This window comes from Natronorubrum thiooxidans (assembly GCF_900156475.1).
Classification (GTDB): domain Archaea; phylum Halobacteriota; class Halobacteria; order Halobacteriales; family Natrialbaceae; genus Natronorubrum; species Natronorubrum thiooxidans.
On the sequence record NZ_FTNR01000002.1, the window covers coordinates 223,370 to 281,040 of the forward strand.

The following is a 57,671-nucleotide window of genomic DNA, read 5'->3' on the forward strand; positions in this document are numbered from 1 at the left end:
AGACGTACTGCCAGAACTCCTGGACTTGCGCGTGATCATAATGGTTCGTCATAGTAGCGAGCAGTCTTGGGGAGTACTGGGTGTGCCGGCTATTTTATTGTTCGGCTCATCGTCGGCTGTTCGAAGCGGTCTCCTCGAGCAATCGACTCGAGTCGTCACGGACAATGTCGACTCGATGCCATGGCTGTTGGCTGCGCCTAACAAAGCTGGGAGCACCGGAATCCGGAACGTGTCACATGGCTCGTTCACGCGATGATCCGGAGCCGACGGCGTCGACCGTGCTCGTGACTATCGTGGTCGTCTTGTTCACCTTCGCAATCCTTGGGCTAGTCTTTCTCCCTGCCATCGGACTGGATCGGCCGAACTCGGCCGACGAGTCCGGAGCTGAAACTGAGCTCCCGGCCGACGACTCGAGCAACGAGCCGTCGACGGCGGCTGAGAACACCAGCGACGACGCTGACGACAGTCCAAGCGGTGCGGAGGCAGTCGATGCCGATACCGACTCGGATGGAGCTGCCGAGGGAGCGCAACCGGTTTCGGACGACGATGACCGTGTTGACCCGTTCGACGGCGACGAACCAGCAGCGGATCCGTTCGACGGTGAGCCACCGAGTGGACCGGATGATGGTCCGTTCGATGACGATGACGGCCCGCTCGAGAACGGGAGTCCGTTCGATGACGACGACGGCCCACTAGATGATCGTGGCCCGCCCGACGATGCTGGCCCGCCGAGTGAGACAGGAGTGCCTGCTGGCGCTGGTCCACCGGACGATGCTGGCCCGCCGTAACCCGTCGCGGACGGTCCGCGACAGTCTCTCGAGCGGAGACTTCTCACGCCGACGACATCAGTGATCGGCAAAAGCCGCCGTCGGAACCGTCCGGGATGGCTGGGGATGTCACCGCGTTCCGGCTGCCGTCCCGGTTCGGACAGCCGTCCCCGCTGCGTACGCAATGTACGCGGCGAGCACTGCCATGATGAGTCCCGAAACCACGTTGCTCCAGACGAGTCCCTGTGCAGCGACGTCGAGCCCTTCCATCGCGACCTGTCCCTCGAAGGCGAAGGGGGCAGCGATGGTCCACAGGGCGAGCAGTGCGACGAGTGACATCACGCTGGTGCTGGTCGGATAGGCGTTGACAATGCGATAGTAGTTGTACCCCGCAAGCAGGAAGATGGCTGCCCCGACCAGCACGTTGTTCCACGTCATGGACGCGGCGGCTTCGTAGATCGTCGGCGAGACGGCGATCCACAGGCCGATCAGGGAAACGATACCGCTGAGCCATTTTTTGCCCGCCGGTTCACCCTGTTCTCGAGTGCGTGGCTCTCCAGTCGGGTCGGTGGTCGTGGACTCGCTCATGGTGATCGCCAGCCGAACAGTGGTTGAGACCGGGCAAAAGGCGTCGTGACTGTTTCAGTCAGCCGGTAGACATCGCTCCAAAACCACACCCCAGTGCCATCAATGTGTTCGGTCGGCGCGCTCGAGCAAGATCCTGTTTCGACACGCCAATCAGACACTGGTCGCTCTCCCGGGGCTCGGTTAGTACTTGCTTACTTCGTTTCGGCCGTTTGGCTCTATTGAACCCCTCACGACACTACGCCGTCGGTACGTGTCGACATCTCCCCGGATATCCTCGCCCAGATCGCTCTCAACCCGAACCCGGGCCACATGATTCGTGCTGAGCGTTTCGAAACGGTCGGCACGTACGATGCCGACTCGAGCGAAGCGACGGGTCGCTCGAGTCCACACGATCGGTCCATCTCTCGCGGTTACTGTACAAGCCGCTCGTCGGATATCGATCCCGTTGCGGTCCCGTCGTGACCCGCGTTCTGTCCCTCAGTGGCCGATTCGACTCCTGCATCGCTGATCTGATCTGGGTTGTCGATTACTTGTCTGGGCTTTTCCACGACGTAGTCGCCAAGCACGAGCAGATCCAGCCCCATCCCGTAGAAGTCCTTGACCGCTTCCGTCGGCGTGTTGACGATCGGTTCACCGTGGTCGTTGAACGACGTGTTCAACAGGACCGGCACGCCGGTGCGATCCTCGAACGCCGACAGCAAGCGGTAGTAGCTCGGGTGCTGGCCTTCGCGAACGGTCTGCGGGCGCGTCGAGCCATCCGCCGGATGGATAACGGCCTCGAGGTCGTCCATCTTCTCGGGGCGGACGTCGAACGCGTCGATCATGAACGGCGCGGGTCGGCCATCGACGAGATACTCGTCGGCGGCGTCCTCGAGCATCGATGGCGCGAACGGTCGCCACTCCTCGCGGTGTTTGACGAACCGGTTGACTCGATCGCGCGAGGCCGCAGTTCGCGGATCGGCGAGGATGCTTCGCGATCCGAGCGCCCGCGGTCCCATCTCTGCCCGTCCTCGGAACCAGCCGACTAGCGCGCCGTTTGCGAGTCGCTCGGCGACGTACTCCTCGAGATCAGCGGGCTCGGCGTACGCGATTTTGTTCGTCTCCAGCCGCGATTCGATCTCCGCGCGGCCGTACTCGGGACCGAAATAGACCGTCGACATCGTCTCGACCGACGCGGGGTCCTGTCCAATCCAGCCGGCACCGAGTGCGAGGCCGGCGTCGTGGGCGACGGGCTGGACGAAGCAATCGTCGACGACGGTTGCCTCACGAACCCGTTTGTTGAGTTTGCAGTTGAGCGCGACGCCACCGGCGAGGGCAACGTTCCCGGTCTCGACTGTCCCCGAATACGCCTGCACGATGTCGAGGACGATCTCCTCGAGGAGTTTCTGTGCCGTATACGCCAGATCCTTCTCCCACTGGTCGAAGGTTTCCGGCGACGACTTTCGTGGCCGATCGAAGACGTCCTCGAGCAGGCTGACGCCGTAGCCGGTGCCCCAGCGTTTCGTCACCTCGGTCACGTCGTACTCCGGGCCGACGTCGATGAGTTCACGCAGCGTCCGCTCGATCGCCGGGTTCTCCTCGCCGTAGGGGGCGAGTCCCATCACCTTCCCTTCGCCGTTGAACATCCGATAGCCGAGATATTCCGTAATAACCGCAAAGAGGAGGCCGAGACTGTTCGGATGTTCGTACGTGTGCACGCGCGTCAGCCCGGTTTCGTCGCCGCGCCAGACGACCGTCGAGTCGTACTCGCCTTTCGCGTCGATCGTGACGACGAGCGCCTCGTCGAATCCCGAGGGATGGAACGCGCTGGCAGCGTGACAGCGGTGGTGGGAGCGCAACTCGATCGGTGGCACCGGCGTGTCAATCTCGGCGAGGCGACGCTCGATCTGTTTCGTCGGGGCCAGTCGACTCTGTGCTTCAGTGACGATCGTACCCTCGAGTGCGGACAGCTTTCTCGCGAGGCCAGGAGCCCGAAGCGCATCGGTGAGATAGTGTGAGCGAATCCGAGACCGGAGGCTCGGGTCGTATGGAAGGAGAATCGTCTCGAGATCGGCAAACTCGAGGTCGCGGTACTCGAGGCAGGCTTCGATCGCGTTCGTCGGGAACGTCTCCGAGGCGTGTTTCTCGCGTGTCAGTCGCTCTTCCTCGATGCCAAAGACTGGCGTTCCGTCTTCGAACAGGACAGCACTGGGATCGTGCTGTCCGTACAGTCCGATCGCTGGTTTGAACGCGAGTCGGTAGTCACTCATCTTCTCTCCACGTTGTCTCCCACCGCCTGATACTATGGTCCCGTTAAACGCACTCTCGAGCGGCCGGAAACCCATAGCGGTGGTTCGGTTGTGGGCCGAACTGGTCGCTTCGGTCCGACCAACGGCGGCCGGTCGAGACACGAACGTGACGAGCGACTGATGGAGTGTGGCCGTGCTGTCGACAGTAACACGGACGTACGCGGCCGCTATCGGTTCGTGTCGGCAGCCGATTCAAACTGTTCACGTCACGAAAACGGTTTTAACAGCCGTATAGTGAACCACGCCAATGAGAAACTGTCTGCCAATGCAGCGAATAGTGTGTGTCAACCGCCCGTCGTGGAGTACATAGCGCAGACAACCACCAGCGTTTAGTTTCAGTTTCAGATACCGATTATGCGTCGTAACGCCCGACAACAGCGTTCGGAGACACGATCAATTCAGACGAATATTCAGATAGTGCTTACTCTCAGCGGAGTAGTACTGTTAGCTGCAGGGTTGCTACTCGCCGCGAGTGGCGGGTCCGTCGGCGGCACGTTCAGTTCAGTCACAGACAGCTGGGATGGAACACAGTCGACTGATGACGAGAGCGACGGCGTGGACTCGAATCCCGACCAGTCTACTGCCGACGACGGTGACGGAGACACCGAGACGTCCGACAGTAACAGTGGCGATGAGAGTGATGGAACCGGAAGCGATAGCGGGGACACCGGCAAGACGGACGAAAGCGATAGCACTGACAGCGACGGGAGCGATGGCGATGACAGTGGCGCAGACAATAATGACGGCGATGACGGTGATGCGGACGGAAGTGACGACGGGAGCAACGACAGCGAGACAGACGGTGGTGACGGCAGCGACGGGACGAACGACGACGAGACGCACACGCTGACCGCAGTCGTCGAAGACGGCGACGGCGACCCAGTCGACGACGCCACCGTCGAAGTGGATGCCTTCGGATTCGCCGAGGACTCGACGGTCGACAACGACGGCGAAGCCGAGTTCGACCTCGAGGACGGCAACTACACGGTGACCGCGTCCGCAGACGGCACCGAGACCGAGGAAGATGTCGAAATCGACGGCGACGACGACACGGTCACGCTGACTATCGAACAAGACGATACCGACGACGGGATGCACACGCTGACCGCAGTCGTCGAAGACGAGGATGGCGACCCGATCGAGAACGCCACTGTCGAAGTCGAAAAGCCCTGGTTCGACTCTTCGACGAAGTCCACCGACGACGGCGGCGAAGCCGAGTTCGATCTTGAGGACGACACCTACAACGTGATCGCGTCCGCAGACGGCACCGAGACCGAGGAAGATGTCGAGATCGACGGTGACGACAACACGGTCACCCTAACCCTCGTGGAGGACTGATCGACGCTGGCGGTTCCAGTTTTCGCGGTGACGACCCTCGAGACTCGAGTGACGCGTTTCTCCTCGAGTACAGTACCCTCTCTCGAGTCCGGATCGAGTCCCTACGAAACGGCTCGACGGCCCTGCTGTACGACGCTTCGGACGAACAGTAGACTGGCAAGGGCGACACCGCTGAGTAGCGTAAAAAACCCGCCCCAGAAGACGCCGCCTGCGGACGACGCATACAGCGCATAGAGACTCATCGCTGCGAGCCACAGCGTCACCGAGCCGACGACGCCGACGACGATTGAACTGACGGCAAGCCCTTCATGGAGTGGCTCGAGGAGCGCGACGAGACCGAGTACTCCGGGGACGACCAGTTCCGGGTTAACTGGGACCGGTCCGACAGTCAGCCACGTCGGATACGGCCGTGGTAACTCAAGGACGGTCACGACGGCGATCAGAATGACGAGCGCAGCGAGGAGCTGTTGACTAACACGAAATCGAGTGGACATCCAGTTCGAACTGAACATTCGCCCGTACTGTCATAACTGTTCGTTCGATAGCAACAGCCCGTGGAGTCGGTTCTCCGTCACAGAGCCAGAACGGGACGTGATCGGCAGTCGACGGCAACGGTCCGAGGCCCGTGATAGTCGCTCTGTGTGCGCGGCGGCCGGTGTTGGACGATGGACGCTGCGACGGCTCGAGGCCCGTAGAGCGCACGACGGGGCACTGGGCTCGCTGGTGGAACCGGAACCGAAACCTACAGCGGAATGGTTGCGATTTCGTCCGACCCACAGAGCGGGCAGGTGGTATCGTCGGCCGTGAGCGTCTTCCCACAGCGTCGACACTCGTAGTGAACGGGTGCGTGGCGAACTCCTTCGGTGTGCTGTTTGATCCAGTCTACGATCATATGGATTCTATGACTGTCGTCGGTCAGTGAATCACGTTCACCCTTGTGGCAAATACTTTGTGTATATTTGTAGTATTATACATTCTAGAACTAGACATATATCCAAAATAAAGACATTTACAGTGATGTATATGTGTAAATGAATGTCTGCCGCCGAAACACAGTTCCGATTCGACCTCACTCGAGACGCCGAACGATCCGTCAAAAAGTCGCTACGAACGGGTCGAGCCGATCATTCGACCGTCACGCTTTTCGCAAGGTTGCGGGGCTTGTCGATCGGTCGACCGAGCAGGTTCGCGGCGTGGTAAGAGAGCAACTGGAGTTGGACGTTCGCGAGCAGTCCCGCCCAGACGGGGTGGGTCTCGGGAACTGATAGCTGCGCATCGGCGACGTCAGCGAGGGGATTGTCGTCCGGGCCGACGGCAACGATCGGTGCGCCACGGGAGTTGGCCTCGATCGCGTTCGTCTTCGTCTTCTCGTCGCCGCTGCCGGTCAACACTGCAATCACCGGTGTCTCATCGGTCACGAGCGCGAGTGGCCCGTGTTTGAGTTCGCCCGAGGCGAACCCTTCAGCGTGCTCGTAGGTGATCTCCTTGAATTTCAATGCCCCCTCGAGTGCGACCGAGTGGCCGAGTCTGCTGCCGATGAAGAAGTACGACGTGCTGTCTAAGGTCTCCTGGGCGAGCATTTCGGCCTGTGAGTTCTCCAGAACGGTCTCGACGTGTGCCGGAAGGTCCGCGAGGGACTCGAGCATCGCCTCGCGGTCGTCGGCAGGTGTCGCATCCGGTACGTCTGCTGCAATATGCTGGGTGAGCAACGCGAGCGTGACCGCTTGCGAGGAGTAGGTCTTCGTCGCCGCGACGCCGACTTCCGGGCCGGCACGGATGTAGATCGCATCGTCGGCTTCGCGTGCGGCCGTCGAGCCGACGACGTTCGTGACGGCAAGCGATCGCGCACCGCGACCGGTCGCCGTTCGGACCGCATCGAGCGTGTCGGCCGTCTCCCCGCTCTGGGTGACAGCGACGACGAGTGTGTGCTCGTCGACCGGTCCCGACGTCGATTCGTACTCGCTGGCACGGAGGACTTCCGTGGGGATTCCTGCGGCTCGCAACAGCTGGCCGCCGTACATCGCGGCGTGATAGGAGGTTCCACAGGCGACGAACTGGACAGTGTCGACGTCAGTAAACGAGTCAGCCGGGAGATCCTCGAAGGCGACGTCACCGTCTTCGATCCGGCCCTCGATCGTGTTCGAGAGCGCGGTCGGCTGGGAGTGGATCTCCTTTTTCATGTAGTGGTCGTACTCGCCTTTCCCCGCGTCTTCGGGGTCCCAGTCGACGGTATCGACCGCGCGGTCGATCGGGGTTCCCTCGAGGTCGGTAATCCGGTAGGAGTCGGGCTCGAGCACGACGAGGTCGCCATCCTCGAGGTAAATGACCTCGTCGGTGTGATCCAGAAACGCCGGGACGTCGCTGGCGAGGAACCACTCCTCGTCGTCCAGCCCGAGCACGAGCGGCGACCCTTTCCGGGCGGCGTACACCGCCTCCTCGCCGTCGACGATCGCGGCGATCGCGTAACTGCCCTCGAGCGTGTCGACGGCCTGTCGGACCGCCAGTTCGGTGTCGCCGGTTTCGTCTCGATACTTGTCGATGAGATGCGGGATGACCTCCGTGTCGGTATCGCTTTCGAACTCGTGGCCCTTCGCTTTGAGCTCCGTTCTGAGTTCGTCGTAGTTGTCGATGACGCCGTTGTGGACGACGGCGACGTCACCGACGGTGTCCGTGTGCGGGTGGGCGTTTGCGTCGGTCGGCGGCCCGTGGGTGCTCCAGCGGGTGTGGCCAATACCCATGTTCCCGTTCGGACGGCCGCTCAGCGTCGATTTGAGCTCCGATACCTCGCCCGAACACTTGTGGACCTTGACACCGGAGCCGTTCTGGACGGCGATCCCTGCCGAGTCGTAGCCGCGGTACTCGAGATTCTCGAGGCCAGACAGCAGCGTCTCTGCTGCGTCGCCGTGGCCGATCCGCGCGATAATACCACACATTAGCCGATCACCGCCGTTCGAGGGGCAGTTTTCGACCACGTCAGACGACCGGGCAGACGCGCTGCAACGGGACGACCCGCGTTCGCGACGGTCGTATCCAGTCGATTCGGGACGGCTGCCTGAGATGCAGTACGTGTGTATGTCATTGTTGTCACCGACCCGTGGTCGCCGAGTATCGGACGCCGGGTCTCTACTCGCCCCAACTCACAGACGAGCCATTACTATACCACGAATAAGACAGTCGCCATCGATTGTGGAACGCTGAATTCGGTTGCAGATCTGCAATCGGCATGAACAACGGAAACGGTTTCAGGCCGATCAGACAGCAGTCGTGTGAATTGCCCTCTCTCACCACGAACAACTGTCGGCCACGAAACACGGCTGTCAGAAATGGAGTTGTCAGTGGTGTGAATGGTGTGAACCGACTCCCGGGTTCTCAACCTCGTCCGACTGTGTCGCCTCGGTTGAGCGCTCGGAAAGGCGAATGACGTTCTCTCGGCCGGCCGAAATCTTCTCGATCATCTCGTCGTCGTGCATCTGCGAGCAGATCCGGCTGACTTTCGACTTCGACCAGCCGGTCTCTTCAGCGATCCGATGCTGGCGAATGCGGCCCTGATTCGCAACGAGCAGCCGAACAACCAGTCCCTCGTCGCTCAAGAGTTCCGGCGGTGTTTCCGGGGAGAAATACTGTGCATACGAGTCCGTCTTGGTGGGTGAGCTGTCGGTCGGTTTCGACTCAATCGTGCCATCATCGACGTCTGCCGGCTCGTCTGCCGCTGGTGATTCGGCCGTTCGTGTCGACACCGGGAGGAGTGTGGCAACCTCGAGGGTGCGTTTCGACATCGTTTCGGCGAGACGGACGCCGACAAGCCCGCCGATCAGTAGGAAGAGAACGACGATCAGGGCCGCTTCCCAGACCGAGACGTTACGAAGGACCGACAGCCAAGACACCAGTCCAGCTGGCCAATTGCCAGTCCTGAGAAGCGCCGATGCGACCGTCTGTCCGTTGAGTTGGTGAACCAAAGCCGGCCCTCCGTCGGTCGAGATCGACCGCAGCGCGGTTCCGGCTCCGATCTGGAAAGTAGACACCATGGATGTCGCGGTTCTAACACGGTCGGCCTGTGGGGGACCCACGATACTCGTGATCCCGCCGACCGCACTCGAGATGTGCACTGTGGGGTTTTCATTATGGATCCGTATAACCCGGTTTAATAACGATTTAAACGCTCACGCTCTCGATTCGGGCAATCCATCGCTGAGACGTCCGGAGCCCTCACAGCACGCTGGTTTGCTGGCAGATGCTCCTGCTACAACCGTTTATTCGAGGTATAGTAAACCACCGATGGCGAGTGGGCTGTCCTGAGGAATGCCGTCGGTTGCAAAACGCGTACTGACCCGGAATCACCGTCGCACTCGGCTGTGTGACGGCCCAGCGACACCGCATCATCCATGACCACAACAATCAGCGACACGGAGACGCGAGGGGGCGAACGAGAGTACGATCGGTACCCACTGCAGACGGGTGAGGAGGGGACGACTCTCCAGCATATCGACGAACAGTCCATCCGCGAGGCGACGATCTGTGTCGTCGGACTCGGCTACGTCGGGCTCCCGCTTGCAGTCGGGTTCGCACAGTCGAACTACCGCGTCGTCGGATACGATATCGACGAATCGACGGTCGAAACGCTGCAATCAGGCGTCGACACGACCGGCGATCTCACCGACGAAGCCGTTCAGGACGGGGATATATCCTACACGACCGACGCGAGTCAGATCAGCGAGGCGGATTACATCATCATCACCGTCCCGACGCCGATCGATGACGACAACCGTCCCGACCTGAGCTACGTCGAAAGTGCGGCGACGACCGTCGGCTCGAAGATGAACCCCGGAAGCACGGTCATTCTCGAGTCGACTGTCTACCCTGGCTCGACGCGCGACGTGCTCGTTCCGGCACTCGAGGCCGCTTCCGACCTCTCTGCGGGGGAGGACTTCTTCGTCGGCTACTCGCCCGAACGCGCGACGCCCGGTGACGAGAAACACGGCCTCGCAGACGTCGTCAAGGTCGTCAGCGCACAGAACGAGAAAGTGCTCGACGACGTGGCGACCCTCTACGAGTCGATCATCGACGCGGGCGTCCACCGTGCCCCGTCGATCGAGGTCGCCGAGGCCAGCAAGGTCGTCGAAAACACCCAGCGCGACCTCAACATCGCGTTCGTCAACGAACTCTCGATGGCCCTCGAGCGCTTAGACGTCGACGGGCAGGCGGTCCTCGAGGCCGCGGGCACGAAGTGGAACTTCCACGACTACCGACCGGGACTGGTCGGCGGCCACTGCATCCCCGTCGATCCGTACTTCTTTACCTACCGGTCGTCCCAGGAAGGGTTCGAACCCGAACTCATGCAGACCAGTCGAAAGGTAAACGAGTCGGTGCCCGGCCACGTCGCCGAACTGACGATCAAGGCGCTCAACGAGTGTCACAAGACGCTCCGGGAGAGTCGAGTGCTGGTACTCGGGCTCTCGTACAAACCGGGGGTCGGGGACATTCGAAGCTCGAAGGTCGAAGCGGTCATCGACACCCTCCAGGAGTACGCGATCGATATCGAGGGGTTCGATCCGTTCGTGGACGACGAGACGATCGAGGATCAGTTCGGGATCGAAGCCCAGGACCGACTCTCGTTCGAGGGGTTCGATGCCGTCATGCTCGCGACGCCACACAAGGAGTTCGAAGAGCTGGACCTCGAGGCCGTGTCGACCGAACTCGCGGACGATCCCGCCCTGATCGACGTGACGGGGACACTCGAGGAAGCCGAAGCCACCGAGGCAGGGTTCGTCTACCGACGGTTATGAGCCACTCCAGTCACGCGCTCGACGGCGGGGCCGTCCCGACGGGGCTGGAGACGCCAGCTATGGCGGTCGTCGTTCGAGACTGCGCCGGCAGCATGGGGGCCGAGTGACGATGCGAGTCGTCGTAACGATTCAACACCCCGGACACGTCCACTTCTTTCGCCACCCCATCGCGGAGTTGCAGGCTCGCGGCCACGAGGTCCACGTCTTCGCCCGCGAAAGCGACGTGGCGATTGCCCTCCTCGAGGCGTACGACATCGACCACGAGGTGCTGGCCGGCGAGTCGGACTCGCTGCTCTCGCTGGCGACCGTCCAGGCGACCTACGAACTGCGACTGCTGGCCCGGGCGCGCCGGATCGATCCGGACGTGATCACGGCGATCGGTGGCGTCGCCGCCGCCCACGTGTCGTCGGTGCTTGGCACGAAGAGTGTCATCTTCTACGACACCGAACACGCGACGCTCATCACGAGACTCGCCTACCCGTTCGCGGACGTGATCTGTACGCCGTCGTGTTATCGGGCCGAGATCGGCCCGGCCCAGCGGACGTATCCGGGATATCACGAACTCGCCTATCTCCACCCCGACCGCTTCGAACCCGATCCGACGGTTCGCGAAGCAGTCGGCCTCGAGCCCGATGATCGGGTCGCCCTCGTCCGACTCAGCAGCTGGGAGGCCTCACACGACGTCGGCCACGGCGGCTTCGACGACCCGCGCGAGGTCATCGACCGGCTCGAGGCCGCCGGCTGTTCGGTCTTGCTGACGGTGGAAGGCGAGCCCCCGGCCGACCTCGCGTCCTACCAGTTCACGACGTCGCCGGACCGAATGCACGATCTGCTCGCCGTCGCCGATATCGTCGTCAGCGAAGGCGCGACGACGGCCGCCGAAGCGGCCGTACTCGGCACGCCCGCCATCTACGTGAACCCGGCGTCGCTCGGCTATACGGCTGAACTCGAGGCCGAGTACGGGCTGTTGTTCGGGTTCGACGGCCCGGATCGCCACACGCGCGCGCTCGATCGGATCGACTCGGTCCTCGAGGAGCCTGCCGACACGTGGACACAGCGACGCGAGCGCCTGCTCGCGGACCGGATCGACGTGACGGAATTCATCGTTCGACAACTCGAGACGGTTGCGAGCCCACAGGTGTCGAACCGATCGCCATCCGCAACGAATCCACGCAAATCATGAAGGTACTCCAGGTGGTCACCTCACCGCGGCCGTTTTTCGACCAGCAGGTGGCAGCGCTCGAGACGCGTGGCATCGACTGTACCGTCTGCAGTGTGCCCGGCGCACACCGCGGTGATTCGACCCGCTCGCTGACGGACTACGCGCGGTTCTATCCAGAACTGCTCTCGGAGCTTCGCTCTGAGGAGTACGATCTGGTCCACGCAAACTACGGGCTCGTCGCGCCGTTTGCCCTTGCACAGCCAACTCGGCCAGTGGTACTGACGCTGTGGGGAACGGATCTGATGAGCGATCAGTCGTGGCTGCGATCGCTCAGCCAGTACAGCGCCCGCCACGCGAGCGCGACGGTCGTCCCGAGCCATACGATGTCGCGTGCGCTCGAGGCCGACCACGAACTGATCCCGTTTGGGGTCGATACGGACTTGTTCAGGCCGATTCCACAGCAGGAGGCACGTGACCGAATCGGCTGGAACACCGATCGACCGATCGCGCTCTTTCCGTACGACCGCAGCCGCGACGTGAAAGACTACGACCGCGCTCGCCGGCTCGTCGAGCACGCCGACGCCGATCTCGAGCTTCGCGCGGTCACCGGCGTCGACCACGATAAAATACCCTACTATATGAACGCGAGCGATGTTCTGCTCGTCACTTCAAAACGGGAGAGTGGACCGATGGTCGTCAAAGAAGCCGCTGCATGTACTCTGCCGATCGTCTCGACCGACGTCGGATTCGTTAGCGAGACAATTGGTGACGTGCGAAACTGCGTCGTCAGCGACGACGACCGCGAGTTGATCGACGGCCTCGAGACCGTCGTCGACGCGGACAGCCGATCCAACGGACGCGACGTGATCGATGGGCTCGGCATCGAGACACTGGGTGAGAACCTCCACGGGCTGTATCGTCGCGTCCTCGGCCGAGACGACCCGACGGAGCGTCGAACGGAGGTCGGCCATGGGATATAAATCGATTTCAGAACTGCGCCCGTTTCGGCTCGACACCGTCGCAGCGATTGTTGGCCTTCTGATCGCGCTGGCGCTGTTGCCGCTGCGATTGTTCGCATCACAGATCTACCTCAACACCGTCCCGATCGTCCTCGGGATCGCGTGCGTACTGTATCTCATCGGCCTGTACCAAGGCGAGAATTCGACAACGATTCCGGCGCTTCCGTCGACGGTCTCGATGACGCTCCCGACTGTCGTTCTAGGCGGACTTTCAACAATGGTCGTACTACCGGCGCTACAGGGAGCACGGACGCCGGTCTTTTTCGGCCTGGCGAGTCTCGTCGGGACGCTCGTCATCGGGCAGATCGTGTTCGCGAACGACCGCGATTTCAAACCGGGGCTCCTCTTGCTCCAGATCGTTCTGTTCGCGTTCGTCTTCCGGTTTACCGCACTGTACGCGACAGCGGGATACATCGGCATCGACGTCTGGACCCACGCAGAGCTCACACACGCGATTCTTGAGGAGGGGTCGGTCGGTGGAATTTCCGACGACAAACACTACGCATCGCCGTTTTATCACCTGTTGGTCGCCGCCTCATCGCTGCTCTACGACGTTCCGTTTCGACTCGCGTTGTTCCTCTCCGTCGGCATCGTGATGCCCGTCTCGGTGTTGCTCATCTACGCGACCACGAACCTGCTCGTCTCACAGCGATGGGCGACGTTGGCGACGGCACTCTTTGCGTTCGCGAGTCACGTCTCGATGTGGGGGATCCATCTCATCCCCACGAGTCTGGGACTGGTCTTCTTCCTCGGGATGGTGTACGCGTTGATTCGGGTGATGCGGATCGAGTACACCATGCGTGATTTCTCGTTGCTGTTGTTGATGAGCGTCGCCGTCATCCTTACTCACCAGGTATCGACGTTCATCATGCTCGTGTTGTTACTCGCGGCGTTTATCGCACAGCTCGTCTTCGAGGTCGGTCCCCTCGGGCTGACACGACTTGACACGAGCGTCTTCCGGACAAAAAAACCGGTCAACCTCATCGGACTCGTCGTTTTCAACCTCGGGCTGACGATCTTCGTCTGGTCGCTGACGCCGTATCGCCAGCAGTCGTTTCTGGCAACCGTCCTGAGTTTCTTCAGCCAGACCCTCGAGGAAAGTGCCGGCTTTCTCAACATCGCGAGTGACACCTCGTCGGAGACGGCCGAGGCAGGGGCCGAAGCGACGCCGACACTGCTCGAGCAGGTCGTCCCCTACGTCGACGCGCTCGGGTTCCTGTTCCTGCTCGGCGCGACGTTCGTCGGCTGTCTGTACGTCGTCCACAGGCGACGGGCAGAACAGTCCGTGTTCACGCTCTTGCTGGCGGCGGCATTCATGCTAGTGTTCGTGCTCGGGCTGCCGATGTTCGGGATCAGGAACTTCATTCCGACCCGCTGGTTCGCCTTCTTGTTTGCACCGATGGCGATCCTCGGCGCGATCGGCCTGCGAACGCTCAGCCAGGGGCTCAATCCCAAAATCGTGGTCTCCGTGCTCTTGATGGTCGTGCTCATCTACCCGGGTGCGATGATATTTGCGGTTGAGAGCAACGTCGATAATCCGGTCTTCGACGAGCAACACGAACGGCTCGCCTACGACGAATCCGAACTCGCCGCCGTCGAGTCGATCGGCCGCCTGACTGGCTCACCGAGCGGCCAGGAGATCCGCCCGGACCAGCAACTCCACACGGACCACCCGTATCAGACGCTGTTCAGCCGAACCGGCGCGTACCCATCGACGACGACGGCGACGGTGCCGGATAACGGCGTCGCCGACCACGACTACGTCGTCTACCGGTCGACGCAGTCGACCAGTGCGACGTACTTCAACGACGCCGATGGAAACGGCCGGATCGAACAGCTCACACAGTCGCGACTCTGCAGCCCGGCACAGGCCACCGTCTACACCAACGGTGACGTAACGATGTGTACGGCCTCGCCGGCGTCCAGCTGAGAGCGGTCTCGCTGGCGAGATCATCTGCTTTTCCGCGCCGTCAGTTCTCTCCTGAGCCACCTCTGTAGCGGCTAGCGTAACATTGCACCGATCACGGGCGTCGTGCGATGTATTTCTCGCCCGTTGTGAGCTCTCTATTACGGCTTCTCACCCTCCAGAGAACGCCTCGAGGAGCGGGCTGTTCGATACGACTCACGCTCGACTCGAGTGGTGACGCCGGTCGTACGTCATTTTCGACGCAACCGGAACCGTCTGTTCGGGTGCAGCTGATAGGGATTCTCGTCGCCAACACGAGGGGGCGCGAAGCCCGCCCTTCGACGACGCCTCTGCCCTTCGTTGAAAAACGACGACCGCCTCCGAGAATTCCTCTGAATATACGAGCCTATCGACACCAAATCGCCAAAAAAGAGCCTCGTCTGCGACCGTCGGTGAGCGCTACTCGACTTCGATCGGGAGGTGAACCGTCCGGTATGCGTTCTCGGGTGTGGGTTCTGACGACGGCTCGCCGTCGTAGAGCAACAGCGTGAGCCGGAACTCCTCGCCGGCCATCGACGGCGTGACCTCGAGCGTCTGCTGGTGTGTGTCGCCGTCAGCGACGGTCGCTGACGCTCTGTCTACCTCTTCGGCCTCGCGGACGGTCACCTCGTCAGCATCGTAGCTCACCCGCTCGAGCAGTACGACGGTCGTGTAGGTGCGTTCCTCGTGTTCCTGATTGGTGATCGTGGCCTGCAACTCCTGGGGCTCCCCGGCGGTGTACGTCGACTCGTACATGGTCTCAGTCTCGCCGGTAACGGTCTCCGTTGCCACCGAAAACTCGGTGAACCCGTCATGTTGTGGTGGGTTGGCGATCGCAAAGCCACCGCTTGCGACCAACAGAACCAGTCCGATCACGATCGCGACGTTATACGGTCGGGTGGTCGTTCGCTCGTACGCAGTGGGCCGTCGCTGGGTAAAAAACAGTGTGTCCGCGGAGAGCGACGGAACGAACCGTTGGTCCGGCGGACACCGATAGCGAGCGCCGATCGCAGACAGTCCGAGGCCGACAGTGAGTACGGCGACTCCGGAGAGTGCTGTTTCGAGGGTCAAACCCCCAGGGGTTACGGACGTAAGAAGGGTGATCGTCGAGACGAGTGCAACACTAACGACGACTGAGAGGACTAGCCGTTCGATCGCCTCGAGTCCGCCGGAGACCAGCAGTGGGTTTCCGAGTCCGGTTTTCTCTTCGTCGAACGGCTGGGTGTCGTCGTTTGGCTTATCCGGAAACATGGCCGAGACGAGCGCATACCCGGGAAGAAAGACAACGAGCGGAATCGTCAGCAGGATCCGTGCAGTGCCACCAACACCGGAGAAAACGCCGAATGTAAGGGCCCCAGTGATCACGATGACGGCTGTGAGATCGGAAAACCACCAGTGAGTGTCGCTCATTGCGTCGACAATCGGGGTGGTGATGGTTTATTATCACCCAGGTAAGCCCCAATCGAACGGGTCGGTATGACGACTGTCTGACGGAGATGTATAACAATCTCGACACTGCGTCTACGTAATACCTTGTTGGTGGTTCTGAACGCTTCCATAAACTGAAACAATCACATAAACGAAGTGGTCTCCAAAATATATATTCAAGAATTCCTGACGTAATAAAGGTCTGATGAGTTTCAGAGATTCTGTTTAGAGCGGCTGAGACGCGATATTTTGGCTGTTTTAAAAACACCTGAAGAGTAATATCGTCTTATGAAAACAACGAAACGGTATCTTTCACGAAGATATGGATCCAATCCTTTATTACCCACTTCTGATTATGGAAGACTGGTGCGATGAAATCGACACATATCAGTTCGGAACAACAGGGTGAGGTAGATATGGGCGATGAAACTGACAGTCCTGCCGATGAGCCTGCGTTCTCGAAAGACGAAATCTTCCATCTCCTACAGAACGAACGTCGCCGGATGGTCCTCAGATACCTTCGCGGCACGGAAGGCCCCGTTCGCATGCGCGATATCGCAGAACAGGTGGCCGCTTGGGAACACGATACCACCGTCCAAGAACTCACCTCGACACAGCGCCAGCGGGTCTACATCCCTCTCTACCAGTCCCATCTCTCGAAGCTCGATACGGCAGGGATCATCGATTATCAGCAAAATCGCGGGATCGTCGTTCGAAAACCGCTTGCCGATCAGATCGATCAGTATCTCCAGATCGACCCATCGGCTGAACCGACGACCGAGCCCTCCGATTCGAACTGGGATGACTACTACATCAGTGCGACAGTCCTCTGTTATATCCTCCTGATCGGTGCAGTGATCGAACTGCCGTTCCTCTCGCTTCTCTCCGGAATCGCACTGAGCGCATCGATCCTGCTGCTCTTTACGGTGTTGACAATCAGTCGCCTGATTAACTGACAGTGACTGCGACGTGTTACAGATATCCCGGAACGGACAACACTGGAACAGTGGTCGTGATGGAACCAACTGCCACCGCAAGCACCGCTGAAACGGCAATCAGTGCGACAAGCGCAAACAGAATTTTGAGGAGTGATGTCTGCGCAGGTGACGAAGAATGTCGAGACTCCGTGGTTGCAGCGGCAGTCTGATACTCGACCGTTCCTTGCTTCGTATCGAACTCGATATATCCCGCCGTCTCGAGTTCCGGGAGTCGGTCCTGATGGAGTGTCTCGTGGACGGTTGCCCAGGTTTCGATCGGTGGCCGTGCAGGCCGTATCAACTGGTCAGCGACCTCGTCGACAGTCGTCGGTGTCTTCATGTCGTCGAGGACGTCTAACAGTGCCATATCCGATTCGGGAACGAACGCCGCGGCACGCTCCGTCTTTTCGTTGGCCGCCGAAAGATCACCCGGTGGAGAGTGATAGATCGTGACCGCCGAGGAAGCCACCGAATCCTCGGATCGCTCTTCAGAAGAATCGTCCGATGAAGAGCGAAACCAAGACGGTGTCAGACGCATATTCCACGGTAAAACCCATTGGTATATAAGTATTCTCACGATTCCGCAATCACGAACAATATACCGCCTTGTTAGCGTGTTTGCACCAGTCGATTGCACGATAAGGATCCAATAATCGAGGGGAAAACGCCCATCATTTGACAGCTATACTGATGGTCTTCGACTGTGTTATTTGCCGAGATCGACACTGGATCCGCTCGTGGAAGTGCTCGTATGGTGACCGCCGAACCGATGAGTGCCGATCGCGCCGCCGTTCGATCGGGTGTGCGGTGAATTTCAGTGGCTACTATCGAGTTGTGGACCTGACCAGCACTCGAGCCAGCCCCGAAGATCGGTGAATCGCAGCTTATGTCTGGCCGGCAACGGGTGGACCTGCTCGACGTCGGACAGGAGCCGTCGATCGAGGTCGTGTCGATCGAACAGGACCTCACGGTTCGGCCACGGGGATTGAAACGACTGGAGAAACGGCGTCTTCCGACGAACAAAACCCTCGATCTCGTTGCGGAGCGTGCTACTGTGGGGGCGATCGGGCGGTCGATGTCGTAAAATGTCCCCGTCGAGCTGTTGGCACGCCTCGAGAAAGGTGTCGGTCGTTCGGTGGGCTGGCGGCGTCTGGAGGTGCCAGTCGATCAGTTCGCGATCCGTCGCGAGAAACGACGTCAGGAAGTGATCCGACAGGTGATTGTGGAACGGAATCGACGGCTGGTTGGCGATCCCAACGCAGGTGAGGGTGTTCTGTACCGTGTCCGCACGCGAGCGTTTCGAGCGGAACTCGTCGGCGATCGCCTTCCGGACGAACCGCTCCGGATCGGTGTCGAACGACGTTCGCTCGGCGAGTTCGAGACTGGCCTCACGATCGTAGCCGAACTTCTCGAGTAACACGTCGACGGGGTTCGGATCGGGATCGAGCCGGCCGAGTGGGATCCGTTTGTCGAGGACGTCGATCGTGTCCTGTGCGGTAAAGTGGCCGCGGAAGAACGTATCACAGAGCAGGCCGTGATACATCGTGTCGACCTCCAGTGCGTCGGTGTAGCCGGCGTGGTGGATGTGGAGCGATTCTTTGATTCCCTGTGAGTAGCGGATCTTCGACTCGTCGGGGCGGAGATACCGCTCGTCCGGCGTAAACGCCGTGTGACTCGAGCCGTACTGGGCAGCGAGCCGTTTTGCGCCGTGTACCTCCTGTGCGTCCGGCGACCCTACGGTGTAGCTGTGGTCGATGTCGGACACCTGTGAGAGGATGATCCGCGAGTCGTACCCGGCCGAGAGGAGCACGCCTTTGGGTCCGGGCAGCGCGGATCGCCGTTGGAACGCACGGTCGAGTCGATCGGCGAGTTCACTTGCGTAATCGAACTCTTGGGGCTGGTAGACGAACCGATCGAGGCACTCGATCGATGTCGCTTCCAGCCGGCTGTCGACCGGAAGGCGATGGAGGTCCGAGATGGCGGTTTTGTCGCCGAGTATGACGCCCAGATGCAGGAACTCGAGGACACCGTCTCGGTCGATCGTCGGCTCCGTGATCGGTCGCCCGACTTCGGCGGCATCCGTTCCGAAGACACGAACCCCGGGTTCGTCGGTGTAGAAACACTCTCGAGACCGGACCGGGTCCGTGGCAACGAACGCGCCATCACTCGCCGCAGTGTCGAGGACGGCGAGATACGATCCGTTGAGTGCCGACAGCGCGTCGCGTCCGTTCGTCTCGTACTGCTCGAGGAGCCAGCGTGCGGCGTTTGGCTCGTCGTCGGGGACGTACACTTCGCCCCAGATAACGCAGTATCCGTCGTCACTGGTGTATCGGGCGCTCCAGCCCGGCGTTCCGAGATCAGAATCCCGGATCCCGACCGTGACGGTCGGCCCGTCGAGGATTTCGTCGAACTCGTCACTGGATCTAAACCGGTCAAACGTCTCGATACCGCCGAATACCCCGAAGAGTTCCCTGTTCATCGTCGAAGATCACCGTCCACGATCGAGAAGCGGGCTGTCGGTTTCGACTCGCCAGCTCATTCGCGTACGCACAACTGGTTCACCCTCCGGTGGAGTCGCCATTAACTATGCCATTGTTAAGCACCGGAGCAGCCGTTACACACCGGTCTGAGCGATCGGTGGCACTGACTATCGAATCCATAATAATGGTCGTGCTGTCGAGAGTATCGACCGACCAATGTCACAGAACCGAACGACGCGCCGGCGGGTTCTCGCACTCGCGGGTGCGGCCGGGCTCTCCGGACTGGCAGGCTGTGCTGATCGTCTCGAGTCGGTAACCGACCGTGTGAGTAGCGATTCCTCGGACGAGTCAGCGGCCGATTCGGATGGCTCATCTGCTGCGGCGCTCGCTGACGGTGTTCCCCCGCTCGAGACGGAATACAACAGCAGAGAGCGGTACCGACAGCCTGGTGACTCCTTCGACGACTTCAGCGATCTCGAGGGCTGGGAGGTCGTCCGGGGTTCGGGCGAGGCGGACACGGACGTCGTCTTCGATGGCGACCAGAGCTTCAAACTGGAGTCAAACGGCAGCGAGAACATCATCGCAGAGCGGAGTCTCGAAGGAGAAGACCTGACCGAGATGGACCTCTCGTTTGCCATTCGGACAACGACGCCCCAGAGTATCGCGATCAACCTGCGTCTCATCGACCGGTTCGGGAGCGACAAAATATACTCGCTCCGTGAGATCACGTACCGGAGCCCAGATATCGGCTGGTTCCGCTCGAGTCCGGGGGTCTTCCAGCAAACCCAGATCGAGCCCACAATGAATCAACTTGAGACGCTCCAGATACAGGTCCTCCATTCCATGCCGGAAGCGGAGGTCTGGATCGACGACCTGCGGACACACGAGACGCCCGATCAGGGGTACGTCATGCTGTCCTGGGACGACGGCGAGAGCGACTACTACGAGGTTGCCTCACCGCTGCACGATGAGTACGGCTTTCGAACGGTTCAGGCACCAGTTCCTCGATGGACACAACAGGGCCGTGACGGCCATATGACGATCTCAGAACTGCAGGAACGGCAGGACGAAGGCGATCAGATCGTCGTCCACGGGACCCACACGCGGATTCACGAGGAGGACGAGGATCAGATCGAGACGCGACTCAGATCGGACAAACAGTGGTATCTCGACAACGAGTTCGAAGGTGCCGATTACATCGTCTACCCACACAACAGCTACGACAAGACGAGTCTCGAACACAAGACAGACTACCACTACTGCGGTGGGTTCAACCAGGCCGGGAACGTCAACACGACGAACGTCTACGGGTTTGACCCGCTTGCGCTGCCACGGACGATCGGCTGGGACCTCGATATCTCGAAGCGATGTGTCGATCTCGCTGCCGAACACAACCAGTGTACGATCTTGAACTTCCATACGTTCGAGGCCGATAATACGATGCCCGAGGACGACTACGAGGCGCTTCTCGAGCACATCGACAACGCCGACGTCGAAGTCATTACGTTCGACGACCTCTGGGAACTGCGGACTGCCCAGCACTACTAGTCGTTTTGCCGCCCGTTGTCGACTGCGATCCTCACTCACCGACCGACTGCTCTTTTCCGGCTAGCAGACGCCCGTCCGTTCGTAGAATCGTCGAACGCGGTCGTCAGCCAACAGCGGTCCGTGGACCTGAATCGATTTGAGACCGGGATAGCTGTTCGCTTCGATGACGCGAAACGCCCCATCGCTGCCGGTCACGATGACGTCCCAGCCGATGTACGGGACGAACGAGCAGGTATCCGCTATCTCGAGGATCTGCTCTCGTATCTGGTCCCAGCCGGGGACAGACACCCCTTCGACCGGCGTACCGGTGTCGGGATGGGTCGTGTGCCACTCGACGCCGTCGCCGTCGGGTGGCTGGGCACCGGCGCCGAGCTCACCTGTCTCGAGGTCGATTTCCGCCGAGAGCCCGCCCTGTGTGAAGTTATCCAGCGGGGCGGAGTCCGCCGTCCCGATCCGTTGGATCGCCGTAGCAATGAACGCCTCGTTGGCGACCTCGTCGTACATCGTGATGATGCGAAGGGTGTTCGGTGTCTCCGGATAGAGATCGGCCGCGAACGAGCCCTGGTCGACGAACTCACAGACGAGATACTCGTCGAGGCCCGCAACCAGCGACCGAAACGCGGCCTCGGTGTAGTGGTCATCGTTGACCTGATAGCCGTCATCGATCCGGTGACAGAGATAGACGTTGTTCCCGCCGCCGCCGTGGACCCACTTGAGCACCAGACGGTCCTCATCCTCGAGCCGTTCGACGACTCGCTGGGCGGCGTTATATGCGTCCGTGGCCGTTTCGCGGTCTCCGTCGGCCGACGCTGAAACAGCCGGTCCACCGTCAGGTAGTTCACGACACACCGCACTCGAGTCGACGGCGTGAAACGTCCCGTCGCGGATCATGCCGTAGACACCCATCCGTCGGTCGGCAAACGGCTGTAGCACCCGGTGAAAGAGGAGTTTGTTCGACAGGGCAACCGACCACGTGCCGTTGATCCGTTTCGTCCGCACGTATCGCTGGTAATCGCTCAGATATTCCTCGGAAGTCGCTTCCTCAAGCTCGTAGACGGCGTCGGACTGGCTGACAAAGCCGCGACGCCAGAGCCAGAGTCGGCGACGGAGCGATGGCGTCGATGGTGATTCGTATTCGGCTGTGGCAAGTCCCTGCAGTCCTCTGGCCGTGTGATAGAGCGATCGAATACTCACGGCTATCGATGCCAGCGTGAGTGTCTTAGTTACCGATCAGTCAAGACTGTTTCAAACTATGTAGCGAGGCGGATTCCCCGCGCCACCGTGCGCGGGGCAGTTGACACAGGAACAACACGAGAGCCGCTCCCGACTACGAACTCGTCGTGAGCACGCGCTGTGAAAGCACGGTCCAGGCCAGAACGGTTGCGACGAGCACAACCACGACTGTTGTGGCGATCGGAAGCGGCCGCCGTCGAACGCCGGACGCGACGGCCCAGCAGACGCCGGGGACGTGGCGCGCCGAGATCGACGCCGCGCGGGCGTGCCAGAGACCACGCAGCAGTCGACCGTCGGCGAAGTAGCGTTTCGCGAGGATGAGGTCGTGTGTCGATCTGATTTCGTAGCCCGCGGCTTCGAAGTCGTCGACTTCGTCTTCGTACGCGGACAAATACTGCTCGCTTGCGTTTTTGATTACGTCTGCCGGCGGATGGCCGGTCTCCTCCCGGCGAACGAGTTCCTCGTCGACGTAGGCGAGCTTTCCATGCTCGAGCACGCGGAGACAGAACTCGGGATCCTGAAACCGATCGAGCGTCTCGTCGAAGCCGCCAGCCGCTCTGGCGACGCCCGTTTCCACGAGCAGCGTCGAGCCGGCCCCCGGCTGGACGTTATCCGCCAGAATTTCGCCGACCAGTTCCTCGCCGCCTTCTCTCGTGGGCGGTTCGTCACCGCGAGCGAGGACGGCGGCAACAGCCGTCCGAAGCCTGCTGCCCGTCCCCGACAGCTCGAACGCCGAATCACAGTACGCCCCGACCCACTCGCTCGAGCGCTGCTCGAGGCGGGCGAGCTGTCGCTCGAGTTTCTCGGGATGCCACGTATCGTCCGAGTCGAGAAAGGCGACGTACTCCCCGCTTGCGTGTTCGATTCCCGTGTTCCGGGCGACGTTTGCCCCCTGATTGGTCGCGTGGACGACGGGACGAACCCGGGGATCCTCGTAGCTGGCCAGTACGGACCCAGTCTCGTCGGTCGAGCCGTCGTCGACGACGACGACCTCGAGGTCGTCGACCGTCTGCTCGAGTGCGCTGTCGATTGCACGGGGAAGCGTCCGCGCTCTGTTGTACGTCGGAATAACGACGCTGACGCGAGTCATGGTCGAGGGCTATCCAGCCACACCGCATTATTATCGAGTCGATAACCTCGACACAGCGGTCGTGTGACCGGTATTTTCTGCTCGGCGAACGGGCTGGAAACGCTGATAGCGGACGCCGTTGCCCGGCGGCAAACGCCTAATGACTGTATAAGAAAGCGTGACCGAGCCGTCGACGCCGGCAATGACGAGTCGAAACCGACGAGCGGTCGTGATCACCGTCGCCATCGCTGGCACAGTCGCCATGACCGGCTGGCTGTCGCGTGTCCACGAACGGCTGGGGTCGGACGGTGGCCTGACGCCGTCTTACCGGCTGTTCGCCCGGGGAGGCGACGAGCAGACCGTGGACAGCGACATCGAAACGGAAGCGCTGGAGGGTGCCTGATGTACCGGGATGCGACCGTCGGCGTCGTGATACCCGCCTACAACGAGGTGGGGTTCGTCGGCGACGTGATTCGTGAGATGCCGACGACCGTCGACCGACTCTACGTGATCGACGATCGATCGACCGACGAGACCTGGACCGAAATCCTCGAGGCAGCCCGGGCGGACGCAAAAGCGCGATCGGCCCACGACACTGCAGGCGATCCGCTCGTTGCGGACGGCGGGACGTCGACACTCGCGGCTCGAGCGACGATTCACGACCCGATCGGACGGGTCGTCCCGATCCGACACCGCGAGAACCTCGGTGCCGGTGGGGCGATCAAGACCGGCTATCTCGCCGCACTCGCAGACGGCGTAGACGCGACGGTCACTGTCGACGCGGACGGGCAGATGGACCTCTCCCAAATGCCACGGCTGCTCGATCCGATCGTCGAGGGCGAGGCCGACTACGCGAAAGGAAATCGGCTGCTCTCGAGCGAATACCGCGCCGCGATGCCCCGGTTTCGGTTCGTCGGGAACTCGATCCTGACGTTTCTGACGAAGATCGCCTCGGGGTACTGGAAGACGATGGATCCCCAGAACGGTTACACGGCAATCTCTCACGACGCGCTGGCGGCGATCGACCTCGAGGAACTCTACGAGTACTACGGCTACTGCAACGACCTGCTCGTCAAGCTCAATGTGCAGGGCATGCGTGTCGCCGACGTCGCAATGCCGGCCGTCTACGGCGACGAGGAGTCGAGTATCACGTACGCCGATTACATCCCGAAGGTCTCCTCGATGCTGCTCCGGAACTTCCTGTGGCGACTCCGGACGAAGTATCTCGTGCTCGATTTCCACCCGCTTGCGCTGTTTTATTTTGTCGGGGCCGGAGCGGCTGGGGCCGGCGTGCTCGGTGCGGGGTTGACCCTGCTCTCCACGTTGCTCGGTGCCGGCGTGTCGATCGGCCAGACGAGCGTGCTGGTTGCCACTGCCGGAATCACGCTGTTGTTGTTCGCCATGGTGTTCGACATGGCCGAGAGCGAACACCTCGAGTCCCAGGTTCAGTGACGAAGCCGTCCACAGCACGCGGTTGATGAACGAACGGCGCGTTGCTGTGCTCCACAGCGAGCGCGTCACCAGTGCGGATCAGTAAATACTGCCGTCGAGGACGCCAAGCACGAGTCCCGAGACGAGCAAGGAGAGGCCAGCGACGAACAGGACGCGCTGTCCCCAGTTTCGTGTCGCTTTGCCGCCAAACCGTTTCTCGAGCCACCCGTGGATCGACTCCGCCCTTGAGCCAATCGGATCGGGAAACGCCGCGAGGACCTCGAACGGCTCCGTCGGGTCCAGCGCACCGACAAGCAGCGCGAAGGTGAGGAAGATCACGAAACCGATCGGTGGGACGATGGTGAGTGCGAGCCACGGACCCGAAAGTGCCGTCGAGAGGGCGACGATAGGGACGGCTGCGAGAACGGTCGTCAGTATCACGCGCCCGAACCGGGCGTCAGCAAGCGGATCGAAGCCGACGAGTCGCGCGCTCCAGCAGTGGAAGGCGAACATCGTGGCGTAGCCGATGCTCGTCGCGATGGCCGCCCCATGCATCCCGTAGCGTGGGATCAAGACGGCGTTGAGCACGACATTGATCGCGGCCGCAGCGCCGGTCGCCGCGATCGGATAGCGGAGCGTTCCGTTCCCCTGTGACACGGCGAGAATCGGCCGGGCGAGTGCGAACCCAAGTGCGCCGGGGAGCAACAACAGTAGGGGCGTAATCGCCGGTTCGGCCTCGGCACCGAAGTAGATCGGGACGACGACGTCTGCGAGCGAAGCGAGACCGACCGCCATGACGGCCGTCAGCAGAAACGTGTACCGTGTCGTTCGGGATGCGAGTGCCGTGATCTTTCGATGCCGGTTGTTCGACCACAGCTCCGACGTCGAGTGAACGTACACGGTCTGGAGGGCAAGCGGGACAAACCAGAGGAATTCGGCGAGTGTGAGTGCCGCCCGGTAGTTACCCACGTCCGAACTTGCGGCGAACCGCTGGAGCATCACGATGTCGATGTGATAGAGCGACATCAGCAGGAATACGAGAACGATGCTCATCGAGTTGAACGTCAGCAGCTCCGTTCGCGGAAATCGCATCGTCGGCTGACTGAACACACACGACAGCGAGATTCGACGGTGGACGAAAACGAGCCCGACAACGGCGACGATTGCGCTCGCGAACAGGTGGCCGGCAAGGGCACCCATCACCCCGTAGCCGGCGTAGACGAGCGGAATCGCGACCACGACGAACCCGACCTTGTCGAGGACCTTCAGCGGCTCCGAGTATCGCTCGAGGCCAAATCCCATGAGCGTCTTCCGAGCATAATCACGAAACTGCGCCGTGACGACGAGCACGGCCAGCGCGTAGAAGTAGATGGTCAACTCCTCGCCGAACGCGAGGGCAACGAGCCCGAACTGGGCGGCGACGACCAGCAACAACGCCCCAGTGACGGCGAGAATGACTGCCAGCCGGAAATAAAAGCCGACGACGTGTTCGCTCCAGTTCGCCGCGGTGCGGTCCTCGGCGAGGAACTTTCGGACGCCATCGGTGATACCGGAGCTAACGAAGATCATGTAGATGGCAAAGACGGAGAGCAAGAACGCGTACTCGCCGAACGCCGACGCACCGAGAAACCGGTACAACAGCGGCGTCGAAAGGGTCGTAATCGCCAGGACGATGATCTTCGAGCTGACGACCGAGAAGACGCCGCTTGCGATGCTTCTGTTCACAGGTTACCTCCAGACATAGTGGGTCGACAGATCACAACCCCCATCGTCGACGGTCCGATAGGTCGCTGATCGTGTCGATAGACAGCGTTCCAGTCGATCGAGCGACCGAAACCACCCCATGGCTGTACCACGACAGTATCAATATCCGACACACTCACGATAGGCCAACGATGGCCTCGCCGAGGCCTTATTATACGGAGGGTAAACGGCCGACGCCGCGGTCGAGATGGCATCGACCGCCGAGTTCCTGTCGGACGGTGTGCCGCTCAGTAAGTATTCTCCCAGGTCGTCACGTCGTTCGCACCGAGGTTTCGAATGCCGTCAACAAGTTCGTTCTTCTTGAACGTTGGACTCTCGGCGGAGTCGTAGAGACAGACGGCTTCGGTGTTCGTCGTCGACTCGAGGACGGAATCTCTCACGAGCGAATCGGTGCCGAGATCGATGTAGGGATACTGGCTGGCGCGCAGTTCGCTGTTGTAGACGGTTACATCGTCGGCCGTGTTGACGATCGCGTTTCGGTCGACGCCATCGCGGCCGGGCTGGGAGACGTCGATGTGGCTAAAGCGACAGTTGTCTCGTTCACAGCGAATGCCGTCACGGAAGCCGCTGGCAGACCCTGCCTCGCCGGTGATGGTGAGCTCTTCGGTGAGTATCTGCTCGCTTCGGTCACCGCCCCGAATCCATAGCGGGTAGCCACCGGCCGTCTCGTGGGTGATCGCCGTATCGACGATCGTGGTCCCACCACACTCGGGCGAGCAGACGATCCCGTGGTTGACGGCCGAACCGCGGAGTCGGATCCGGGTGTTGTCGATTCGGGCCCCCTCACACGTGTTCATCACCGAAATCGCGTGACTGGTCGGTTTCGGTGCGGTGTTTTCGATGGCAGCCCCGTAGATCTCGATGTTGCGGCCGCTTTCGATCCGAATCCCGCGCTGGGACCGGTCTTCCGGCCGTGTATCGTCAATTTCGACGGTCGGCCAGCGGATCTCGCTTCCCTGTCCACCAACCCGGATGTTTGCCCCGTTGCTGTTCTTGTAGTACCCCCCATGAACGATGATCGTTCCGTCACCACCGGCCGCATAGAGGCCGTTGTTCGGGAACGCACCGAGGGCACACCGTCTGAACTCGAGTGTCCCCTTGTTCTGGTTGGCCTCGATGCCGATGGGGCCGCGCCAGCGGTTGCCGGCGTTCGGGGTGTTGTTGACCCACGCGCCGCCATCCGGCGCTCGGAACCGTTCGACGATCCCCCAGCCGTCAGCGCTCGTGATATTGAACAGTCCGGGACCCCACGTACCACTGTCGTGTTGGCCGCGGATGATGATATCACGAACCTCGAGTCGGTCGGAGACGTACGCTTCGATCGTTCGAATTCCCGTCTCTGGGGCCGTCTGATCGACATCGAAGCCTTCGAACCGAAGCCGTCGACCGGGACGGTACGAGACACCGAGCCGGAACAGTCGATACTGCGGGCCGTCGAACTCGTGATAGGTCGCTGGGACCAGCGTCGCGTTCTCGCCGACCATGCCGAAGTTGTCGAACCCGGTGAATCTGAACTGCTCGTCCATATAATACCGCCCTTCCGGAAACACGAGCAGCGTATTATCGGCTCGGAGGTCGTCGAGGATAGGTGTGATCGATTCGGACCCAGTGTTGTCCGCACCAGCCTCAACGACGTCGACGACGGTTTCGTAGTCGTCGTAGTACTGGCTGAACTGGCCCGAAACACCACTGGCAGTCGACGTCAATCCGAGCGTCGCAGCACCGACAGCCGTCACCCCCTGTAAAAACGTTCGCCGTGAGCTATGTCTACTGGTCTGGTCCTCGAGCGTCGATCGATCAGCAGTGTCTCGAGGTGACCGACAACGAGGCGCCTCCCGTCGCTCCGCATGCTCCATCCCACTTCGTTCCGACATTGATAGTCATGTTATTATGAGTAATGAGGGGGTCTAGTAACTAGGGATTCGGATAGCAATCTTTTAAGTTAGATCGAAATATTCACGATGGGAATTATTGTTACCTTTCGAATACATGTCTGGGGACACAGTGTGTAATTGGCTCGTTCGGGTCGGGGGTGACGGCGGTTTTGCACGCCGACTGGCGAGCCAACGACATTTCATATCGATTTCATATAGACACGGCCGAATCCCACTGTCGACTCCTCTCATCCGTATTCGGTCGGCGTACGGTCGTTTTCGACCGTCCCGGCGATTAGATCCGAAATAGCGCGACGAAGGCGCTGTGAGACCGCCGAATCCGATATCTCGAGGCGAGCTGCGAGGTCGTCCTGTGTACAGCCCCGCGGAACGTCGAAATAGCCGGCGTAGTACGCCATCATGAGGATTTCGTACTGCTGTTCGGACAGGACGTACGTCCCATCGTCTGACACCGACGAGTCGTACAGTTGGGTTACGTGAAACGAAATCCCACGACTTCGACAACACTTCCGGAACATGGCTAGGGCATCTCGATCCGGGAGATGAACGCGTGTCACCCATCCTCGGTCGTTGCTCGTGATCGTGAACACGAACAGGCCGGATTCGGCGCAGTGCTCGGGGATGATCTCGAGGTCGGTCTCGACCGTGACCCGGTAGATCGCCCGGTTCTCGAACGTCGCGATGCGTGTCGGGTTCGAAATCGTGTGGTCAGTTTCCATCGCCGCCTCGAGTGCTGTATATGTCTCACCGAACGCGGAGAAAAACTGGAGACGCTGACCGTTGGCTGGAGCCGCGTACTCAGATCGGAGCGTGACGGCTGGCTGTTGCTCGATCGTCGGCACCAGCGCCAGATCGTCGTGAGAGAGGTGGACTTCGGCAATAAATCCCATAGAGATGTTCGTCTCGTATCGTCGGCGTCGACTGCCTTATTTATCGGACGCGTATTACACTTGCAGCAGCTGAAACGATCCGTGGACGGGTCGACGGCTCAGTTCAGATAGCCGAGATCCGCCAGCCGGTCCGTAATCTCCTCGTCCGGCACCGCTTGCTCGCGCTCGTCCGTGTCGTCGTATGCCGTATACGACACCGAGTCGATGGAGTCGACGATGGGAACGACGGAGCCGTCCATTCGGTCGCTGGCCGGGACTCCCATCGCGGCCATGATCGTCGGTGCCACGTCGAAGAGATGGACGTGCTCGAGCGACTGGCTCTCGTCGATTCCCGCACCCATCGCCACGAACACGCCATCGAGCTTGTGGTTCCACGGTTCGACCGGTCCGAAGTACTCACCGTCGCCCACCTGCTCGGAGAGGGCGTGTTCGAACCCGGCGGGAATCGTCACGATATCGACAGTGTCGTCGACGTTCTCGCCGTGGAAATACTGCTCACGCGGTGCGACCGTCTCGAAGATCGGCTCTCCGTCGGGCGTTTCAACGGTCTGGAGCGTCCGAATGAGTTCCTCACGCACTTCGTCGTACTCCTCGGGCGGGACGACGCCCTCGGGATCGCGTCCCTCGAGGTTGATCCGGACGCCGAGTTCGGTTCGTGCACGGACGTACGCCGTCGACGCGGCGAAGTCGACCTGCTCGTTCGCCGTTCGAGAGACCCCGCCCGGGGCGTACTTTTTGGCGAGTTCTGCGAGTCCGACCTGCTCGAGGGCAATCCGAAGTCGACGCGCGGTGATTCCGAATCGAGCCGCGACCGCCGCGGCGCGTGCGGCCGTTCCGGGCTCCCAGGTGTCGTACTCCTCGCCTTCGCGGAGCCGTCGCCGCATCGGCGTCCACGACGGCATCCCCTTTCCGCCCGTCGTCGTCTCGAGATAGTCCTCGTCACGGAGGAACTCGTTGAGCCGGAACTCGTAACCGTCGTACGGCCCCATGCCGTGGTCGCTGACGAGGAAGACACGGTCAGGATCGTGTGCCTCGAGGATCGACGCGAGCTGCTCGTCGGTCGCCTCGTAGACACGTTCGACCATCGTTTCGTCGCCGTCGAACTCGTGGAAGACGGTGTCCGTTTTCTGGAACTGGACGAAGCCGAGATCCGGCTCGAACTCGTCGACGAGATACCGAAACGCCGCACCGCGCATCCCGACGAGCCGCTGATACTCCTCGATCTTTTCGGCATCGGAAACTGAGTCGTCGTCGCGTGTGTACCCCGGATAGATGCGGTAGTCACCGATCGCGTCACGGACGTCGTCTAAGATTCCCTCTGGGTGGCAGGTGGGATCTTCGGGACCGAGAAATCCCGGAATGACCGCCCCATCGAACTCGTCGGGCGGATGCGTCACCGGGGCGTTGACGACGACGCTCGAGCGGTCGTGGCGGTCCAACAGCGTCCAGAGCGGGTGTTCGTGGACGTCGTCGTTGCTCGTCACGTGCCAGTCGTAGCCATCGTAGCCGACGAACCCGATCGCGCCGTGCTTTCCAGGATTGGTTCCGGTGTAGAGCGACGGCCAGGCGCTCGGCGTCCACGGTGGGATCTGAGACTCGAGCGGAGCGGTGACGCCCGCCGAACAGAGGCGCTCGATGGTCGGAATCCGATCGTCCTCGAAGAGCCGCTCGAAGACCGGGAGACAGCCCGCGTCGATGCCGATCACTAGCGTCTCCAGGCCGCTCGAGTCGTTCCCGGTAGTCGTCGTCGATGCGTCGTCGTCTCGGTCAGAAGTGCCACTCATCGTTTCATTGGTCTCGTGTTGGTTCTGTCTTCAGTCGACCACACCGGGCCACCCCGGTAGCGACGTCGGCCGATACCGCACAGTGATCTATCCGAAGCCGGGTCGACGACATACTTCATTATCGGTTCGCTAAAACGGCTGTGCGCCCGGAACATCGCGCTCGTGACGGCCATATGATGATATTGGGCCACCGCATCCCGAATTCTCGAGTGGCGGAGTCCGTCCACCGTGGCGTCACGAGTCGGCATCGATCGCGCCCTCGAGAATCGCCACGGCGTCGGCGACGAGTTCCTCGGCGCGTGGCTCGGTTCGGGCCTCGGCTGTGACCCGAACGATCGGCTGGGTCCCACTGGCTCGCACGAGCAGCCACCCGTCGTCGACCGCGATGGAGACGCCGTCGAGCGTCTCGACGTTGTCGTAGCGCTCGCGGATGCGTGGGCACACCCGGTCCATCACAGCGGCTTTCGCCTCGGTCTCGAGTGCCGTTCGCCGGATCGGATACGTCTCGACGTCGGCGACGAGTTCCGAGAGCGGCCCACGGTCGGCGACGAGTTCGACGAGTTTGCACGCCGCGAGCGGACCGTCCGGACACAGCGTCTCGGTCGGCCAGATCCACGCCCCGCTTGGCTCACCGCCGAAGACGACGTCCGGCCGGCTCGCTTCCTCGGCCACGAAGACGTCGCCGACCGGCGTTCGCGTGACCGACGCCCCGCCTTCCGCGAGCGTGTCGTCGACGGTCATGCTCGTCCCGACCGGTGCAGCGACGACGTCACCGTCGCCCGCAGTCTCGCGGGCAAACAGCGCGAACAGCACGTCTTTCGGAACGAACGCGCCAGTCTCGTCGACGGCCATCATCCGATCGGCGTCCCCGTCGTGGGCGATCCCGAGGTCGGCGGCCGTCGATTCGACCATCGACGAGAGGCCAGTGAGCGTCTCTCGCGTCGGCTCGCTCGGCCTGCCCGGAAAGCTGCCGTCCTGTTGGCCGTTCAGCGTGACGACATCACACCCCAACTCAGCCAGTACGCGAGCAGTGATTCCGCCAGTGCCGTTGCCGACGTCGACGACGACGCTCAGTGGGTCGTCGATCGAGACTGCTTCAGCGAGTTCATTTGCGTGTCCTTCGAGTGCGCCATCGAGTGACTCGCGCGATCCCTGTTCGTTCCAGGGCCTGAGATCGTACGCCTCGCGATCGACGCGCGTCACGATGGCCGCCCGCTGATCGGGGCCGAAGGCCTTGCCCGACGCCGACCAGAGTTTGATCCCGTTGTCCGGCGCGGGATTGTGCGAGGCCGTGACGACGACCCCCGCGTCCGCATCCGCCCAGACCACGGCTCTCGCGATCGTCGGTGTCGGCGCGACGCCGACCTCGAGGACGTCCGCCCCACACTCGCGCAAGCCGGCGATCAGTGCCTCGGCGAGGATCGTCCCGCTCTCTCGAGCATCTCGACCGACCACGACGCGCTCGTAGCCCTCGGAGGCGACGGCTCGCCCCACGGCGAGTGCGAGGTCGGCTGTGACGTCGTCTCCAACTGGGCCTCGAATACCGCTCGTTCCGAACATATCTGTGTGCTCGCGGAAACGGGGATTACTATACGGCTGCTAACGGCGTACCTGCGACCTATGCTGTCGCTAAGCCTCTCGGGAGACGGGTTCGTCCATCGTCGACCGTGGCGTTCGTCGTTGTGAGCGTGCGTTCGGACCGACAGGGAAGCACGCACCCGTCTCCGTTCACCGGCCGACGAACCGTCGCCAACCGAAAACGACGCCCTCCGCGGCGAGCCACACCACGCCGAGGACGATACCGACGACGTGCAGTATCTGCGGGAGGTGCATCCACGTCGGGAAGACGTACTGGGCCATCGCCTCCCACTCGCTGAGTATCGATTCGATCGGGCCGCGCTCGGTGTCGACCACTGTCAACTCGTCGCCCGGTGGTGCGTCCGACCGTTCGCTGACGCCGATACGGTCAGCCTCGTACGGCAGCGGGATCACAGTGCCGTCGAGGTCGTCGTACTGCCAGACGATTTCGCCGTCGGGATCGACCTCGAGCACGCGGTTGTTTCGAGAGTCGGTAATGAGCGTGTTCCCGTTCGGCAGTCGGTCGGCGTCCCTGGGCCACTGGAGATTCTCACTCGAGGGGCCGGTGTACTGCCAGATGCGTTCGCCGGACTCGAGATCGTGCTCGACGATGCGATTGTTTCCGCTATCGGCGACGACCATCGTTCGCTGGGATTCGAGTCGGTGGGGATTGTGCTGGCGTTCCAGGATACTGTGGGCGCCCGGCTCGCCGACGACGTCGACGATCTCGTCTGTTTCCGGATCGACCTCGATGACCACGTCGAAGTTCCGGATACTCATCTGGAAGTTCCCGTTCTCGAGGGCGTCGATGTCGTTCATATGCGTCCAGTCGTCGTGTTCGCCGTCTTTCTCGGGCCCGCCGTAGGCCTCGTAAAACGGCGTTCCGGGGGTCAGATGCTCCTCGGCCTGCCACTCCCAAGTTATCTCGCCCTCGCGGTCGACAGTGAACGATCGATCGTTCCCCATGTCGATGATCGCCGTCTCGCCGTCCTCGAGTCGCTCGACGTCGTGGACTTCGTGGTGGCCAATGAACTCGTCGTACCAGTCGTACTCCCAGCCGACCTCGCCCGACTCCTTGTCGAGTTCGACGACGCGGTTGTGGACGCAGTGGTCATCTCGCTCCTCGTACTCGAGGTACTCTTCGGGACAGTCTGCGGCGGGCGTCTTGACGGCCACGGCCGCGAGCACCGTCTCCGGATCGAGCTGTTCGACGGCGAACACACGCGAGTCCGGCACGGACCACTCCCAGGCAACCTCGCCCTCGGGCGTCAACTCGACTACCCGCCCGTCGTCGGTGTACGAGTGGACACCGACGAGCGTATTCCCGGGGTATCGCCCGTCTTCGTTGACGATATCGGCGTCACGATCGACGACAACCGCCTGGATGCCGAGTGACACGATCAGGAGGACAATAACGACGGAGACGACGGTAATGCGTGTTCGCTGAGTCATTCGTTGGGGTGCGTTGCGTTCAGACTGGCGTACTCCGACTCGAGCGGGCCGATCTGTATCCGTCCGTGATAGGCAATCTCATTCGAGGTCTCCACCCCCTACGCGGCGAAATTTCATGAAGCTTGGGAGCGGTCTCGTCTCCGACGCGATTTCACGCGACCGAACGTTCACAGCGGCTGATCCGCGCGTATTGACCGGGTTCACTGTGTCTCTCGAGCTATCGACCGGTCGTGGAGCCGAGAGGGTCATTGGTGAACAATTGCAGGACAATCGCTATCACATCTCTCGAGCAGGATGCGAGTACTCATGGCCACCGTTGAAACAATCCTGGCGTCGGTTTTCGATACGGTTCCCGAACTTCATTCCGGGCAACTCGGACTCCTCGCCGGGGTGCTCGTCGGCGTTCTGTACTGGCACGGTTACCGTCGGTCGTCGCTTGCCCTTCTTACCGCACTCTACTTGCTGGCGCTTGGCGTCGCCCCAGCCTCCGCTCGAGGGCTGCTCGTCGTACAGTCCCAGCCGTGGTACTTCTGTTCGCTTCTGGTCATCACCTCACTCGGCGCGATCGGCAGCGCTGTGATTTGGACTCGAGTGTCGCGCTCGAGCCAGCCGTGGCTGTCGACGGTTGGTGAACGCGACGTCTAACATCGCTGCCGGACACGACCGTTATCACTGCGTGGATTCCGACTGACTCGAGTTGCGAGGTCGTTCGAAAAGTGAATTCGACCCACGAGAACTCGAATTCTTTCGTTTCTGAAGCTCGACTCTCCGGAGAATAATTTTCTCGGTTTTATTGGTGAAAAGTAGTCCCGGGCGGATTCGAACCGCCGTCATAGGCTGTCTTCCGTGACGGACTCAACCGAACACGTCCAAAGGCCCATATGATTGGCCACTACACCACGGGACTTCACTCGCTGGATAGACTGCCGTCGTACAATAGTGTTACCTTTCGTCGCGAGCCGACACAGCTATTGTCCCTTCTTCAACACGTCGATGACAACTCCGACAGAGCGTGATCACGTTGTCCATCGTATGTGCAGCTTCGGGTTGATCGAACGATCGGACAGGCTGTCGATGATGGACATCCGGGTTCTGCCCGAGTTCATCGGCGTCTACCCCACAGTGTTGACACTCGTAGCCGTCGCGCTCGAGTGCCTGCCGGCGAATCCGCCACCAGCGCTGGCCGTACGTGATCGGCCCGCCCTCCCACTGGTGGTGGTCAGAGCCAACGACGTTCTCAGAGAGCCACGCACCGTAACACTCGAGGGTGCAAAAGAAGCCGCGCGTTTGCTCCTCGAGTCGCGCCGGCCGAACTTCGAGCGTGGCGTCACATGCGCGGCAGTGAACCGTCACTCGGTCGCCGTTCGTCGCTGGATTCTCGGGAAGGAGCCCGTCGGCGGCGTCGATACACGACGAACAGTACTTTCCGTCTTTGTTCGACGGATAGTAGTCAAACTCCTCACCACACCGTTCACAGGACGTCGTCTCCATCGCATCGCTCCAGTTGCCGTTGTGCTTGCCGGCGTTCGGATTACAGTCCGCACAGAACGTCCGTCGGGCCTTCGGGTCGTAGAACTCGAGGCCACACCCACGACACGTTCGATTGGGCAGCGGTTCGCCGTGGACTTTCGTATGGTGCTGGCGCATGCCGTGCTCTGTCAAGAGCGTCTTTCCGCACGTCGGACACTCCATGACGGGGATGGCCTCCTCATCGCATATAAACTCGAGGACGGACACTCGAGTGACAGCCGTCGCTGACGGAGGACACGCGTCGAAAAGCAAGCAGTTCGAAACGCCAGTCAGCGGCGTTACAGATAGCCTTCGTCGGCCAGTCGCTCGATCCCTTCCTCGAGTCGCTCTGCACTCGCGGCGTAGGAGATCCGCGCGTAGCCGGGCGTCCCGAACGCACTGCCGGGAACCGTCGCGACGTGGGCGTCTTCGATCGCGCCCTCACACCAGGCCTGATCGTCGTCGTCGACGGGGAGCATCATGTAGAACGCACCCTCGGGGACGGCGACGTCGACATCGTGTTCGTCGAGTAAGTCGACGACCAGATCGCGTCGTTCCTCGAACGCCTCGGTCATCTCTTCGACGGCCTCGTCGGTGTTCTTGAGGGCTTCGATACCCGCGTGCTGGACGAAGTTCACCGCGGAGGAGACCGAGTGACTGTGGAGTTTGCCGGCCTGATCGATCAGTTCCTCGGGGCCGGCGAAGTAGCCCAGCCGCCAGCCGGTCATCGAGTAGGCCTTCGAGAAGCCGTTAACCGTCACGGTGCGGTCGGCCATGCCCTCGAGCGTGCCGAGGCTGGTCGGCTCGACACCGTAGGTGATCTCCTTGTAAATTTCGTCGGAGATGACGGTGATGTCGTGTTCGACGGCCAGATCGCGGACGCCCTCGAGGGCGGCGTCGGAGTAGACCGCGCCGGTTGGGTTCGACGGCGAGTTGACGACCAGCAGTTCGGTCTCATCGGAGACGGCCTCGGCGAGGTCGTCGAGCGCTGGCTCGAGCTGGAAGTCGGTCTCGGAGAGGTCGACGCGGGTGAGGTCGCCGCCGGCCATCTTGACCATCGCCTCGTAGGAAACCCACGCAGGGTCGAGCAGGACGACCTCGTCGCCGTCCTGGATGAGCGCCTGCACGATTTCGTAGAGCGCCTGTTTCGCACCGGGGGTGACGATGATCTCGTCGGCCGTGTGATCGAGGCCGTCGTCGGCCAGTTTGTCGGCGATCGCCTCGCGAAGCTCGAGAATGCCAGCCGAGGTCGTGTAGCCGGTGTGGCCGGCGTCCATTGCGTCCTGTCCGGCGTCGGTGATGTTCCGCGGCGTCGGGAAATCAGGTTCGCCGACGGAGAGGTCGACGACGTCTGCGCCGTCGGCCTCGAGTTCAGTCGCGAGGGCGGAGATCGCAAGCGTTGCTGACGGTTCGACTCGGGTTACGCGGTCGGTGAATTCCATGGTCATTGGTCTGGGTCGGGAAGTTGTACGACGAGATCGAGTGCGCCGTCGACGGCTTTCGCCGCGTTTTCGACGCGTTCGCGCGATTCAGCGGCGGACATGCCGGGCCCCGTTACGCCGAGGGTTACGGGGGTGTCACGCTCGAGACTCACGTCGGAGAGTCGCTGTGCGGTCGCGTCGGTGATCACCTGATCGTGATCGGTGTCGCCGGTGATAACCGTCCCGATGACGGCGACAGCATCGACTGCCTCGAGGCGAGCGAGTCGGTCCGCCGCCAACGGGGCGTCGTAGACGCCCGGGACGGTGACCGTTTCGTGTACCTCGGCACCGGCGGCCTGGGCCGCCTCGAGGGCCTCTTGTTCCATCTGCTCGGTGATCGGGCGGTTGAACTCCGCGACCACCAGTCCGAGCGTGGTCATACGCGAGCGGTAGAGTGGGCGGGTAAAAGAGGTACCGTTATCGAGTAACAAACTCGGATAATCGATCACGATAAATCACCTGCAGCCGACGGAACGGGCAGCGATCGGGATTCGAACCGAACCGTTCTATTGGGAACCCTTAACCCCGGGCAACGTAAACCGTTCGCGCAATGACAACGCTACAGATGCCGGGACCGACGCTTGGCGTCGTCGGTGGCGGACAGCTCGGACGGATGCTCGCCGAAGCCGCGTCGCCGCTTGGCGTCGAGGTCGTCGTGCTCGATCCGACACCGGACTGCCCGGCCGCGCCGGTCGCCCGCGATCAGATCGTCGCCGACTTCGACGACGAGGCGGGAATTCGCGAACTCGCCGCCCGCGCGGACGTGCTCACGTTCGAGATCGAACTCGCCGACCAGGACGTCTTAGAGCGCATCAGCGAGGATACGGGGACGCCAGTCCATCCGAAGCCGAAGACGTTGCGGACGATCCACGACAAACTCGTCCAGAAACGGGAACTCGAGGACGCCGGCGTTCCGGTGCCGCCGTTCCGTGCGGTCGACGACGCCGACGACATCCGCGCGGCCATCGACGACTACGGCGCGCCCGTGATGTTGAAAGCGCGGACTGGCGGCTACGACGGCCGCGGGAACGTTCCCGTCGAATCGAAAGAAGACGCCGAGGACGCCCTTGAGTCCGTTGCCGGCCCCGCCATGGTCGAAGCGTTCGTCGAGTTCGAACGCGAGGTGTCCGTCATCGCGGTGAAGGGTGACGACGAGGTCGCGACCTTCCCGCTGGGCGAAAACATCCACGTCGACGAAATTCTCCGTGAGACGATCGTGCCCGCGCGCTCGAGCGACGTCGTCTCGGAGCGGGCATACGATGTCGCGCGGGACGTCCTCGACGTGATGGACGGGCGGGGCGTCTACGGGATCGAGCTCTTTGAAACGAGCGAGGCGCCACGCGCCTCGGAACACTCGAGCGGGCAGGGCCCGCGAGAGGGCGACGGCGAGATTCTGCTCAACGAGATCGCCCCGCGCCCGCACAACTCGGGCCACTGGACGATCGAGGGTGCACAGAGCTCGCAGTTCGAACAGCACGCTCGAGCCGTCCTCGGCTGGCCGCTCGGCTCGACCGACCTGCGCTCGCCGACAGCACTCGCGAACCTGCTGGCCGACGTCGCAGAGAACCAGGACGCACGGCTGCGAGACATCGACGAGGTTCTCGAGACACCCGGCGCACACCTCCACTGGTACGGCAAGCGCACGTCCCGTCCGGGCCGCAAGATGGGCCACGTAACGGTTTCGGGTAGCGATCCGGACGCCGACGTCGAGGCTCTCCTCGAGACTGCACGCGAACTCGAGGACGCCCTCACGTTCACGGCAGAGTGATTTCGGGCGGATTGAAGTCACCTGCCCGACCATCTTCTTCTATGAGCGACAGCGTCAGCGAGCTGATCGACCGTCTACACCGCGAAGCCGAACAGGACCGTCCAGACGAGGAAACACCAGACGTCGGGATCGTCATGGGCAGCGATTCTGACCTCGAGGTCATGATGACTGGCGGGAAGCGCCGCGGGGCCTACGACGCTTTCGTCGACGAACTCGACTTTGCCGAACAGACCGACTACGAGAGCTCGCCCGCAGAGCGTTTTACGTTCGAAACGTACGTCACCTCGGCCCACCGCACCCCGGATCTGATGATGGCATACGCCGAGACGGCCGAAGATCGCGGCCTCGAGGTCATCATCGCCGGCGCGGGCGGGAAGTCAGCCGACCTGCCGAACATGACGGCCTCGATCGCCTACCCGCTGCCGGTAATCGGCGTCCCCGTCCAGGAGAAATCCGTCGACAGTGTCATCGGGATGCCAACCGGCGCACCACTGGTCGCAGTCGACGCCGGCAAATCGTTCAACGCCGCACTCTCGGCGGCCCAGATTCTTGCCCGCCAACACGAGACCGTTCGTGACCGACTCGTTGCCTACCACGATGGGCTTCGTGAGGGCGTCGGGACTGTCTCTCGAGCGCTTCACGATCAGGGGACGGAGACGTTCTCGAGCGAGTAACGACGTCGCCGAGCACGGATCGATACGGTCTGCTATCACGGTGTCCCGGCGTACCCGAAGAGCAGATCGCGGGTGCGCCGGAACCGGCTGATCGGAGTCCGTATCAGGCCCTCGAGTGCGCGTCAGGGGAGCGATTTCGACGATAATACCTTGACATATAGTTATGTTGACACCACCTAAATAACACTGTCTTTCGTGAGAGACTATCTTAGCCGGCCGTACCGACGCAGTCAGTGGAGAATCACGAATCAATCACTGAGGAGACTAGTTTAACTCTCGATAGCTACAAATGAAACACGAGTAAAACCCAACTGCGTGATTTATCACGAAAGACGGCGTTGGAGTCCGTCTTCTGCCGAAAAACGAACAATCAACCCTTATATGCGTGCGGTTTGAACCTCCGAACGTTACGGAGATGAATGATTGGATCGCGATCGGGGCACTGGCGCTCGTTGGACTACTGATACCGCTCGGAATGATGGCGGTATCGTACCTCTTGCGGCCGTCAGTCCCCGAAACGAGCAAACGTGCCACCTACGAGAGTGGCGAGGTTCCGACTGGCGGGACGCGCATTCGGTTCAATATCCAGTACTACATGGTTGCGCTTCTGTTCGTCGTTTTCGATATCGAGACCGTCCTTCTGTTCCCCTGGGCGGTTGTCTACCTGGATGCCGTCGAATCGGACGCCGTCTCGCTGCTCGAGATCCTCGGGCCGATGCTGCTGTTCGTCGCCATTCTAATGGTCGGACTCGCATGGGCGTGGCGCACCGGTGCAGTACAGTGGGCACAGACACCCAGTCAGGCAACGTCTGGCAGTGATCGACAATGAGTAGCAACAATCCACGGCAATCGATCCACGATAGCACCGCACCGTCGACGGATACCCGCGACTCGCGGATCGGCGAAGGACCGGACGACCGGTTCAACTCCAAGCTTCGGGAGGCCTTCGGCGCGTCGCCGTTTATCCTCACGAAGTTCGATCAGTTCATGAACTGGGTCCGGGGCAACTCGATGTTCATGCTACAGTTTGGGATCGCCTGCTGTAGTATCGAAATGATCCACACCTACGCGATCAAACACGACCTCGATCGCTTCGGTGCCGGCGTTCCGCGCGCGTCGCCGCGACAGGCCGACGTGATGATCGTTCCCGGGACGATCGTCTCGAAGTTCGGCCCCCGAATGAAACGCGTCTACGACCAGATGCCGGAGCCGAAGTTCGTCGTCGGCATGGGATCGTGTACGATCTCCGGCGGCCCGTTCCAGGAAGGCTACAACGTGGTCAAGGGTGCCGAGGAGATCATCCCGGTCGACATTCACGTGCCGGGCTGTCCGCCCCGGCCGGAGGCGCTTATTTATGGCGTCGCCAAACTGCAAGAGCGGATTCGAAACGGCGAGTCGTCACCGGTCGTCGTCAAGCCGTACGAACTCGAGCAGTTCGGCGACCTGCCCAAAGACGAACTCGTCCAGAAACTCGCGAGCGAAATCGACGAGGAGGACCTCGTTATGCGGTACAACTGGGCTGATTCACCATGAGCACGGGACTCGAGAAACGAACGACACAGGTCGAAGTCACCGAAGACGACCTCGAGGCGCTACTGGGCGATCGCGTACTCGGACGCGACGATCACCTAAACGCACCGGGATTCGTTATCCGACCGGACGACGTTCAGGATGTCCTCGCGGATCTCCGGGACGAAGCCGGCTTCGATCACCTCTCCTGTCTCACCGCCCAGCAGTATCCGGATCGGTACGAATCGATCTATCACCTCAAAAAGTACGCCGATCCGACTCAGGAGGTCTCGGTGGTCGTGCCGACGTCGACCGACGACCCCGTCAGTCAGTCTGCCGAACCCGTCTTCCGGACCGCAGACTGGCACGAGCGCGAAGCGTTCGACCTCGTCGGAATCGACTACGAGGGTCATCCCGACCCGCGACGGATTCTCCTGCCAGAAACCTGGCAAGGCCACCCGCTTTCGGATGGCTACGATCAGGAGAAACCACAGATCGTCACGCTCTCGGAACACGCCAACCCGATCCAGCCCGACCACCACGACGAGGAGTCGGACACGATGTTCCTCAACATCGGGCCACACCACCCCGCAACCCACGGCGTGCTCCACGTCAAGACGGTGTTAGACGGCGAGACAGTCGTCGACATCGACCCTGACATCGGGTATCTGCACCGCTGTGAGGAGCAGATGTGCCAGCAGGGGACCTATCGCCACCAGATCATGCCCTACCCCGACCGGTGGGACTACGTCTCGGCTGGGCTCTTAAACGAGTGGGCGTACGCCCGCGCGGCCGAGGATCTGGCGGATATCGAGGTGCCCGAGTACGCCCAGATCATCCGAACGATGGGTGCCGAACTCTGCCGGATTGCCTCGCACATGCTCGCACTCGGCACGTTCGCGCTGGACGTCTACGGCGACTTCACCGCCGTCTTCCAGTACGCGTTCCGCGACCGGGAGGTCGTCCAGGACATCCTCGAGGATCTCACCGGCCAGCGACTGATGTTCAACTACTTCCGGCTCGGTGGGGTCGCCTGGGATCTGCCTGAGCCACGCGATGAGTTCATCGCGAAAACGCGGGACTTCCTCGACGAACTGCCGGCGAAAGTCGACGAATACAACGACATGATCACCTCGAACGAGATCTTCCAGATCCGGTGTCACAACACCGGCGTTCTGGAACCCGAGGAGGTCAAAGACTACGGCTGTACCGGCCCTGTCGCCCGTGGCTCCGGGGTCGACTACGACCTGCGGCGTGACGATCCCTACGGCTACTACGAGAACTTGGAGTGGGACGTCGTCACCGAAGACGGCTGTGACAACTACGCCCGCGTCCTCGTCCGTATGCAGGAAGTCGAGGAGTCGGCCAAGATCATCGAGCAGTGTCTTGACTTGCTCGAGGACTGGCCCGAAGACGACCGCGAGGTACAGGCAAACGTTCCCCGGACGCTCAAACCGGACGCCGACACGGAAGTCTACCGTGCGGTCGAAGGCGCAAAGGGTGAACTCGGGATCTACATTCGATCGGACGGGACGGACAAACCCGGCCGATTCAAGATCCGAAGTCCGTGTTTCCACAACCTCTCGGCGCTCGAGGTCATGTCCGAAGGGGAGTACATCCCTGACCTGGTCGCCTCGCTTGGCAGCCTCGATATCGTTCTCGGGGAGGTGGATCGGTAGGTATGGTCAGCGGTGTTACACTGCCGTTACAAGGCGATACCGTGTTGCTTCCCGAGCGAATCGGCGAGCTGACCGGCTTAGACCAGTTCGGTGTCGGCGGCGAACTGCTCGCGACGTTCCTCGCGGCGTTTATTGTCGGCAACATCATGCTGGCGATGACCGGCGTTGCCGGCCCGTGGGCGAAACGAAAGATCACGGCTGCGTTCACTGACCGAATCGCAGTCAACCGCCTCGGTCCGGCCGGCTTGCTGATCATCGTCGCCGACTCCGTGCGACTGCTCTCAAAAGAGCTCATTATCCCGGAGGATGCCGATCGACCGGCGTACGATCTCGCGCCGCTCGTCATCGCATCGTCGGCGCTGCTCGGCTTTGCCGTGATCCCGATGGGCAGCGGGATCCACCTCGCAGACCCCGAGGTCGGCCTCGCGTTCGTCTTCGCGGTCGCCGGCATCGCCAGCATTGGGCTGGTGATGGCTGGCTATGCGTCGGCGAACAAGTACTCGATGCTCGGCGGCCTGCGGGCGGTCGCACAGAACGTCGCCTACGAGATTCCGCTGGTCGTCACCGGAATGTCGGTCGTCATTTTCGCCGGCTCCCTCCAGATGAGTACGATCGTCGATGCACAGGCACAGACGCTCGTCTCGCTCGGCGGCCTCGACATTCCAGCGTGGTATGCGCTGGTCAACCCGTTTGCGTTCGTGCTCTTTCTGGTGGCGAACTTCGCCGAAGTCGGCCGCAACCCTTTCGACACGCCCGAAGCGCCGACCGAGATCGTCGCTGGCTACCAGACCGAGTACTCCTCGGTCTATTTCGTGTTGATTTACCTCGGGGAGTTCATCCACATCTTCCTCGGTGGGGCGATCATCGCGACGATTTTCCTCGGCGGCCCGGCAGGGCCAGGACCGGCCGAACTCGGTATCGTCTGGTTTATCATCAAGATCTGGGGCGTGTTTTTCCTGACCCAGTGGCTTCGGTCGGCGGTGCCACGTGTCAGGATCGACCAACTCATCGAGATCGGCTGGAAGGGACTGCTTGTCCTTTCGTTCGCTAATCTCGTCATTACCGCAGTAATTGTGGGGCTGATTGCATGATCGGACTACTCAAATCGATGGCCACGACGATGAGACACGCACTGGATGGCTCGACGTTTACCGTCGAGTATCCGGAGACTGCCCCGGACGTCTCCCCGCGATTTCGGGGCGTCCACAAGTTCAGCCAGGAGCGCTGTATCTGGTGTCGCCAGTGTGAGAACGTCTGTCCGAACGACACGATCCAGATCGTGATGGACGACAAACGCAACGGTGAACAGTACAACCTCCACATCGGACAGTGTATTTACTGTCGGCTCTGTGAGGAAGTCTGTCCTGTCGATGCGATCTTGCTCACCCAGAACTTCGAGTTCACCGGCGACACCAAACACGACCTGGTCTACAACAAAGATCAGTTGCGAGCCGTACCGTGGTACAAAGATATCGACCCGCTCGAGTCACGCGAGCCCGACCGGGGTGCGTGGATCGGCGAGGGTGACGGAGACGTTGATTACCAGTAACAATGATGGAAACGATCGCGTTCGCACTGTTTGCGTTCGTGACGCTTGCCAGCGCGCTGGGTGTGGTTCTCTTTCGGGATCCGTGGCATTCGGCGCTTATGCTCGGTGTGGCGCTTTTGAGCATCGCCGTACATTATGTGATGCTCGCTGCCGAGTTCGTCGCGATGATGCAGATTCTCGTCTACGTCGGCGGGGTGCTCATCCTCATCACCTTCGCGGTGATGTTGACCCAGCGTGACGAGCAGGCGTCCACAGAGGTGGTACAGACATGACGACCGGCCCACAGCTCAGACTCGGCAAGACGCTGCTACCTGGACTGCTTGCCGTCGCCCTCTTTGGGCTGATGGCACTGATCGTCCTGAACACGTCGTTTGCGTCGATGGCAACTGCCGGCTATCCAGACGGGATCGCGATCACGTCCGAAATCGGCTACGCGATGTTCGACCTCGAGGTGTTGCAGTCGACAGACGGCTCGATCAGCGCAACTGAGCCGTTCCTCGCGGCGTTCTTGCTGATCGCAATCACCCTCGACGCCGCCCTCGACGCCTCGCTCGTCCTCGCGAAACGCGAGGAGGAAGGCGAACCAGTCTCGCCGCTCGCGAGTTCGACCCCGGACACCGCCGAAACGGCCGACTCGAGTGGCTTTGGCCGCTCGGAGTCAACGGCGACCGACGGCGGATCGGCCGGAACGGACTCGAGTGGAGGTGACGACCAATGACCGTCGCCGTCGAGTACTACGTCTTGTTGTCGATGGGCCTGTTCTGTATCGGGCTTTTCGGCGTGTTGACGCGTCGTAACGCACTGATGTTCCTGATGTCCGCCGAGCTCATGTTGAACGCGGCGAACATCAACCTGATCGCCTTCGCGTTCTATCACGGCAACCTCACGGGGCAGGTGTTCGCGCTATTTACCATGGCGCTTGCCGCCGCAGAGGTCGCCGTCGGGCTCGGGATCATTCTGGTGCTGTACCGTAACTTCCGTGACGTCGACGTCACGGTTCCGACGACGATGAGGTGGTAAGATGGCAGGAACAGGAACTTTCAGTTACGCTCCGGCGATCGCACTGTTCCCGCTCGTGGCGTTTGTCGTCGCTCTGGTGTTCGGCAAGTATATGCCGAAGAAAGGGGCGATTGCGGGCATCTTCGCGACGGCAGGTTCGTTGTTGCTGTCGCTCGTGATGTTTGCAGCCGTCGCGGGTGGCGAAGTGTATCACGAAACGCTGTACGAGTGGACGTCCGGCGACATCACGAGCCAGGTCGGTGCCGAGGAGATCGAATTCACGTTCGGGATCCTGCTCGACCCGCTGTCGACGCTGATGCTGGTCATCGTCTCGCTCGTCGCGTTGCTCGTTCACGTATTCAGCCTCGGATATATGAACGCGGAAGGCGAGACGGGACTGCCCCGATACTACGCCGAACTCGGCCTCTTTACGTTCAGCATGCTCGCCTTCGTCTTCGCGGACAACCTGCTGATGGCGTTCATGTTCTTCGAACTCGTCGGCCTGTGTTCGTACCTGTTGATCGGCTTCTGGTTCCGAACGCGGTCGGCCCCATCGGCGGCAAAGAAGGCGTTCCTCGTCACCCGATTCGGTGACTACTTCTTCCTGATCGGGGTCGTCGCCATCGCGGCGACGTTCGGCACGGTCGCGTTCGCTGGCGACGACTCGTTCGTGACAGCGGCCGAGACCGCGATCAACGATGGCACGCAGCTGTTCGGCTTCGACGCCCGGACGTGGGTGACGATCACCGGACTACTGGTGCTGGGTGGCGTCATCGGGAAATCCGCCCAGTTCCCACTCCACACCTGGCTCCCCGACGCCATGGAGGGTCCGACCACCGTCTCCGCGCTGATTCACGCGGCGACGATGGTCGCGGCCGGTGTCTATCTGGTCGCCCGGATGTTCGGCTACTACGCCCTGTCGCCGACGGCGCTGGCGATCATCGCCTTCGTCGGCGGCTTTACCGCACTGTTTGCGGCCACGATGGGCGTCGTCAAAGACGACGTCAAACAGGTCCTCGCGTACTCGACGATCAGCCAGTACGGCTATATGATGCTGGGACTCGGCGTCGGCGGCTACGTCGCCGGGGTCTTCCACCTCATGAATCACGCCTTCTTCAAGGCGCTCCTGTTCCTCGGTGCCGGGGCCGTCATCATCCTCATGCACCACGAACAGGACATGTGGAAAATGGGTGGTCTCAAGGACAAAGCGCCGGTCACCTACTACACCTTCCTCGCGGGCGCGCTCGCGCTTGCGGGAATCATCCCGTTCTCGGGCTTCTGGTCGAAAGACGAGATCCTCTACGATGCGCTGATCGTCGGCTTAGAGGAGCCGGTTATCCTCGCGGCCTACGCGATGGGACTGGTGGCTGTCTTCTTCACTGGCTTCTACACCTTCCGGATGGTCTTCCTGACCTTCCACGGTGAACCCCGGTCCGAGGCAGCCGAGGACCCACACCCGGTCGGCTGGGCGGTCAAAGTCCCGTTGATCACGCTCGGTATCCTCGCAACCGTCGTCGGCCTCGCGAACCTCGCCCCCATCGCGAAACTCCTCAGTATCGATATCACGTTCCTCGAGTTCTGGCTCGACGGCGAGTACGGAGCGATCGAGGGGCTGACCTACCACGAGTACCACGAGACGGTCCCCTTCGAGGAGGGCTACATCTCCTCAGAGACGGTGACCATGCTGATCGGTGCCGGCGTCTCGCTCGGACTCGCGTTAGCTGGGGCGTTCACCGCACACACGCTGTACAACGTGCCTGAACCGTCCCGCCACATGACGAAACTTGGCGGCGCGTACACCGTCTTGCGAAGCAACTACTATCAGGACGAGTTCCAGGTCTGGCTCGCAGAAGGGGTCACACAGCCGATTGCACGAGCGGCAGACCGCTTTGATCGGACCGTTATCGACGGAACCGTCAACGGGGTTTCGTCCATAAGCTTGTTCGGCAGTAGCCGTGTGAAACGAATCCAGACGGGAATCGTGACAAACTACGCAGCACTGCTGGTGGCCGGATTCATCGGCTTACTGCTCGTGCTCGGACTGTATGGAGGGTGGTTCTGATGATGATCGAGATACTAATCGCGGTCGCACTGGTCGGCGCGCTAGTGACGTTCGTTGCGCCGAATCGCATCGCAGGCAAACTGGCGTTCGCGATCAGTCTCGTGCCCGCCGTGCTTAGCCTCTGGATGTTCACGGCCTTCGACGGCAGCGGGAACGCCTTACTCGACGGGACACTCGCCTTCGAGTCCCAGTACGAGTGGCTCCAACTCGGCGAGTACTCGATCTCGTGGTTCGTCGGGCTCGACGGCATTAGCATCCCGCTCGTCGTCCTGACGACGATTCTGGTGTCGCTTGCGATTATGAGTTCGTGGACGCCGATCGATGACCGCGAGTCCCAGTTCTACGGGCTCGTCCTGTTCATCGAAGCGAACCTCATCGGCGTCTTCAGCGCGCTCGATTTCTTCCTCTGGTTCATCTTCTGGGAGGCGGTGCTGATCCCGATGTACCTGCTGATCGGTATCTGGGGCGGCCCGCGCCGGAAGTACGCCGCGATCAAGTTCTTCGTCTACACGAACGTGGCGTCGCTCGTGATGTTCGGTGCGTTCATCGCACTCGTCTTCGGGCTCGGCGACTCGGTGACGTCGTTCGCCCTGCCCGAAATCGCGACGGCGATGCTCAACGGAGGTCCCGACGGCTTCCTCGGCCTCGAGGGAACGACGCTCACCTCGGTGGTGTTCGTCGCGATGTTCCTCGGATTTGCAGTGAAGGTTCCGGTCGTTCCGTTCCACACGTGGCTCCCGGACGCCCACGTTGAGGCCCCGACGCCGGCGTCGGTGTTGCTGGCTGGTGTCTTGCTGAAGATGGGGACCTACGCGCTGTTGCGGTTCAACTTCACGATGTTCCCCGGACAGGTCGAGACGTACGCCGTGCCGATCGCGGCGATCGCCGTCATCAGCGTCATCTACGGGGCGATGCTCGCACTCGCCCAGACCGACCTGAAACGGATCGTCGCCTACTCATCCGTGTCGTCGATGGGCTACGTCATCCTCGGGCTGATCGCGTACACCCAGTTCGGCGTCGGCGGGGCGACGTTCCAGATGGTCTCACACGGCTTCATTTCGGGGCTGATGTTCATGGCCGTCGGCGTCATCTACAACGCGACACACACCCGACTCGTCACCGATATGTCGGGAATGGCGGATCGGATGCCCGTCGCGGTGGGTATTCTCATCGCCGGCGCGTTCGGCTACATGGGACTGCCGCTGATGTCCGGCTTCTTCGGCGAGTTCACAATCTTCTTCGGGGCTTTCGGCGCTGAACAGCTCCCGTACTCGCAAGTGTTCACGTCGCTCGCGATGTTCGGCATCGTCATCGTCGCTGGCTACCTGCTGTTTGCGCTCCAGCGAACCGTCTTCGGGCCGTACGAACTCGAAACCGACTACGAGGTGGGCCGCGCACCGCTACACGACGTCGTGCCGATGTTCGTGTTGCTCGGCATCATCATCCTCCTTGGCGTGGCACCCGATCTGATCTTCGAGATGATAACCGACGCAGTCGATCCGATCCTGAACGGAGGTGAACTGTAATGGCGGTGTTCCAACTCCCCGAGTGGATGGCACTCGCACCGGCATTGATTATGGCCGCAACCGCGCTGGCGCTGTTCGTCTTCGACAGCATCTCGCCGCGGTCGACGAGCCGCTCGCTGCTTGCCGGCACCGCAGCCGGTGGCGCACTCGTCTCGCTCGGCGTCGCCGTCTGGTTTACCGTTGCCGGCGTCGGCACACCCACGATCGACGGTGGTCGCGGCGAAATCGAGCCGATCCACGGCCTCGTCGTCGACCAGCTTGCGCTGTACTTCATGATCATCGTCGCAATCGTCACCGCGTTGATCGCGGTGGCGAGCTACGACTATCTCGCCGGCCACACCTACCAGGCCGAGTACTACTCGCTCGTCATGCTCGCGGCGACCGGGATGTCGATGATGGCCGCCGCAAACAGCCTCGTGACGATCTTCATCGCCCTCGAGCTTGCAAGCCTGCCATCGTACGCGCTCGTGGCGATCTTAAAGGACAATCGCGGAAGCGTCGAGGCCGGGCTGAAGTACTTCCTGATCGGCGCGCTCTCATCGGCGATCTTCGTCTATGGGATCTCGCTGGTCTATGGCGCGACCGGACACCTGTATCTCGAAGACATCGCGGCAGTTATCGAAGCCGGCGAAGCGGACAGCTACGGTGGCCTGCTCGGACTCGGCATCCTCATGCTGATCGGTGGCTTCGCGTACAAGACCGCAAGCGTTCCGTTCCACTTCTGGGCCCCCGAAGCGTACGAGGGAGCGCCCGCACCGATCAGTGCGTTTCTCTCCTCGGCGTCGAAGGCCGCCGGCTTCGTGATCGCGTTCCGCGTGTTCACGACCGCGTTCCCGCTCGAGGCGACACGGGAACTCATCGGCGTCGACTGGACGCTTGCCTTTGTCATCCTCGCGATCGTCACGATGACGCTCGGGAACTTCGCGGCGGCGACCCAGAACAATGTCAAGCGGATGCTCGCCTACTCCTCGATCGGCCACGCAGGGTACGCGCTGATCGGGCTCGCAGGGCTCACTGCCGACGGTGGCGAGCTCGTGATGGGCGCGGCGATGATGCATCTGCTCGTCTACGGCTTCATGAACACGGGTGCGTTCCTGTTCGTCGCGCTCGCCGAACACTGGGGCGTCGGCCGAACTTTCGAGGACTACAATGGCCTTTCGGCACAGGCACCAGTCGCGTGTGCCGCGCTGGTAGTCTTCATGTTCAGCCTCGCCGGCGTGCCGCCGTTTGCCGGCTTCTGGAGCAAGTACTTCCTGTTTACCGGCGCGATCGGTATCGGCAGCACCGCCATGCTCGTCGTCGCTGGTGCGCTGGTGGTAAACAGTGCACTCTCGCTGTACTACTACTCACGGCTGGTCAAAGCGGTCTTGATCGAGGATCCACTCCCGGACCGTGGCGTACTCGACCAACCGGTGGGACTCTACGCGGCGATCATCGTCGCTGCCGTGATGACGGTCGCATTGCTTGCCGGCTTCGGCCCGATCGCCGACGCCGCAACCGACGCGGCTGCCGCAGCACTCGCCTGAGCGCGCAGCCGGTAGCTTTTACCCGTCGCGGTGGCAAGCCGGCATAAATGGTTTTCCGGCTCGTACTCGGGTGTGGGACTGTCGGTCGGAAAGTCGTCGATCGATTCCACGATCGCGACGACACTGCTCGCGACCGACTCCTCGTTGTGACCGATGATACGAGCACCGTAGAGACGCTTCGCGACGAGAGCGTTCCCGCTCGAAACGCCGATCCGACTGATCCATCCGTAATCGCAAACGTCGAGTCGCCCGACGTGATCGTCGTCGCGAGCGATCGGACCGACGTCAATCGAGCCGCACTCGAGCGAGCGCGAGCGCAGTTCCAGACAGCGTTGATCGTCGCATACCTCGGTGGGAACGCAACCAGTGGCGATCGGAGCGCGTTCGACGACCTCGCAGATCGCGTAATCGATGCCGAGTCGGCGATGGTCGATCACATCCTCAATGGCGTGGCCCGTCCGTCGGCCGATGCCGCCATCGGCCTGCGAAAACAGCTATCGTCGATCGACGGCCGACTGGCGGTCGTCATGCACGACAACCCGGACCCGGATGCGATTGCGAGCGCCGTCGGGCTGACCGATATCGCTGCAGAGGTCGATATCGATGCCGACGCCTGCTACTTCGGCGACATCTCCCATCAGGAAAACCGCGCGATGGTCAACCTACTCGACCTCGATCTTCGAAACCTGTCGCCGACGGACTCGCTCGAGGAGTACGACGCGTTCGCACTGGTCGATCACTCCCGTCCCGGCGTCAACGACCAGTTACCCGAAGACCTCCACGTCGACATCGTCATCGATCATCATCCACCTCGCGGACCGGTTCCCGGCGAGTTCGTCGATCTCCGTGAACACGCGGGCGCGACCAGTACCGTCCTGACCGACTACCTCGAGCGGTTCGGGCTCGAGCCCAGTGTGGCGACGGCGACGGCGTTACTGTACGGAATCCGGATCGATACGAACGATTTCACTCGAGAGGTATCACCGGCGGATTTCGACGCCGCATCGATTCTCTACCCATACGTCGACACGTCGGTGCTGGATCAGATCGAACAGCCGACGGTCGAAGGGGAGACCCTGGAGACGGTCGCTCGAGCGATCAAAAACCGCATCCAGCGAGCGTCGGTCGCCGTGGCGAGCGTCGGGCGGATCAGTGACCGCGATGCGTTGCCACAGGCGGCCGATCAACTGCTGGCGATGGACGGCATCGAGACGACGCTGGTTTTTGGCTTCCGGGACGAGATGGCGTTTCTCTCGGCGCGGTCACGGGCTTCCGACGTCGACCTCGGCGAGACGCTTCGGGATGCGTTTGATCGGATCGGCAGCGCCGGTGGTCACGCCGATATGGCCGGCGCACAACTCGAGATCGGCATTCTGGGGAGTACGAACGACGAGAACGAGGTCGAGTCGATCGTCAGCGTCGTCGAAGAAGTAATCACGAACCGATTTCTCGAGGCGATCGAGACCCGACCCGGGACGTCGGTTGGGGCCTACACCCAGACCAGCGAGTGGCTGTTTACGATCGACGAGGGAGACGCCGAAAGCGAGGAGTCCGCGTAGTGTCGGGGCGGCGAAAGCGGGAAGACAGCCTTTTGCACGCGGGAACCGTTGGATCAGCTATGGATGTTGTATCGGACAGGAGCAAGCCGCAGGTCAAAGAGTATATGACGCGAGACGTGGTGACGGTCGCCCCCGATTCGACGGTCAGCGACGTCGCAACGCGAATCGCCGAGAGCGACGAACACAGTGGCTTCCCTGTCTGTGAGCGACGCCGCGTAGAGGGGTTTATCAGTGCCCGCGATCTGTTGCTGGCCGACGACGACGACCCTATTTTCAAGGTGATGGCGACGGACTTACTCGTCGCCCATCCCGATATGAAAGTGACCGACGCGGCCCGCGTGATTCTCCGGTCGGGAATCCAGAAACTCCCCGTCGTCGACGACGCCGGGAATCTCGTCGGGATCATCTCGAACGCCGATGTCATCCGCAGCCAGATCGAGCGTGCAACCCCCGAAAAGGTCGGGAAGCTGATGCGAACGCTCGAGCAGATCCACGAGATCGAGCTCGAGCAAGAACGACGGACGGTGCCACTCGCGGATCTCACACCCACGCAGGGGCGCGTGTACGCCGACGAACTCGAGGGCCGACGGTACGAACTCGAGCACGGGCTGGCCGAGCCGCTGGTCGTTATCGACAACAACGGGACGCTCTTGCTGGCCGACGGGCACCACCGCGTCCTCGCGGCGGACCGGCTCGATATCGACGAAATGGATGCCTACGTCATCGTTATCGATCAGGAAGTCGAGCTCGGGATGGCCAACACGGCAGCGAAAGAGGAGTTAGAGCAGATCGATGACATCGATGTCGTCGATTACGCCCGCCATCCGCTCGTCCAGACGACGAAACGACTGCAGTCGACCAAGTAGGCGGCGGTCGTCCGAGACTGGTCGTTCGGCGAGACTGTGTCCCGTTTTTGACTGTCAACGGAGCTGATACCGGGTGAAGATTATCCGTGCCCGGACAGTACCCCACTCGATGACTGACATCGGAACCGAGACGCCATCCCGTGTTCTTATCGCTGGAGCAAGCGGCGACACCGGGAACGAGCTGTTGTCCGTGTTACGACCGACGGAGCTCACCGTTCGTGCGACGACGCGCTCGTGTGCCCACGCCGACACCCTCGAGCGACTCGGTGCCGACGAGGTGATCGTCGCCGACTTCTTCGAATCGGCCGACGCGGTCGCAGCCGTCGAGGACTGCGATCTCATCTACTGTGCGCTCGGCACGCCACCGAGCTGGCGACACACGGTTGGCGGCAAACTTGTCGATCGAACCGGCGTCATCAATCTCGTGACGGCCGCGCTGGGTGCTGATGTCGACTATTTCGTCCTCGAGAGCGCGATCGGCGTCGGGAACTCGAAAGCCGGCCTCTCGCTGCCTGCTCGCCTCCTGATCCGCGGCTCGCTGCGTGCCAAACGGGACGCCGAGGCTGCGTTGTCCCGTTCCGGGCTGGCGTATACGATTATTCGGCCGGGACGACTCACGAACGCGCCGCCGACCGACGAACCCGTCGTCGGCAGGGGTGGTAACTCCGTGGCGGGATCGATCCCCCGGGCCGACGTCGCTCGACTCATGGCCGTGGCACCGTTTACTCCCGACGCACGGAATCGGACGTTCGAGGTCGTCAGTCGTGATGGGCTCACTGAACGGCCGCGTAACGTCGTTGCCATCGACTGGGCGTTCGACCGTCTGGACGACCTCGAGACGGCCAAGCGAGATGGGCCCTGATCCGTCTGCGCCCGAACCAACGGGACCGGCCGCGTCTCACAGGAAGAGCATCGAGACCAGTCCAACGATACCCGCGAGCGCAAAGCTGACGCCAGGAACTGCGAGCAGCCCGCCAAAGATCAGATAGAGCGAACCCGACCGCTGTCGATCGGCGAGGACGGTCGGCTCGTCACCCGCCGTAATTTCGAACCAGTCATCGCCGGTGACGGTAACCAGCGTGTGCCGGTCGCTCGAGTCGGTGACGGAGCCACCGAAGACGTGGACGTCGCTTCCAGTCTCGAGGCGATGTTCGCGGTACTGACGCCGTGTAACGCCCGCCGGATCGGAATCCACAGCGTCGGGTTCGGTACCAGCCTCCGGGAGGCCGGCCGTCTGGAGTCGATCCAGCACATCACTCGAGAGCGCTGTTCGATCCGTCCACGGCGTCCCCTCGGCTCCCCAGTCAGTCAGCGAGAGGACCGCGTTTGCCGGATCGACGGCGAGGCGATCGACGCCGTCGTCGACCGCGAAGGGGACGCCAGCCGAGATTCCCCTGTCGAATGTCCACGCCGACTCACCGACGTCCCCGTTCTCATCGCGGGTGCGGGACTGCACCGTATAGGCCAGACACGTCGTCCCGGAAATCGGTCCCTCGAGTGTCTCCTCGCCGTGGGGCTGTACCGTTCCCTCGAACTCGACGAGACCGCTCGCCTCGGGGACCGCTCCCAACGGGATCGGCTCGGCCTCGCGGAGTGCTCGAGCGGTCCGGAGACGACCGACACCGACCGCAGCGATCGAGAGACCACCACCCAGGATCGCGAACCCGAACAGTGCCACGATCCCCATCGCGACGGGCCCCAGCGACGACATACCTCGCGATTGCACGCCGGGAAGAATAACTCCCGCGACACTCGAGGCACGTCCGATCGGCGTCAGTGGTGAGCAGTGCGCAACTCGTGGTAGCTGACAGGTCCCAAACTGGTTTGGGGATATCGATATATGGTATGGCATAGTATAACACGACACGGTAGGTCGGCAGCACTGCACCTGTTGCCCTGCCGTCGCACTCCCCAATCGATTCGGTTTTTTGGACGAACTGACTCCAGAGATACCGGCGAAGCCCGCTCACAGACGCTTCTTGAACGACGTGAAACTGCCAGCCGATCCGAAGCCGCGAGCGGTACAGTTACCCGCCCGCACGGCGATGCCCGTACCATGACGCGCTGGATTGGTGAGATCTTTACGAGCGATGTCGGCTGGGCCCATCTCGAGGCGCTCGTCGATATCGAGACCCGGATGGCAGGGAGCGACGGCGAACGCGAGGCCGCGGCACTGACACGTGATGCACTTGCGGATGTCGGCGCGAGAAACGCCCGCCTCGAGTCGTTCGAGATTCAGGGCTGGACCCGCGGTGAGAGTTCGATCACGGCCGGCGAGACGACCCAGGAGTGTATCGCACTCCCGCGGAGTCCGTCCGCGAACGTCTCGGCACCGCTGGTCGACCTCGGCTACGGCCTCCCCGACGATTTCGAGACGGCCGACCTCGAGGGCGCAATTGCCATGGTCCGCAGCGATATTCCGGAGTACGCCGACCGCTACATCCACCGCCGGGAGAAGTACTATCACGCCGTCGCCAACGGGGCCGTCGGCTTCGTCTACCGCAACCACGTCGAGGGCTGTCTCCCGCCAACGGGGAGCGTGGGGACTGACGACGAGCCGGTCGGTGAGATTCCGGCCGTCGGCGTCTCGAGCGAGGTCGGGGCGCGACTGGCCCGTCGATTTGACGGCGACGAAGTTACGCTCGCGGTCGACGCCGAGATTCACGAGGCGACCAGCCAGAACGTCCACGCCGAACTCGGCCCCGACACCGACGAGCGCGTGCTCGTGACCAGCCACGTCGACGCCCACGACATCGCGGAAGGGGCACTCGACAACGGCGCTGGCACGGCGATGCTCGTCGAACTCGCGACCGCGCTGGCGAGTCGTGAGGCCGACCTCGAGACCCGCGTCGAGTTCGTCGCCTACGGGGCCGAGGAGGTGGGATTGGTCGGCTCCACGCATCACGCCGAGACGACCGACCACGAGACGATCAAAGCGATCGTCAACACCGACGGCGTCGTCCGCGATCGAACGCTCTCGATGACGACCCACGGGTTCGACGGCCTCGAGGCCGCTGCAGACACCGTTTCGGAGCGGTACGACCATCCGATCGAGACGGTGCCAAAACTCGGTCCCCACAGCGACCACTGGTCGTTTGTCAAGTGGGGCGTGCCGGGGTATCACGTCACGTCGACGTCCGACGAGGTCGGCCGCGGCTGGGGACACACCTTCGCCGACACCATCGAGAAACTCGAGCGGCGCACCCTCCGAGAGCAAGCGGTCTTACTGACCGACCTCGTCGTCGAACTGGCACGCGAGGCCGTCAGTATCGAGCACCGAACCCCCGACTCGATTGCCGCCGACCTCGAGTCACAGGGACTCGCAGAGGGCATGCGCGTGACCGGTGACTGGCCCTACGAGACGTAGTCACCCGGGAGACAACCGCACGCTTTTTTTCGGGCCGCGTCAACGAGGTGGCATGGACGCCGCGTGGTTCGAAGCCAAGCAGCCGGTCGTCGGAATCGTCGAGCGAACGCGAACGGACGGCAGTGACGATGCCGACACGCGGTCGATTCGCGTCGATGATGCGCTCGAGGCGACGCTGGAGAGCGCCGACGCGACGAGCGTTTGTGGCGACCTCGAGGCCGTCCTCGCGGCGGAGCCGTCACTGCTGGTGGCTGCGGGGGAGTCGACACTTTCGGCAGTCGCTCGAGCCAATCCCGACGTGCCCGTCCTGCCGGTCGGCAACGTCCCCGGAATCGACGCCGTCGGCCACGACACGCTCCCGGCCGCGCTCGAGGCCGCGCTCACCGGCGATGGGACGATTCGACAGCGGTCAGTGCTGGGTGTCGACGTCGACGACACAACTCGAGACAGTGAGCGTTCTCCTGTGCGGGCGCTGTTCGACGTTTCGCTCGTCACCGACGAACCGGCACGGATCTCCGAGTACGCTGTCTCGAGTCGCGGCGACTTGATCGCGACCTTTCGGGCCGATGGCGTCGTCGTCGCGACGCCGGCAGGTAGTCACGGCTACGCCAGCGCTGTCGACGCGCCCCACCTCTCGCCGGCCGTCGACGCCGTCGCTGTGACTCCGATCGCGCCGTTTGTCATGCAGACTCGCCAGTGGGTGCTTCCCGAGGACGGCCTCGCGCTCACCGTCGAGCGCAACGACACTGCCGTCAGGCTCGTGGTTGACGATCGACCGGTCGCGACAGTTCCCGTCGACGCAACAGTCACGATCGCCGTCGACGGGACGCTGTCGATGCTTGCCGTTTCCGAGACCATGCTCGAGTCAGACTAAGTGATCGACCGGGGATCTAGCTGTTGTGGGGCTCCTCGTCGCGGTGATTGTCCGGGTTGAGGTTCTCGAGGGCGTCGTTCTCCCGCTCGTCGGATTTGTGTTCGATATCCTGCCGACGCTGTTCTTCGTCGTGACGCTCGCGGGCCTCTTTCTCCGCGTCGGTGAGTTTCTCGTCTTCCTCGTCGTCGGCCTCGGTGTCCTCGTGTGCCAGTTCGACGTCCCGTCCGTGCTCGTCTGTGTCGGTCTCGTCAGTGGTGTCGGACATGCTGATCCCGACTGGCGATATCGTCGATTCCCGAAGAGA

General features: G+C 61.8%; 52 protein-coding genes and 1 tRNA gene (1 of these 53 cut by a window edge). 29 read left to right on the forward strand and 24 right to left on the reverse strand.

The window, feature by feature from the left end:
- Positions 1–52, reverse strand: the beginning of a protein-coding gene (leuS, locus tag BW940_RS04150; protein WP_076607928.1) for a leucine--tRNA ligase. 2,651 nt of this gene lie to the left of the window's left edge; only the first 52 of its 2,703 coding nucleotides appear in the window; its start codon is at positions 50–52; its stop codon lies off the left edge, out of view.
- A 184-nt stretch (positions 53–236) separates the two neighbouring features.
- Here leuS and BW940_RS04155 point away from each other — a divergent pair, with 184 nt between their 5' ends.
- Entirely contained in the window at positions 237–788 is a 552-nt protein-coding gene (locus BW940_RS04155; protein ID WP_076607929.1) for a hypothetical protein, read from the forward strand.
- A gap of 108 nt (positions 789–896) precedes the next feature.
- Here the strand turns inward: BW940_RS04155 and BW940_RS04160 are convergent, their stop codons facing one another.
- A complete protein-coding gene (locus tag BW940_RS04160; RefSeq protein ID WP_076607930.1) occupies positions 897–1,355 on the reverse strand; it encodes an SPW repeat protein in 459 nt (152 codons plus the stop codon).
- Between the two features lie 410 nt (positions 1,356–1,765).
- Positions 1,766–3,604 carry a carbamoyltransferase family protein gene (locus tag BW940_RS04165; protein ID WP_076607931.1) on the reverse strand — a complete coding sequence of 613 codons (1,839 nt, stop codon included), beginning with the start codon at positions 3,602–3,604 and terminating at the stop codon, positions 1,766–1,768.
- Between the two features lie 594 nt (positions 3,605–4,198).
- Here BW940_RS04165 and BW940_RS04170 point away from each other — a divergent pair.
- Positions 4,199–4,981 (forward strand): carboxypeptidase-like regulatory domain-containing protein, encoded by a 783-nt coding sequence (locus BW940_RS04170; protein WP_235847769.1) that lies wholly within the window; start codon positions 4,199–4,201, stop codon positions 4,979–4,981.
- Positions 4,982–5,082: 101 nt separating this feature from the next.
- Here BW940_RS04170 and BW940_RS04175 read toward each other — a convergent pair whose 3' ends face one another.
- From BW940_RS04175 to BW940_RS04185, 4 genes are all read right to left on the reverse strand, one after another.
- The gene (locus BW940_RS04175) at positions 5,083–5,493 is read right to left on the reverse strand and encodes a hypothetical protein (RefSeq protein WP_235847770.1); all 411 of its coding nucleotides are present in this window, start codon (positions 5,491–5,493) and stop codon (positions 5,083–5,085) included.
- Positions 5,494–5,723: 230 nt separating this feature from the next.
- Positions 5,724–5,873, reverse strand: a complete 150-nt coding sequence (locus tag BW940_RS21675; RefSeq protein WP_173834841.1) for a hypothetical protein — start codon at positions 5,871–5,873, stop codon at positions 5,724–5,726.
- 232 nt (positions 5,874–6,105) lie between these two features.
- Complete coding sequence (glmS, locus tag BW940_RS04180) at positions 6,106–7,914, reverse strand: glutamine--fructose-6-phosphate transaminase (isomerizing) (RefSeq protein WP_076607933.1); 1,809 nt, start codon at positions 7,912–7,914, stop codon at positions 6,106–6,108.
- Between the two features lie 399 nt (positions 7,915–8,313).
- Positions 8,314–9,006: a helix-turn-helix transcriptional regulator gene (locus BW940_RS04185; protein WP_076607934.1), complete on the reverse strand. Its 693-nt coding sequence runs from the start codon at positions 9,004–9,006 to the stop codon at positions 8,314–8,316.
- A 357-nt stretch (positions 9,007–9,363) separates the two neighbouring features.
- Between BW940_RS04185 and BW940_RS04190 the strand changes: the two genes are divergently transcribed.
- From BW940_RS04190 to BW940_RS04205, 4 genes are all read left to right on the forward strand, one after another.
- On the forward strand, positions 9,364–10,764 hold the full coding sequence (locus tag BW940_RS04190) for a nucleotide sugar dehydrogenase (protein ID WP_076607935.1): 1,401 nt from the start codon (positions 9,364–9,366) through the stop codon (positions 10,762–10,764).
- A 109-nt stretch (positions 10,765–10,873) separates the two neighbouring features.
- Positions 10,874–11,947 carry a DUF354 domain-containing protein gene (locus BW940_RS04195; protein ID WP_076607936.1) on the forward strand — a complete coding sequence of 358 codons (1,074 nt, stop codon included), beginning with the start codon at positions 10,874–10,876 and terminating at the stop codon, positions 11,945–11,947.
- The gene (locus BW940_RS04200; protein ID WP_076607937.1) at positions 11,944–12,906 is read left to right on the forward strand and encodes a glycosyltransferase; all 963 of its coding nucleotides are present in this window, start codon (positions 11,944–11,946) and stop codon (positions 12,904–12,906) included. The genes BW940_RS04195 and BW940_RS04200 overlap by 4 nt, the downstream gene beginning before the upstream one ends.
- Positions 12,896–14,875, forward strand: coding sequence for a hypothetical protein (locus BW940_RS04205; RefSeq protein ID WP_076607938.1), 1,980 nt, complete (start codon positions 12,896–12,898; stop codon positions 14,873–14,875). Before BW940_RS04200 ends, BW940_RS04205 begins: the two co-directional genes overlap by 11 nt.
- 435 nt (positions 14,876–15,310) lie before the next feature.
- Here the strand turns inward: BW940_RS04205 and BW940_RS04210 are convergent, their stop codons facing one another.
- A complete protein-coding gene (locus tag BW940_RS04210; RefSeq protein ID WP_076607939.1) occupies positions 15,311–16,300 on the reverse strand; it encodes a DUF1616 domain-containing protein in 990 nt (329 codons plus the stop codon).
- A 389-nt stretch (positions 16,301–16,689) separates the two neighbouring features.
- Here BW940_RS04210 and BW940_RS04215 point away from each other — a divergent pair, with 389 nt between their 5' ends.
- On the forward strand, positions 16,690–17,274 hold the full coding sequence (locus BW940_RS04215; protein ID WP_076607940.1) for a DUF7344 domain-containing protein: 585 nt from the start codon (positions 16,690–16,692) through the stop codon (positions 17,272–17,274).
- A gap of 16 nt (positions 17,275–17,290) precedes the next feature.
- Here BW940_RS04215 and BW940_RS04220 read toward each other — a convergent pair whose 3' ends face one another.
- Together BW940_RS04220 and BW940_RS04225 are read right to left on the reverse strand one after the other, a co-directional pair.
- On the reverse strand, positions 17,291–17,833 hold the full coding sequence (locus BW940_RS04220) for a hypothetical protein (RefSeq protein ID WP_076607941.1): 543 nt from the start codon (positions 17,831–17,833) through the stop codon (positions 17,291–17,293).
- A 276-nt stretch (positions 17,834–18,109) separates the two neighbouring features.
- Positions 18,110–19,774 carry an asparagine synthase-related protein gene (locus tag BW940_RS04225; RefSeq protein ID WP_076607942.1) on the reverse strand — a complete coding sequence of 555 codons (1,665 nt, stop codon included), beginning with the start codon at positions 19,772–19,774 and terminating at the stop codon, positions 18,110–18,112.
- Between the two features lie 217 nt (positions 19,775–19,991).
- On the opposite strand from BW940_RS04225, the gene BW940_RS04230 reads away from it, so the two are divergent.
- A complete protein-coding gene (locus BW940_RS04230) occupies positions 19,992–21,323 on the forward strand; it encodes a polysaccharide deacetylase family protein (RefSeq protein ID WP_076607943.1) in 1,332 nt (443 codons plus the stop codon).
- A 60-nt stretch (positions 21,324–21,383) separates the two neighbouring features.
- Here BW940_RS04230 and BW940_RS04235 read toward each other — a convergent pair whose 3' ends face one another.
- Positions 21,384–22,517, reverse strand: a complete 1,134-nt coding sequence (locus tag BW940_RS04235; protein WP_076607944.1) for a sugar-transfer associated ATP-grasp domain-containing protein — start codon at positions 22,515–22,517, stop codon at positions 21,384–21,386.
- A gap of 133 nt (positions 22,518–22,650) precedes the next feature.
- A complete protein-coding gene (locus BW940_RS04240) occupies positions 22,651–23,646 on the reverse strand; it encodes a glycosyltransferase family 2 protein (protein ID WP_076607945.1) in 996 nt (331 codons plus the stop codon).
- 181 nt (positions 23,647–23,827) lie between these two features.
- On the opposite strand from BW940_RS04240, the gene BW940_RS04245 reads away from it, so the two are divergent.
- Positions 23,828–24,028, forward strand: coding sequence for a hypothetical protein (locus BW940_RS04245; RefSeq protein WP_076607946.1), 201 nt, complete (start codon positions 23,828–23,830; stop codon positions 24,026–24,028).
- Positions 24,028–25,077 carry a glycosyltransferase family 2 protein gene (locus tag BW940_RS04250; protein ID WP_076607947.1) on the forward strand — a complete coding sequence of 350 codons (1,050 nt, stop codon included), beginning with the start codon at positions 24,028–24,030 and terminating at the stop codon, positions 25,075–25,077. Before BW940_RS04245 ends, BW940_RS04250 begins: the two co-directional genes overlap by 1 nt.
- 78 nt (positions 25,078–25,155) lie before the next feature.
- On the opposite strand, the gene BW940_RS04255 is transcribed toward BW940_RS04250, so the two are convergent.
- The 6 genes from BW940_RS04255 to BW940_RS04280 all read right to left on the reverse strand — a co-directional run bounded on the left by BW940_RS04255 (position 25,156) and on the right by BW940_RS04280 (position 34,419).
- Positions 25,156–26,781: a flippase gene (locus tag BW940_RS04255; protein ID WP_076607948.1), complete on the reverse strand. Its 1,626-nt coding sequence runs from the start codon at positions 26,779–26,781 to the stop codon at positions 25,156–25,158.
- 266 nt (positions 26,782–27,047) lie between these two features.
- Positions 27,048–28,694 carry a twin-arginine translocation signal domain-containing protein gene (locus tag BW940_RS04260; RefSeq protein ID WP_394329395.1) on the reverse strand — a complete coding sequence of 549 codons (1,647 nt, stop codon included), beginning with the start codon at positions 28,692–28,694 and terminating at the stop codon, positions 27,048–27,050.
- A gap of 248 nt (positions 28,695–28,942) precedes the next feature.
- Positions 28,943–29,605 (reverse strand): helix-turn-helix domain-containing protein, encoded by a 663-nt coding sequence (locus BW940_RS04265; protein ID WP_076607949.1) that lies wholly within the window; start codon positions 29,603–29,605, stop codon positions 28,943–28,945.
- Between the two features lie 98 nt (positions 29,606–29,703).
- Entirely contained in the window at positions 29,704–31,389 is a 1,686-nt protein-coding gene (locus BW940_RS04270; protein ID WP_076607950.1) for an alkaline phosphatase family protein, read from the reverse strand.
- Between the two features lie 234 nt (positions 31,390–31,623).
- Entirely contained in the window at positions 31,624–32,949 is a 1,326-nt protein-coding gene (gene glmM, locus BW940_RS04275; RefSeq protein WP_076607951.1) for a phosphoglucosamine mutase, read from the reverse strand.
- Between the two features lie 168 nt (positions 32,950–33,117).
- Positions 33,118–34,419, reverse strand: coding sequence for an aryl-sulfate sulfotransferase (locus BW940_RS04280; protein ID WP_076607952.1), 1,302 nt, complete (start codon positions 34,417–34,419; stop codon positions 33,118–33,120).
- 306 nt (positions 34,420–34,725) lie between these two features.
- Here BW940_RS04280 and BW940_RS04285 point away from each other — a divergent pair, with 306 nt between their 5' ends.
- Positions 34,726–35,064: a hypothetical protein gene (locus tag BW940_RS04285; protein WP_076607953.1), complete on the forward strand. Its 339-nt coding sequence runs from the start codon at positions 34,726–34,728 to the stop codon at positions 35,062–35,064.
- A gap of 159 nt (positions 35,065–35,223) precedes the next feature.
- Here the strand turns inward: BW940_RS04285 and BW940_RS04290 are convergent.
- From BW940_RS04290 to ribH, 4 genes are all read right to left on the reverse strand, one after another.
- Positions 35,224–35,326 (reverse strand) — tRNA-Gln (locus tag BW940_RS04290).
- A gap of 35 nt (positions 35,327–35,361) precedes the next feature.
- Positions 35,362–36,111, reverse strand: a complete 750-nt coding sequence (locus BW940_RS04295; RefSeq protein WP_076608124.1) for an HNH endonuclease — start codon at positions 36,109–36,111, stop codon at positions 35,362–35,364.
- Positions 36,112–36,227: 116 nt separating this feature from the next.
- Positions 36,228–37,376: a pyridoxal phosphate-dependent aminotransferase gene (locus BW940_RS04300; RefSeq protein ID WP_076607954.1), complete on the reverse strand. Its 1,149-nt coding sequence runs from the start codon at positions 37,374–37,376 to the stop codon at positions 36,228–36,230.
- Positions 37,373–37,789: a 6,7-dimethyl-8-ribityllumazine synthase gene (gene ribH / locus BW940_RS04305; RefSeq protein WP_076607955.1), complete on the reverse strand. Its 417-nt coding sequence runs from the start codon at positions 37,787–37,789 to the stop codon at positions 37,373–37,375. Before ribH ends, BW940_RS04300 begins: the two co-directional genes overlap by 4 nt.
- Positions 37,790–37,959: 170 nt before the next feature.
- On the opposite strand from ribH, the gene BW940_RS04310 reads away from it, so the two are divergent.
- From BW940_RS04310 to BW940_RS04385, 16 genes are all read left to right on the forward strand, one after another.
- Positions 37,960–39,177 (forward strand): 5-(carboxyamino)imidazole ribonucleotide synthase, encoded by a 1,218-nt coding sequence (locus BW940_RS04310; RefSeq protein WP_076607956.1) that lies wholly within the window; start codon positions 37,960–37,962, stop codon positions 39,175–39,177.
- Positions 39,178–39,218: 41 nt separating this feature from the next.
- The gene (locus tag BW940_RS04315; RefSeq protein ID WP_076607957.1) at positions 39,219–39,851 is read left to right on the forward strand and encodes an AIR carboxylase family protein; all 633 of its coding nucleotides are present in this window, start codon (positions 39,219–39,221) and stop codon (positions 39,849–39,851) included.
- Between the two features lie 415 nt (positions 39,852–40,266).
- Positions 40,267–40,680 (forward strand): NADH-quinone oxidoreductase subunit A, encoded by a 414-nt coding sequence (locus tag BW940_RS04320; protein WP_006066753.1) that lies wholly within the window; start codon positions 40,267–40,269, stop codon positions 40,678–40,680.
- Positions 40,677–41,384 (forward strand): NADH-quinone oxidoreductase subunit B, encoded by a 708-nt coding sequence (locus tag BW940_RS04325; protein WP_076607958.1) that lies wholly within the window; start codon positions 40,677–40,679, stop codon positions 41,382–41,384. The genes BW940_RS04320 and BW940_RS04325 overlap by 4 nt, the downstream gene beginning before the upstream one ends.
- Entirely contained in the window at positions 41,381–43,039 is a 1,659-nt protein-coding gene (locus BW940_RS04330) for an NADH-quinone oxidoreductase subunit D (RefSeq protein WP_076607959.1), read from the forward strand. Before BW940_RS04325 ends, BW940_RS04330 begins: the two co-directional genes overlap by 4 nt.
- A 2-nt stretch (positions 43,040–43,041) precedes the next feature.
- Entirely contained in the window at positions 43,042–44,130 is a 1,089-nt protein-coding gene (locus tag BW940_RS04335) for a complex I subunit 1/NuoH family protein (protein ID WP_076607960.1), read from the forward strand.
- The gene (locus BW940_RS04340) at positions 44,127–44,588 is read left to right on the forward strand and encodes a NuoI/complex I 23 kDa subunit family protein (protein ID WP_076607961.1); all 462 of its coding nucleotides are present in this window, start codon (positions 44,127–44,129) and stop codon (positions 44,586–44,588) included. The genes BW940_RS04335 and BW940_RS04340 overlap by 4 nt, the downstream gene beginning before the upstream one ends.
- Before the next feature lie 2 nt (positions 44,589–44,590).
- Positions 44,591–44,860 carry an NADH-quinone oxidoreductase subunit J gene (locus BW940_RS04345; RefSeq protein ID WP_076607962.1) on the forward strand — a complete coding sequence of 90 codons (270 nt, stop codon included), beginning with the start codon at positions 44,591–44,593 and terminating at the stop codon, positions 44,858–44,860.
- A complete protein-coding gene (locus tag BW940_RS04350) occupies positions 44,857–45,306 on the forward strand; it encodes a hypothetical protein (protein WP_076607963.1) in 450 nt (149 codons plus the stop codon). The genes BW940_RS04345 and BW940_RS04350 overlap by 4 nt, the downstream gene beginning before the upstream one ends.
- Complete coding sequence (nuoK, locus tag BW940_RS04355) at positions 45,303–45,608, forward strand: NADH-quinone oxidoreductase subunit NuoK (RefSeq protein WP_076607964.1); 306 nt, start codon at positions 45,303–45,305, stop codon at positions 45,606–45,608. The genes BW940_RS04350 and nuoK overlap by 4 nt, the downstream gene beginning before the upstream one ends.
- Before the next feature lies 1 nt (position 45,609).
- Complete coding sequence (gene nuoL, locus BW940_RS04360) at positions 45,610–47,649, forward strand: NADH-quinone oxidoreductase subunit L (RefSeq protein ID WP_076607965.1); 2,040 nt, start codon at positions 45,610–45,612, stop codon at positions 47,647–47,649.
- Complete coding sequence (locus tag BW940_RS04365) at positions 47,649–49,175, forward strand: complex I subunit 4 family protein (RefSeq protein WP_076607966.1); 1,527 nt, start codon at positions 47,649–47,651, stop codon at positions 49,173–49,175. Before nuoL ends, BW940_RS04365 begins: the two co-directional genes overlap by 1 nt.
- Positions 49,175–50,701 carry an NADH-quinone oxidoreductase subunit N gene (locus BW940_RS04370; RefSeq protein WP_076607967.1) on the forward strand — a complete coding sequence of 509 codons (1,527 nt, stop codon included), beginning with the start codon at positions 49,175–49,177 and terminating at the stop codon, positions 50,699–50,701. The genes BW940_RS04365 and BW940_RS04370 overlap by 1 nt, the downstream gene beginning before the upstream one ends.
- 47 nt (positions 50,702–50,748) lie before the next feature.
- Positions 50,749–52,260 (forward strand): DHH family phosphoesterase, encoded by a 1,512-nt coding sequence (locus BW940_RS04375; RefSeq protein WP_076607968.1) that lies wholly within the window; start codon positions 50,749–50,751, stop codon positions 52,258–52,260.
- 59 nt (positions 52,261–52,319) lie between these two features.
- Positions 52,320–53,126, forward strand: coding sequence for a CBS domain-containing protein (locus BW940_RS04380; protein WP_076607969.1), 807 nt, complete (start codon positions 52,320–52,322; stop codon positions 53,124–53,126).
- A 109-nt stretch (positions 53,127–53,235) separates the two neighbouring features.
- Positions 53,236–53,988, forward strand: a complete 753-nt coding sequence (locus BW940_RS04385; RefSeq protein ID WP_076607970.1) for an NAD(P)H-binding protein — start codon at positions 53,236–53,238, stop codon at positions 53,986–53,988.
- A gap of 36 nt (positions 53,989–54,024) precedes the next feature.
- Here the strand turns inward: BW940_RS04385 and BW940_RS04390 are convergent, their stop codons facing one another.
- On the reverse strand, positions 54,025–54,837 hold the full coding sequence (locus BW940_RS04390; RefSeq protein ID WP_076607971.1) for a hypothetical protein: 813 nt from the start codon (positions 54,835–54,837) through the stop codon (positions 54,025–54,027).
- A 345-nt stretch (positions 54,838–55,182) separates the two neighbouring features.
- Between BW940_RS04390 and BW940_RS04395 the strand changes: the two genes are divergently transcribed.
- Both BW940_RS04395 and BW940_RS04400 read left to right on the forward strand, forming a co-directional pair.
- Complete coding sequence (locus tag BW940_RS04395) at positions 55,183–56,493, forward strand: M28 family peptidase (protein WP_076607972.1); 1,311 nt, start codon at positions 55,183–55,185, stop codon at positions 56,491–56,493.
- 52 nt (positions 56,494–56,545) lie between these two features.
- Positions 56,546–57,367: an NAD(+)/NADH kinase gene (locus tag BW940_RS04400; RefSeq protein WP_076607973.1), complete on the forward strand. Its 822-nt coding sequence runs from the start codon at positions 56,546–56,548 to the stop codon at positions 57,365–57,367.
- 16 nt (positions 57,368–57,383) lie between these two features.
- On the opposite strand, the gene BW940_RS04405 is transcribed toward BW940_RS04400, so the two are convergent.
- Positions 57,384–57,632: a hypothetical protein gene (locus tag BW940_RS04405; protein ID WP_076607974.1), complete on the reverse strand. Its 249-nt coding sequence runs from the start codon at positions 57,630–57,632 to the stop codon at positions 57,384–57,386.
- Positions 57,633–57,671 lie beyond the last annotated feature (39 nt).

Coding starts and splice junctions, on each gene's coding strand:
- BW940_RS04155 (WP_076607929.1), top strand. CDS start 237: ATGGCTCGTTCACGCGATGATCCGGAGCCGACGGCGTCGACCGTGCTC.
- BW940_RS04160 (WP_076607930.1), bottom strand. CDS start 1,355: ATGAGCGAGTCCACGACCACCGACCCGACTGGAGAGCCACGCACTCGA.
- BW940_RS04165 (WP_076607931.1), bottom strand. CDS start 3,604: ATGAGTGACTACCGACTCGCGTTCAAACCAGCGATCGGACTGTACGGA.
- BW940_RS04175 (WP_235847770.1), bottom strand. CDS start 5,493: ATGTTCAGTTCGAACTGGATGTCCACTCGATTTCGTGTTAGTCAACAG.
- BW940_RS21675 (WP_173834841.1), bottom strand. CDS start 5,873: ATGATCGTAGACTGGATCAAACAGCACACCGAAGGAGTTCGCCACGCA.
- glmS (WP_076607933.1), bottom strand. CDS start 7,914: ATGTGTGGTATTATCGCGCGGATCGGCCACGGCGACGCAGCAGAGACG.
- BW940_RS04185 (WP_076607934.1), bottom strand. CDS start 9,006: ATGGTGTCTACTTTCCAGATCGGAGCCGGAACCGCGCTGCGGTCGATC.
- BW940_RS04190 (WP_076607935.1), top strand. CDS start 9,364: ATGACCACAACAATCAGCGACACGGAGACGCGAGGGGGCGAACGAGAG.
- BW940_RS04195 (WP_076607936.1), top strand. CDS start 10,874: ATGCGAGTCGTCGTAACGATTCAACACCCCGGACACGTCCACTTCTTT.
- BW940_RS04200 (WP_076607937.1), top strand. CDS start 11,944: ATGAAGGTACTCCAGGTGGTCACCTCACCGCGGCCGTTTTTCGACCAG.
- BW940_RS04205 (WP_076607938.1), top strand. CDS start 12,896: ATGGGATATAAATCGATTTCAGAACTGCGCCCGTTTCGGCTCGACACC.
- BW940_RS04210 (WP_076607939.1), bottom strand. CDS start 16,300: ATGAGCGACACTCACTGGTGGTTTTCCGATCTCACAGCCGTCATCGTG.
- BW940_RS04215 (WP_076607940.1), top strand. CDS start 16,690: ATGAAATCGACACATATCAGTTCGGAACAACAGGGTGAGGTAGATATG.
- BW940_RS04220 (WP_076607941.1), bottom strand. CDS start 17,833: ATGCGTCTGACACCGTCTTGGTTTCGCTCTTCATCGGACGATTCTTCT.
- BW940_RS04225 (WP_076607942.1), bottom strand. CDS start 19,774: ATGAACAGGGAACTCTTCGGGGTATTCGGCGGTATCGAGACGTTTGAC.
- BW940_RS04230 (WP_076607943.1), top strand. CDS start 19,992: ATGTCACAGAACCGAACGACGCGCCGGCGGGTTCTCGCACTCGCGGGT.
- BW940_RS04240 (WP_076607945.1), bottom strand. CDS start 23,646: ATGACTCGCGTCAGCGTCGTTATTCCGACGTACAACAGAGCGCGGACG.
- BW940_RS04245 (WP_076607946.1), top strand. CDS start 23,828: ATGACGAGTCGAAACCGACGAGCGGTCGTGATCACCGTCGCCATCGCT.
- BW940_RS04250 (WP_076607947.1), top strand. CDS start 24,028: ATGTACCGGGATGCGACCGTCGGCGTCGTGATACCCGCCTACAACGAG.
- BW940_RS04260 (WP_394329395.1), bottom strand. CDS start 28,694: ATGTCGGAACGAAGTGGGATGGAGCATGCGGAGCGACGGGAGGCGCCT.
- BW940_RS04265 (WP_076607949.1), bottom strand. CDS start 29,605: ATGGGATTTATTGCCGAAGTCCACCTCTCTCACGACGATCTGGCGCTG.
- BW940_RS04270 (WP_076607950.1), bottom strand. CDS start 31,389: ATGAGTGGCACTTCTGACCGAGACGACGACGCATCGACGACGACTACC.
- glmM (WP_076607951.1), bottom strand. CDS start 32,949: ATGTTCGGAACGAGCGGTATTCGAGGCCCAGTTGGAGACGACGTCACA.
- BW940_RS04280 (WP_076607952.1), bottom strand. CDS start 34,419: ATGACTCAGCGAACACGCATTACCGTCGTCTCCGTCGTTATTGTCCTC.
- BW940_RS04285 (WP_076607953.1), top strand. CDS start 34,726: ATGGCCACCGTTGAAACAATCCTGGCGTCGGTTTTCGATACGGTTCCC.
- BW940_RS04295 (WP_076608124.1), bottom strand. CDS start 36,111: ATGGAGTGTCCGACGTGCGGAAAGACGCTCTTGACAGAGCACGGCATG.
- BW940_RS04300 (WP_076607954.1), bottom strand. CDS start 37,376: ATGACCATGGAATTCACCGACCGCGTAACCCGAGTCGAACCGTCAGCA.
- ribH (WP_076607955.1), bottom strand. CDS start 37,789: ATGACCACGCTCGGACTGGTGGTCGCGGAGTTCAACCGCCCGATCACC.
- BW940_RS04310 (WP_076607956.1), top strand. CDS start 37,960: ATGACAACGCTACAGATGCCGGGACCGACGCTTGGCGTCGTCGGTGGC.
- BW940_RS04315 (WP_076607957.1), top strand. CDS start 39,219: ATGAGCGACAGCGTCAGCGAGCTGATCGACCGTCTACACCGCGAAGCC.
- BW940_RS04320 (WP_006066753.1), top strand. CDS start 40,267: ATGAATGATTGGATCGCGATCGGGGCACTGGCGCTCGTTGGACTACTG.
- BW940_RS04325 (WP_076607958.1), top strand. CDS start 40,677: ATGAGTAGCAACAATCCACGGCAATCGATCCACGATAGCACCGCACCG.
- BW940_RS04330 (WP_076607959.1), top strand. CDS start 41,381: ATGAGCACGGGACTCGAGAAACGAACGACACAGGTCGAAGTCACCGAA.
- BW940_RS04335 (WP_076607960.1), top strand. CDS start 43,042: ATGGTCAGCGGTGTTACACTGCCGTTACAAGGCGATACCGTGTTGCTT.
- BW940_RS04340 (WP_076607961.1), top strand. CDS start 44,127: ATGATCGGACTACTCAAATCGATGGCCACGACGATGAGACACGCACTG.
- BW940_RS04345 (WP_076607962.1), top strand. CDS start 44,591: ATGATGGAAACGATCGCGTTCGCACTGTTTGCGTTCGTGACGCTTGCC.
- BW940_RS04350 (WP_076607963.1), top strand. CDS start 44,857: ATGACGACCGGCCCACAGCTCAGACTCGGCAAGACGCTGCTACCTGGA.
- nuoK (WP_076607964.1), top strand. CDS start 45,303: ATGACCGTCGCCGTCGAGTACTACGTCTTGTTGTCGATGGGCCTGTTC.
- nuoL (WP_076607965.1), top strand. CDS start 45,610: ATGGCAGGAACAGGAACTTTCAGTTACGCTCCGGCGATCGCACTGTTC.
- BW940_RS04365 (WP_076607966.1), top strand. CDS start 47,649: ATGATGATCGAGATACTAATCGCGGTCGCACTGGTCGGCGCGCTAGTG.
- BW940_RS04370 (WP_076607967.1), top strand. CDS start 49,175: ATGGCGGTGTTCCAACTCCCCGAGTGGATGGCACTCGCACCGGCATTG.
- BW940_RS04375 (WP_076607968.1), top strand. CDS start 50,749: ATGGTTTTCCGGCTCGTACTCGGGTGTGGGACTGTCGGTCGGAAAGTC.
- BW940_RS04380 (WP_076607969.1), top strand. CDS start 52,320: ATGGATGTTGTATCGGACAGGAGCAAGCCGCAGGTCAAAGAGTATATG.
- BW940_RS04385 (WP_076607970.1), top strand. CDS start 53,236: ATGACTGACATCGGAACCGAGACGCCATCCCGTGTTCTTATCGCTGGA.
- BW940_RS04390 (WP_076607971.1), bottom strand. CDS start 54,837: ATGTCGTCGCTGGGGCCCGTCGCGATGGGGATCGTGGCACTGTTCGGG.
- BW940_RS04395 (WP_076607972.1), top strand. CDS start 55,183: ATGACGCGCTGGATTGGTGAGATCTTTACGAGCGATGTCGGCTGGGCC.
- BW940_RS04400 (WP_076607973.1), top strand. CDS start 56,546: ATGGACGCCGCGTGGTTCGAAGCCAAGCAGCCGGTCGTCGGAATCGTC.
- BW940_RS04405 (WP_076607974.1), bottom strand. CDS start 57,632: ATGTCCGACACCACTGACGAGACCGACACAGACGAGCACGGACGGGAC.